The organism is Mycobacterium talmoniae (assembly GCF_001854525.1).
In the GTDB taxonomy this organism is placed as follows: domain Bacteria; phylum Actinomycetota; class Actinomycetes; order Mycobacteriales; family Mycobacteriaceae; genus Mycobacterium; species Mycobacterium talmoniae.
In genome coordinates this window covers 1-42,104 of record NZ_MLQM01000028.1, presented here as the reverse complement: position 1 = coordinate 42,104, position 42,104 = coordinate 1, and the positions used below count along the sequence as shown (strand labels likewise).

The 42,104-nt window shown below is 69.1% G+C and carries 37 protein-coding genes and 1 pseudogene; 27 read left to right on the top strand and 11 right to left on the bottom strand.

Annotated features, from left to right (window positions below):
• Nucleotides 1-216, bottom strand: a pseudogene (locus BKN37_RS08030) (hypothetical protein); the annotation flags it as partial.
• On the bottom strand, nucleotides 213-1,013 hold the full coding sequence (locus BKN37_RS08025) for a (Fe-S)-binding protein (RefSeq protein ID WP_071024186.1): 801 nt from the start codon (nucleotides 1,011-1,013) through the stop codon (nucleotides 213-215). The pseudogene BKN37_RS08030 and the gene BKN37_RS08025, both read right to left, overlap by 4 nt.
• A gap of 1,195 nt (nucleotides 1,014-2,208) precedes the next feature.
• Between BKN37_RS08025 and rpoB the strand changes: the two genes are divergently transcribed.
• From rpoB to BKN37_RS08005, 4 genes are all read left to right on the top strand, one after another.
• The gene (gene rpoB, locus BKN37_RS08020; protein WP_071024196.1) at nucleotides 2,209-5,694 is read left to right on the top strand and encodes a DNA-directed RNA polymerase subunit beta; all 3,486 of its coding nucleotides are present in this window, start codon (nucleotides 2,209-2,211) and stop codon (nucleotides 5,692-5,694) included.
• Between the two features lie 36 nt (nucleotides 5,695-5,730).
• A complete protein-coding gene (locus tag BKN37_RS08015; protein ID WP_071024184.1) occupies nucleotides 5,731-9,681 on the top strand; it encodes a DNA-directed RNA polymerase subunit beta' in 3,951 nt (1,316 codons plus the stop codon).
• Between the two features lie 133 nt (nucleotides 9,682-9,814).
• A complete protein-coding gene (locus BKN37_RS08010; RefSeq protein ID WP_071024182.1) occupies nucleotides 9,815-10,675 on the top strand; it encodes a type IV toxin-antitoxin system AbiEi family antitoxin domain-containing protein in 861 nt (286 codons plus the stop codon).
• An 84-nt stretch (nucleotides 10,676-10,759) separates the two neighbouring features.
• A complete protein-coding gene (locus tag BKN37_RS08005) occupies nucleotides 10,760-11,515 on the top strand; it encodes a deoxyribonuclease IV (protein WP_071024180.1) in 756 nt (251 codons plus the stop codon).
• Here BKN37_RS08005 and BKN37_RS08000 read toward each other — a convergent pair.
• The gene (locus tag BKN37_RS08000) at nucleotides 11,512-12,396 is read right to left on the bottom strand and encodes a LysR family transcriptional regulator (protein WP_071024178.1); all 885 of its coding nucleotides are present in this window, start codon (nucleotides 12,394-12,396) and stop codon (nucleotides 11,512-11,514) included. The genes BKN37_RS08005 and BKN37_RS08000 overlap by 4 nt on opposite strands.
• Nucleotides 12,397-12,492: 96 nt before the next feature.
• On the opposite strand from BKN37_RS08000, the gene mqo reads away from it, so the two are divergent.
• The 5 genes from mqo to BKN37_RS07975 are packed head-to-tail and all read left to right on the top strand — an operon-like array spanning nucleotide 12,493 to nucleotide 18,080.
• Nucleotides 12,493-14,004, top strand: coding sequence for a malate dehydrogenase (quinone) (gene mqo / locus BKN37_RS07995; RefSeq protein ID WP_071024176.1), 1,512 nt, complete (start codon nucleotides 12,493-12,495; stop codon nucleotides 14,002-14,004).
• A 9-nt stretch (nucleotides 14,005-14,013) separates the two neighbouring features.
• On the top strand, nucleotides 14,014-15,642 hold the full coding sequence (locus BKN37_RS07990) for an acyl-CoA dehydrogenase family protein (RefSeq protein ID WP_071024174.1): 1,629 nt from the start codon (nucleotides 14,014-14,016) through the stop codon (nucleotides 15,640-15,642).
• A 7-nt stretch (nucleotides 15,643-15,649) separates the two neighbouring features.
• The gene (locus BKN37_RS07985; protein ID WP_071024172.1) at nucleotides 15,650-16,588 is read left to right on the top strand and encodes a crotonase/enoyl-CoA hydratase family protein; all 939 of its coding nucleotides are present in this window, start codon (nucleotides 15,650-15,652) and stop codon (nucleotides 16,586-16,588) included.
• A 14-nt stretch (nucleotides 16,589-16,602) separates the two neighbouring features.
• Nucleotides 16,603-17,319 (top strand): PaaX family transcriptional regulator C-terminal domain-containing protein, encoded by a 717-nt coding sequence (locus BKN37_RS07980; RefSeq protein WP_095407023.1) that lies wholly within the window; start codon nucleotides 16,603-16,605, stop codon nucleotides 17,317-17,319.
• The gene (locus BKN37_RS07975; protein ID WP_071024170.1) at nucleotides 17,316-18,080 is read left to right on the top strand and encodes a crotonase/enoyl-CoA hydratase family protein; all 765 of its coding nucleotides are present in this window, start codon (nucleotides 17,316-17,318) and stop codon (nucleotides 18,078-18,080) included. The genes BKN37_RS07980 and BKN37_RS07975 overlap by 4 nt, the downstream gene beginning before the upstream one ends.
• Before the next feature lie 109 nt (nucleotides 18,081-18,189).
• Here the strand turns inward: BKN37_RS07975 and BKN37_RS07970 are convergent, their stop codons facing one another.
• Together BKN37_RS07970 and BKN37_RS07965 are read right to left on the bottom strand one after the other, a co-directional pair.
• Nucleotides 18,190-18,600 carry a DUF3060 domain-containing protein gene (locus BKN37_RS07970; RefSeq protein ID WP_071024167.1) on the bottom strand — a complete coding sequence of 137 codons (411 nt, stop codon included), beginning with the start codon at nucleotides 18,598-18,600 and terminating at the stop codon, nucleotides 18,190-18,192.
• Between the two features lie 24 nt (nucleotides 18,601-18,624).
• Nucleotides 18,625-18,999, bottom strand: coding sequence for a DUF3060 domain-containing protein (locus BKN37_RS07965; RefSeq protein ID WP_071024164.1), 375 nt, complete (start codon nucleotides 18,997-18,999; stop codon nucleotides 18,625-18,627).
• A gap of 186 nt (nucleotides 19,000-19,185) precedes the next feature.
• Here BKN37_RS07965 and BKN37_RS07960 point away from each other — a divergent pair, with 186 nt between their 5' ends.
• The 7 genes from BKN37_RS07960 to BKN37_RS07930 all read left to right on the top strand — a co-directional run bounded on the left by BKN37_RS07960 (nucleotide 19,186) and on the right by BKN37_RS07930 (nucleotide 26,613).
• On the top strand, nucleotides 19,186-19,815 hold the full coding sequence (locus BKN37_RS07960; RefSeq protein ID WP_071024162.1) for a TetR/AcrR family transcriptional regulator: 630 nt from the start codon (nucleotides 19,186-19,188) through the stop codon (nucleotides 19,813-19,815).
• Between the two features lie 77 nt (nucleotides 19,816-19,892).
• Nucleotides 19,893-20,999 (top strand): mechanosensitive ion channel family protein, encoded by a 1,107-nt coding sequence (locus tag BKN37_RS07955; protein WP_071024160.1) that lies wholly within the window; start codon nucleotides 19,893-19,895, stop codon nucleotides 20,997-20,999.
• Nucleotides 21,000-21,253: 254 nt separating this feature from the next.
• Nucleotides 21,254-21,628 carry a 30S ribosomal protein S12 gene (gene rpsL / locus BKN37_RS07950; RefSeq protein WP_007167812.1) on the top strand — a complete coding sequence of 125 codons (375 nt, stop codon included), beginning with the start codon at nucleotides 21,254-21,256 and terminating at the stop codon, nucleotides 21,626-21,628.
• The gene (gene rpsG / locus BKN37_RS07945) at nucleotides 21,628-22,098 is read left to right on the top strand and encodes a 30S ribosomal protein S7 (RefSeq protein WP_071024158.1); all 471 of its coding nucleotides are present in this window, start codon (nucleotides 21,628-21,630) and stop codon (nucleotides 22,096-22,098) included. Before rpsL ends, rpsG begins: the two co-directional genes overlap by 1 nt.
• 90 nt (nucleotides 22,099-22,188) lie before the next feature.
• Nucleotides 22,189-24,294, top strand: coding sequence for an elongation factor G (gene fusA, locus BKN37_RS07940; RefSeq protein WP_083341658.1), 2,106 nt, complete (start codon nucleotides 22,189-22,191; stop codon nucleotides 24,292-24,294).
• 82 nt (nucleotides 24,295-24,376) lie between these two features.
• Complete coding sequence (gene tuf, locus BKN37_RS07935; protein ID WP_071024155.1) at nucleotides 24,377-25,567, top strand: elongation factor Tu; 1,191 nt, start codon at nucleotides 24,377-24,379, stop codon at nucleotides 25,565-25,567.
• Nucleotides 25,568-25,788: 221 nt separating this feature from the next.
• Nucleotides 25,789-26,613, top strand: a complete 825-nt coding sequence (locus BKN37_RS07930; protein ID WP_071024153.1) for a mycofactocin-coupled SDR family oxidoreductase — start codon at nucleotides 25,789-25,791, stop codon at nucleotides 26,611-26,613.
• A 12-nt stretch (nucleotides 26,614-26,625) separates the two neighbouring features.
• On the opposite strand, the gene ddaH is transcribed toward BKN37_RS07930, so the two are convergent.
• On the bottom strand, nucleotides 26,626-27,483 hold the full coding sequence (gene ddaH, locus BKN37_RS07925; RefSeq protein WP_194074185.1) for a dimethylargininase: 858 nt from the start codon (nucleotides 27,481-27,483) through the stop codon (nucleotides 26,626-26,628).
• Nucleotides 27,484-27,588: 105 nt separating this feature from the next.
• On the opposite strand from ddaH, the gene BKN37_RS07920 reads away from it, so the two are divergent.
• The 4 genes from BKN37_RS07920 to BKN37_RS07905 all read left to right on the top strand — a co-directional run bounded on the left by BKN37_RS07920 (nucleotide 27,589) and on the right by BKN37_RS07905 (nucleotide 31,133).
• Nucleotides 27,589-28,785 carry an NAD(P)/FAD-dependent oxidoreductase gene (locus tag BKN37_RS07920; protein ID WP_071024151.1) on the top strand — a complete coding sequence of 399 codons (1,197 nt, stop codon included), beginning with the start codon at nucleotides 27,589-27,591 and terminating at the stop codon, nucleotides 28,783-28,785.
• A 93-nt stretch (nucleotides 28,786-28,878) separates the two neighbouring features.
• Entirely contained in the window at nucleotides 28,879-29,496 is a 618-nt protein-coding gene (locus BKN37_RS07915; protein WP_242657145.1) for a hypothetical protein, read from the top strand.
• 3 nt (nucleotides 29,497-29,499) lie between these two features.
• Complete coding sequence (locus BKN37_RS07910; protein ID WP_071024148.1) at nucleotides 29,500-30,663, top strand: glutathionylspermidine synthase family protein; 1,164 nt, start codon at nucleotides 29,500-29,502, stop codon at nucleotides 30,661-30,663.
• A gap of 14 nt (nucleotides 30,664-30,677) precedes the next feature.
• Complete coding sequence (locus BKN37_RS07905) at nucleotides 30,678-31,133, top strand: DUF350 domain-containing protein (RefSeq protein WP_071024146.1); 456 nt, start codon at nucleotides 30,678-30,680, stop codon at nucleotides 31,131-31,133.
• 4 nt (nucleotides 31,134-31,137) lie between these two features.
• On the opposite strand, the gene speD is transcribed toward BKN37_RS07905, so the two are convergent.
• The 5 genes from speD to mftR form a co-directional block, all read right to left on the bottom strand.
• Nucleotides 31,138-32,331, bottom strand: coding sequence for an adenosylmethionine decarboxylase (speD, locus tag BKN37_RS07900; protein ID WP_071024145.1), 1,194 nt, complete (start codon nucleotides 32,329-32,331; stop codon nucleotides 31,138-31,140).
• Nucleotides 32,312-33,409, bottom strand: a complete 1,098-nt coding sequence (locus BKN37_RS07895; RefSeq protein WP_071024143.1) for a type III PLP-dependent enzyme — start codon at nucleotides 33,407-33,409, stop codon at nucleotides 32,312-32,314. The genes speD and BKN37_RS07895 overlap by 20 nt, the downstream gene beginning before the upstream one ends.
• 98 nt (nucleotides 33,410-33,507) lie before the next feature.
• A complete protein-coding gene (locus BKN37_RS07890) occupies nucleotides 33,508-34,629 on the bottom strand; it encodes a VOC family protein (RefSeq protein ID WP_071024141.1) in 1,122 nt (373 codons plus the stop codon).
• Between the two features lie 180 nt (nucleotides 34,630-34,809).
• The gene (locus BKN37_RS07885) at nucleotides 34,810-35,856 is read right to left on the bottom strand and encodes a DUF2332 domain-containing protein (RefSeq protein WP_071024138.1); all 1,047 of its coding nucleotides are present in this window, start codon (nucleotides 35,854-35,856) and stop codon (nucleotides 34,810-34,812) included.
• Nucleotides 35,853-36,458 carry a mycofactocin system transcriptional regulator gene (gene mftR, locus BKN37_RS07880; RefSeq protein WP_194074184.1) on the bottom strand — a complete coding sequence of 202 codons (606 nt, stop codon included), beginning with the start codon at nucleotides 36,456-36,458 and terminating at the stop codon, nucleotides 35,853-35,855. The genes BKN37_RS07885 and mftR overlap by 4 nt, the downstream gene beginning before the upstream one ends.
• Before the next feature lie 104 nt (nucleotides 36,459-36,562).
• Here mftR and mftA point away from each other — a divergent pair, with 104 nt between their 5' ends.
• The 7 genes from mftA to BKN37_RS07845 form a co-directional block, all read left to right on the top strand.
• Nucleotides 36,563-36,658 carry a mycofactocin precursor MftA gene (gene mftA / locus BKN37_RS07875; RefSeq protein WP_071024134.1) on the top strand — a complete coding sequence of 32 codons (96 nt, stop codon included), beginning with the start codon at nucleotides 36,563-36,565 and terminating at the stop codon, nucleotides 36,656-36,658.
• Nucleotides 36,643-36,972, top strand: a complete 330-nt coding sequence (gene mftB, locus BKN37_RS07870) for a mycofactocin biosynthesis chaperone MftB (RefSeq protein WP_071024131.1) — start codon at nucleotides 36,643-36,645, stop codon at nucleotides 36,970-36,972. The genes mftA and mftB overlap by 16 nt, the downstream gene beginning before the upstream one ends.
• Nucleotides 36,969-38,150: a mycofactocin radical SAM maturase gene (gene mftC / locus BKN37_RS07865; RefSeq protein WP_071024129.1), complete on the top strand. Its 1,182-nt coding sequence runs from the start codon at nucleotides 36,969-36,971 to the stop codon at nucleotides 38,148-38,150. Before mftB ends, mftC begins: the two co-directional genes overlap by 4 nt.
• Nucleotides 38,151-38,153: 3 nt before the next feature.
• Entirely contained in the window at nucleotides 38,154-39,362 is a 1,209-nt protein-coding gene (mftD, locus tag BKN37_RS07860) for a pre-mycofactocin synthase MftD (protein WP_071024127.1), read from the top strand.
• Between the two features lie 164 nt (nucleotides 39,363-39,526).
• A complete protein-coding gene (gene mftE / locus BKN37_RS07855; RefSeq protein WP_071024125.1) occupies nucleotides 39,527-40,285 on the top strand; it encodes a mycofactocin biosynthesis peptidyl-dipeptidase MftE in 759 nt (252 codons plus the stop codon).
• A complete protein-coding gene (gene mftF / locus BKN37_RS07850) occupies nucleotides 40,282-41,694 on the top strand; it encodes a mycofactocin biosynthesis glycosyltransferase MftF (RefSeq protein ID WP_071024123.1) in 1,413 nt (470 codons plus the stop codon). The genes mftE and mftF overlap by 4 nt, the downstream gene beginning before the upstream one ends.
• An 8-nt stretch (nucleotides 41,695-41,702) precedes the next feature.
• Nucleotides 41,703-42,104 (top strand): GMC family oxidoreductase N-terminal domain-containing protein (locus BKN37_RS07845; RefSeq protein ID WP_165618303.1); only part of this gene is annotated, 402 nt, incomplete at its 3' end.

Genomic DNA, 42,104 nt, shown 5'->3' with positions numbered 1-42,104 from the left:
GCGCAGCTGCGCCCAGTCGTCCTTGTCGGCGACCAGCCGGTCGCGTTTGGCCCGGATGGTGCGGGTCGCCCGGGTCAGGTTGGTGCGCTGCTGGCTGTTGCGTAGCTGGTGCGGGGCCGCCGCCGGGAACGGCGGCATGCCGAGGAACTCTTCTTGCGGCGGGACGGTCGCGGCGGCGGCGGCGATCCGCTGTGCATCGTCGCCGGCGCCACTCATCGGCCACCGCCATGCTGGCGCACCGGGCGCTGCACGTCGGGCACCGGCTCGCCGGTATCGAACGGGTCGGCGCGGGTGGCGGCCAGGATCTCGGCGTAGTGCAGCGGGCGCATGCCCGAGCGGCCCCGCGACAAGAACCCGCCGATGTGCATCAGGCAGGAGTTGTCGGCGGCGGTGAGCACCTCGGCGCCGGTGCCCAGGGCGGCGACCGCCTTGTCGGTGCCCATCGCGATCGAGGTGTCGGCGTTGCGCAGCGCGAAGGTGCCGCCGAACCCGCAGCACTCCTCGGCCTCGGGCAGCTCGACCAGATCGATGCCCTCCACCGCGCGCAGCAGCGTGGTCGGCCGGTCCCCGATCCGCAGCATGCGCAGGGTGTGACAGGTCGGGTGGTAGGTGACCCGGTGCGGGAAGTAGGAGCCGGTGTCGGTCACCTTCAGCACGTCGACCAGCAGCTCGGACAGCTCGTACAGCCGTGGGACGATGCTGGCCACCTTCCGGGCCAGGCCGGGGGAGCGGGCCCGGTCGGCCAGCACCGGGTAGTAGTCCTTGACCATCGCCGCGCAGGACCCGGAGGCGGCCAGCACCGCGTCGTAGCCGTCGAAGGTGGTGCAGAATCGCTGCGCCAACGGCACACAGTCGTCCTGGTAGCCGGTGTTGAAGTGCATCTGGCCGCAGCAGGTCTGCTGCGCGGGGAAGTCGACCTGGTGACCCAGCCGCCGCAGCAACCGCACCATCGCCTTACCGGTCTGCGGGTACATGACGTCGTTGAAACAGGCGATGAACAGGGCGATCCGCACGGCGGAGTTCCTTTCGGCGCGACTCACGTCAGTATGGCTGCTCTGGGGCGGGCCGGGCGTGTCGACTCCCGGCACTGGCGCCCCGTTCGCCCCAGGAGTCGCGGCGGGGAGTGGGGTGTGTCGTGCGTCCGCCTCTGCGCGACAAACCGGCGTTGCGTGCTCTTGGGCCCCAACAGCCCCACCAGATCGTTGACCACCGACACATATGCCTCACCTGTCGCAGCCGTAACGGATTGTCGCTGGTGAGCAGGGGCCCGGCTCTCAGCGACAACCAGACGTCGGCGAGGTGCAACGCCGTCGAGCTTCGCCGCGACGGCCGGCGGCCACAACACCACATGCCCCGCGAAGCTGGCCCTATGAAGGGCGCGTGGTGGTCGTCCGCCGAGCTGAATGTGCGTGCCCGTCTTGGCTGGTCAACACGACTGATGGTGCGTCCAAGCGCGCAGGCCCGCTCACCCGGATCTTTCGACGTCAGACGCGGAGCGAACGCCGTCGCACCCACACGGTGGTGATCGAGCCGTGGCCTTGGCGGACTTCGCTTTTGTCGCTGCTAGCCGGGCACCTCCCCGTCAGCGACAATCCGTTACCGCTGCGACAGTCGAGGCATACGTGTCGGTGGTCAACAATCTGGTGGGGCTGTTGGGGCCCAAGAGCACGAAACGCCCGGTTTGTCGCTCAGAGGCGGACGCACGCACACACCCACTCCCCGCCGGGGCTGGTGTGGCCGCTGGGGCAGCAGTGCCGACGGGAACGGACCGGCGCGCGGAAGTCGGTGCGGGATGGTGCGGGATGGTGCGGGCCTGACGCTGGTTCGCGCGCGGCACCCGGCCCGGACGTCGCCTTACTCACAAACGCGGCGCGTCACCTCTTGACGGACGGGCCCAAACGGGCCAGTCTGTTGGGCAGCATGAGTGCACGGGTAGGACAGGACGCCAGCCAGCGCCGAGATATCCCTGTGCACGGCGGTTGAGGAATGCGCGGTCCTGCGCTATTGTTGGACGTTGCGCTGGCTACCTCCTGCCCACCTCACCTGCACCCGACACCGTGGTCCTAGCCTGAGCCTTATTTGCGCGCTCAGCGATTGTGTGCGTGCGTGAGATCCGGACAGTTCGTCCGCCAGCCGAACCGACGCAGATATCGCGGCGACCCGAGTCCGCTGGCTCGCTAGTCGCATGAGGTGCTGGAAGGATGCATCTTGGCAGTCTCCCGCCAGAGCAAGTCCGCTGAAACTACTAGCTCCAATTCCTCCGTACCCGGAGCCCCTAACCGCATTTCCTTCGCCAAGCTCCGTGAACCGCTCGAGGTTCCCGGCCTGCTCGACGTGCAGACCGACTCGTTCCAGTGGCTGATCGGCGCCCCGCAGTGGCGGGAAAAGGCGACCGCCCGCGGCGACAGCCAACCGGTCGGCGGCCTGGAAGAGGTGCTCGCCGAGCTGTCCCCGATCGAGGACTTCTCCGGCTCGATGTCGCTGTCGTTCTCCGACCCCCGCTTCGACGAGGTCAAGGCCCCGGTCGACGAGTGCCGCGACAAGGACATGACCTACGCGGCCCCGCTGTTCGTCACCGCGGAGTTCATCAACAACAACACCGGCGAGATCAAGAGCCAGACGGTGTTCATGGGTGACTTCCCGATGATGACCGAGAAGGGCACCTTCATCATCAACGGCACCGAGCGTGTCGTCGTCTCCCAGCTGGTGCGCTCGCCCGGCGTCTACTTCGACGAGAGCATCGACAAGTCCACCGAGAAGACGCTGCACTCGGTCAAGGTGATCCCGGGCCGCGGCGCCTGGCTGGAGTTCGACGTCGACAAGCGCGACACCGTCGGCGTCCGCATCGACCGCAAGCGCCGCCAGCCGGTCACCGTGCTGCTCAAGGCGCTGGGCTGGACCAGCGAGCAGATCTCCGAGCGGTTCGGTTTCTCCGAGATCATGATGTCGACGCTGGAGAAGGACAATACTGCCAACACCGACGAGGCGCTGCTTGACATCTACCGCAAGCTGCGCCCGGGCGAACCGCCGACCAAGGAGTCCGCGCAGACCCTGCTGGAGAACCTGTTCTTCAAGGACAAGCGCTACGACCTGGCCCGGGTGGGTCGCTACAAGGTCAACAAGAAGCTGGGTCTGCCGCCGGCCGAGACCAACTCGACCACGCTGACCGAAGAGGACATCGTCGCCACCATCGAGTACCTGGTCCGCCTCCACGAGGGCCAGACCACGATGACGGTGCCCGGCGGCACCGAGGTGCCCGTCGAGGTCGACGACATCGACCACTTCGGCAACCGGCGGCTGCGCACGGTGGGTGAGCTGATCCAGAACCAGATCCGGGTCGGGCTGTCCCGGATGGAGCGGGTGGTCCGCGAGCGGATGACCACCCAGGACGTCGAGGCCATCACGCCGCAGACGCTGATCAACATCCGCCCGGTGGTCGCGGCCATCAAGGAGTTCTTCGGCACCAGCCAGCTGTCCCAGTTCATGGACCAGAACAACCCGCTGTCGGGGCTGACCCACAAGCGTCGGCTGTCGGCGCTGGGTCCCGGTGGTCTGTCCCGGGAGCGCGCCGGCCTGGAGGTCCGTGACGTGCACCCGAGCCACTACGGCCGGATGTGTCCGATCGAGACCCCGGAAGGCCCCAACATCGGTCTGATCGGGTCGCTGTCGGTGTACGCCCGGGTCAACCCGTTCGGGTTCATCGAGACCCCGTACCGCAAGGTCGTCGACGGGGTGGTCACCGACGAGATCGTCTACCTGACCGCCGACGAGGAGGACCGCCACGTGGTGGCGCAGGCCAACTCGCCGATCGACGACGACGGCCGGTTCACCGAGGCCCGGGTGCTGGTGCGCCGGAAGGCCGGCGAGGTCGAATACGTGTCCTCGTCCGAGGTGGACTACATGGACGTGTCGCCGCGCCAGATGGTGTCGGTGGCCACCGCGATGATCCCGTTCCTCGAGCACGACGACGCCAACCGTGCCCTGATGGGCGCCAACATGCAGCGCCAGGCGGTTCCGCTGGTGCGCAGCGAGGCGCCGCTGGTGGGCACCGGGATGGAGCTGCGCGCCGCGATCGACGCCGGCGACGTCGTCGTCGCCGACAAGGCCGGCGTCATCGAGGAGGTGTCCGCCGACTACGTCACGGTGATGGCCGACGACGGCACCCGGCAGACCTACCGGATGCGCAAGTTCGCCCGCTCCAACCACGGCACCTGCGCCAACCAGCGTCCGATCGTGGACACCGGGCAGCGCGTCGAGGCCGGCCAGGTCATCGCCGACGGGCCGTGCACCGAGAACGGTGAGATGGCGCTCGGCAAGAACCTGCTGGTGGCGGTCATGCCGTGGGAGGGCCACAACTACGAGGACGCCATCATCCTGTCCAACCGCCTGGTGGAGGAGGACGTGCTGACCTCGATCCACATCGAGGAGCACGAGATCGACGCCCGCGACACCAAGCTGGGCGCCGAGGAGATCACCCGGGACATCCCGAACGTCTCCGATGAGGTGCTGGCCGACCTCGACGAGCGCGGCATCGTGCGCATCGGCGCCGAGGTCCGCGACGGCGACATCCTGGTCGGCAAGGTCACCCCGAAGGGGGAGACCGAGCTGACCCCCGAGGAGCGGCTGCTGCGGGCGATCTTCGGTGAGAAGGCCCGCGAGGTCCGCGACACCTCGCTGAAGGTGCCGCACGGCGAGTCCGGCAAGGTGATCGGCATCCGGGTGTTCTCCCGCGAGGACGACGACGAGCTGCCGGCCGGGGTCAACGAGCTGGTCCGGGTGTACGTGGCTCAGAAGCGCAAGATCTCCGACGGTGACAAGCTGGCCGGCCGGCACGGCAACAAGGGTGTGATCGGCAAGATCCTGCCGGTCGAGGACATGCCGTTCCTGCCGGACGGCACCCCGGTCGACATCATCCTGAACACCCACGGGGTGCCGCGACGGATGAACATCGGCCAGATCCTGGAAACCCACCTGGGCTGGATCGCCAAGACCGGCTGGAAGATCGATGGCCAGCCCGACTGGGCGGAGCGGTTGCCGAAGGAGCTGCTGGAGTCGACGCCGGAGTCGCTGGTGTCCACGCCGGTGTTCGACGGCGCCCGCGAGGAGGAACTGCAGGGGCTGCTGTCCTCCACGCTGCCCAGCCGCGACGGCGAGGTGCTGGTCGACGGCGACGGCAAGGCGCGGCTGTTCGACGGCCGCTCCGGCGAGCCGTTCCCGTACCCGGTGACCGTCGGCTACATGTACATCATGAAGCTGCACCACCTGGTCGACGACAAGATCCACGCCCGGTCCACCGGCCCGTACTCGATGATCACCCAGCAGCCGCTGGGCGGTAAGGCGCAGTTCGGTGGCCAGCGGTTCGGGGAGATGGAGTGCTGGGCCATGCAGGCCTACGGCGCGGCGTACACGCTGCAGGAGCTGCTGACCATCAAGTCCGACGACACCGTCGGGCGGGTCAAGGTCTACGAGGCGATCGTCAAGGGCGAGAACATCCCCGAGCCGGGCATCCCCGAGTCGTTCAAGGTGCTGCTCAAGGAGCTGCAGTCGCTGTGCCTCAACGTTGAGGTGCTGTCCAGTGACGGCGCGGCGATCGAGCTGCGTGAGGGCGAGGACGAGGACCTGGAGCGCGCCGCGGCGAACCTGGGTATCAACTTGTCCCGCAACGAATCCGCCTCTGTCGAGGATTTGGCCTAATTTGTTTTCTAGTCCCGCAAGGGGAAAGGGAGTTACGTGTTAGACGTCAACTTCTTCGATGAACTCCGCATCGGCCTGGCCACCGCCGAGGACATTCGGCAGTGGTCCTACGGCGAGGTCAAGAAGCCGGAGACCATCAACTACCGCACGCTCAAGCCGGAGAAGGACGGCCTGTTCTGCGAGAAGATCTTCGGGCCGACCCGCGACTGGGAGTGCTACTGCGGTAAGTACAAGCGGGTCCGGTTCAAGGGCATCATCTGTGAGCGCTGCGGCGTCGAGGTGACCCGGGCCAAGGTGCGTCGTGAGCGGATGGGCCACATCGAGCTGGCCGCGCCGGTCACCCACATCTGGTACTTCAAGGGCGTGCCGAGCCGGCTGGGCTACCTGCTGGACCTGGCGCCCAAGGATCTCGAGAAGATCATCTACTTCGCCGCCTACGTGATCACCGCGGTCGACGACGAGATGCGGCACAACGAGCTGTCCACGCTCGAGGCCGAGATGGTCGTCGAGAAGAAGGCGGTGGAGGACCAGCGCGACGCCGACCTGGAGGCCCGGGCCCAAAAGCTGGAGGCCGACATGGCCGAGCTGGAGGCCGAGGGCGCCAAAGCCGATGTGCGGCGCAAGGTTCGCGACGGCGGTGAGCGGGAGATGCGCCAGATCCGCGACCGCGCCCAGCGCGAGCTGGACCGGCTGGAGGACATCTGGAACACCTTCACCAAGCTGGCCCCCAAGCAGCTGATCGTCGACGAGAACCTGTACCGGGAGCTGGTCGACCGCTACGGCGAGTACTTCACCGGGGCGATGGGCGCGGAGTCGATCCAGAAGCTGATCGAGAACTTCGACATCGATGCCGAAGCCGACTCGCTGCGCGAGGTCATCCGCAACGGCAAGGGCCAGAAGAAGCTTCGCGCGTTGAAGCGGCTGAAGGTGGTGGCGGCGTTCCAGCAGTCGGGCAACTCGCCGATGGGCATGGTGCTCGACGCGGTGCCGGTGATCCCGCCGGAGCTGCGTCCGATGGTGCAGCTCGACGGTGGCCGGTTCGCCACCTCCGACCTCAACGACCTGTACCGCCGGGTGATCAACCGCAACAACCGGCTGAAGCGACTGATCGACCTGGGTGCGCCCGAGATCATCGTCAACAACGAGAAGCGGATGCTGCAGGAGTCCGTGGACGCGCTGTTCGACAACGGCCGTCGCGGCCGCCCGGTCACCGGGCCGGGTAACCGTCCGCTGAAGTCGCTTAGCGATCTCTTGAAGGGTAAGCAGGGCCGGTTCCGGCAGAACCTGCTCGGTAAGCGTGTCGACTACTCGGGCCGTTCGGTCATCGTGGTCGGTCCGCAGCTCAAGCTGCACCAGTGCGGTCTGCCCAAGCTGATGGCGCTCGAGCTGTTCAAGCCGTTCGTGATGAAGCGGCTGGTCGACCTCAACCACGCGCAGAACATCAAGAGCGCCAAGCGGATGGTGGAGCGGCAGCGCCCGCAGGTGTGGGACGTCCTCGAAGAGGTCATCGCCGAGCACCCGGTGCTGCTGAACCGGGCGCCGACCCTGCACCGGCTGGGTATCCAGGCCTTCGAGCCGCAGCTGGTGGAGGGCAAGGCCATTCAGCTGCACCCGCTGGTGTGTGAGGCGTTCAACGCCGACTTCGACGGTGACCAGATGGCGGTGCACCTGCCGCTTTCGGCGGAGGCGCAGGCCGAGGCCCGCATCCTGATGCTGTCTTCCAACAACATCCTGTCGCCGGCCTCGGGTCGCCCGCTGGCCATGCCGCGGCTGGACATGGTGACCGGGTTGTACTACCTGACCACCGAGGTGCCCGGCGACACCGGCGAGTACGTGGCCGCCGCCAAGGACCGCCCGGAGTCCGGGGTGTACGCCTCGCCGGCTGAGGCGATCATGGCGATGGACCGCGGCGCGCTTTCCGTGCGGGCCAAGATCAAGGTGCGGTTGAGCCAGCTGCGCCCGCCCGCCGAGCTGGAGACCGAGCTGTTCGGTGTCAACGGCTGGCGGCCGGGGGACTCCTGGGTGGCCGAAACCACCTTGGGCCGGGTGATGTTCAACGAGTTGCTGCCGATGGGCTACCCGTTCGTGAACAAGCAGATGCACAAGAAGGTGCAGGCCACCATCATCAACGATCTGGCCGAGCGCTACCCGATGATCGTGGTCGCCCAGACCGTCGACAAGCTCAAGGACGCCGGCTTCTACTGGGCCACCCGGTCCGGGGTGACGGTGTCGATGGCCGATGTGCTGGTGCCGCCGCGCAAGAAGGAGATCCTCGACGCCTACGAGGAGCGCGCCGACAAGGTCGAAAAGCAGTTCCAGCGTGGTGCGCTCAACCACGACGAGCGCAACGAGGCGCTGGTGGAGATCTGGAAGGAAGCCACCGAAGAGGTCGGTCAGGCGCTGCGGGACCACTACCCGGCCGACAACCCGATCATCACGATCGTGGAGTCCGGCGCCACCGGTAACTTCACCCAAACCCGGACGCTGGCCGGGATGAAGGGTCTGGTGACCAACCCCAAGGGTGAGTTCATCCCGCGGCCGATCAAGTCCTCGTTCCGTGAGGGCCTGACGGTGTTGGAGTACTTCATCAACACCCACGGCGCCCGGAAGGGTCTGGCGGACACCGCGTTGCGTACCGCCGACTCGGGGTACCTGACCCGTCGTCTGGTCGACGTGTCCCAGGACGTGATCGTGCGCGAGCACGACTGCGGCACCGAGCGCGGCATCATCGTCGAGTTGGCCGAACGTCAGCCCGACGGCACCCTGATCCGCGACCCGTTCATCGAAACCTCGGCGTACGCGCGGACATTGGCCACCGATGCGGCCGATGAGAAGGGCAACGTGATCGTCGAGCGCGGCCACGACCTGGGCGACCCGGCGATCGAGGCGCTGCTGGTGGCCGGCATCACGTCGGTCAAGGTGCGGTCGGTGCTGACCTGCACCACCGGCACCGGGGTGTGCGCGACCTGCTACGGCCGGTCGATGGCCACCGGCAAGCTGGTCGACATCGGTGAGGCCGTCGGTATCGTCGCCGCGCAGTCCATCGGTGAGCCCGGCACCCAGCTGACCATGCGTACCTTCCACCAGGGTGGTGTCGGTGAGGACATCACCGGTGGTCTGCCCCGGGTGCAGGAGCTGTTTGAGGCTCGGGTGCCGCGCGGCAAGGCGCCGATCGCCGACGTGTCCGGCCGGGTCCGGCTGGAGGAGGGCGAGAAGTTCTACAAGATCACCATCGTCCCGGACGACGGCGGCGAGGAAGTGGTCTACGACAAGCTCTCCAAGCGTCAGCGGCTGCGGGTGTTCAAGCACGACGACGGGACCGAGCGGCTGCTGACCGACGGCGACCACGTCGAGGTGGGCCAGCAGCTGATGGAAGGCTCCGCCGACCCGCACGAGGTGCTGCGCGTGCAGGGCCCCCGCGAGGTGCAGATCCACCTCGTCAAGGAGGTCCAGCAGGTCTACCGGGCGCAGGGTGTGTCGATCCACGACAAGCACATCGAGGTGATCGTCCGGCAGATGCTGCGCCGGGTGACCATCATCGATTCGGGCTCCACCGAGTTCCTGCCCGGCTCGCTGACCGAGCGCGCCGAGTTCGAGGCCGAGAACCGTCGGGTGGTGGCCGAGGGCGGCGAGCCCGCCGCCGGTCGCCCGGTGCTGATGGGGATCACCAAGGCGTCGCTGGCCACCGACTCGTGGCTGAGTGCGGCGTCGTTCCAGGAGACCACCCGCGTGCTGACCGATGCGGCGATCAACTGCCGCAGCGACCGGCTGCAGGGTCTGAAGGAGAACGTGATCATCGGTAAGTTGATCCCGGCCGGGACCGGGATCAACCGGTACCGCAACATCCAGGTGCAGCCGACCGAGGAGGCCCGGGCCGCCGCGTACACGATCCCGTCCTACGAGGATCAGTACTACAGCCCGGACTTCGGCCAGGCCACCGGTGCCGCGGTGCCGTTGGACGACTACGGCTACTCCGACTACCGGTAGGGGTCCCTTCCCTTCCGCGAGCAGACGCAAAAGCCCCCATTTCCTGCGGAAATGAGGGGCTTTTGCGTCTGCTCACCACACCATCCCCAGCACTGACTTTCGGTCTGGCCGCCACTGAGCCAGCATTCCGTGCATGTTCGTCGACGGGGTGGCCACACGGCAGCAACTGCTCACCGTGATGAGCCGCAACCGGCTGGCCCGACTGGTGAAGTCGGGTCGGCTCATCCGCGTCTGCCACGGCGTTTACGCATTACGCGAGCCCGACGTGCTGAGCACGCTGGCCGCGCTGGAGCTGATGGCCGGGCAGCGGCTGGTGGCCTGCATGGGCACCGCGGCGGCGTTGTACGGCTTCGACACCGAGAACACGGCGCGGGTACACGTGCTTGATCCGGGCGTGCGGATGCGCCCGTCACCGGGCCTGTTGGTGCACCAGCGGATCGGCGCGCCGCTGCGCCGTGTCGAGGGGCGACTGGCGACGGCGCCGGCGTGGACAGCGATCGAGCTCGCCCGGACGCTGCGTCGACCGCGCGCGCTGGCGACGCTGGATGCTGCACTGCACGTCGGGGCGTGTACGACGACCGAACTGCATGCCGCGATCCGCGAACAGAAGGGCCGGCGCGGCATCGTCAAGGTACGGGAATTGATCGAGTACGCCGACGGCCGTGCCGAGTCGCCGATGGAGAGTGAGGCACGGCTGGTGTTCATCGACGGCCGGTTGCCCATGCCGGAGCTGCAGTACACCATCGTGGACCGTTACGGCAGGGTCTGGCGGGTGGATTTCGCCTGGCCGGACGCGAAGGTCGTCGCCGAATACGACAGCCTGGCATGGCATATGAGCCGTGACGGGCTGTTGCATGACCGGCTGAAAACCGCTCGACTGCAGGAATGCGGGTGGACCAGCGTGCCGATGACCATCGACGATATCCGCCGCGATCCGGTCGGTTTACTGGCACGCCTCAACACCCACCTGGACCGGCCGCGCCTGGTAGGGTAAGCCCGCCGAGCAGACGCAGAAGCCCCGGTTTCGGGCCCGAAACCGGGGCTTTTGCGTCTGCTCGCGAGGGATAAGGTGGGGGCTATGCTCATCGGTTCGCATGTCAGTCCGGCCGATCCGCTGGCCGCCGCCGCGGCCGACGGCGCCGACGCGGTGCAGATCTTCCTGGGCAATCCGCAAAGCTGGAAGGCCCCCAAACCGCGCGACGACGCCGCCGTGCTGCGCGCGTCGGACCTGCCGATCTACGTGCACGCGCCGTATTTGATCAACGTTGCCTCGGCCAATAACCGGGTGCGCATCCCGTCGCGCAAGATCCTGCAGCAGACCTGCGACGCCGCCGCCGACATCGGGGCCGCCGCGGTGATCGTGCACGGCGGCCACGTCACCGCCGACGACGACGTGGCGGCCGGCTTCGGGCGCTGGCGCAAGGCCCTCGACCAGCTGGAGTCCGACGTCCCGGTGTACCTGGAGAACACCGCCGGCGGTGACCACGCGATGGCGCGCCGCTTCGACACCATCGCCGGGTTGTGGGACCAGATCGGGGACACCGGCATCGGTTTTTGCCTGGACACCTGCCACACCTGGGCCGCCGGTGAGGCGCTGCTGGACGCGGTGGACCGGATCAAGGCCATCACCGGCCGCATCGATTTGGTGCACTGCAACGACTCCAAGGACGCCGCCGGCTCCGGCCGGGACCGGCACGCCAATTTCGGTACCGGGCAGATCGATCCGCAACTGCTGGTCGCGGTCGTCACCGCCGCCGACGCCCCGGTGATCTGCGAAACCGCCGAGGAGGGCCGCAAGGACGACATCGCGTTCCTGCGCGAACACGTCCGCTAGCGAAAGCCGCGCCGCAAGAAATCCAGCAGGCGGCGACACGCGGGGGTGACCGCGGTGGGCCCCCAGGCCAGGGCGATCTCGCGCCGATAGGTATCCGGGGTGAGCGGGATTTCGGTGGTATGCGGGGTGCGCCGCTCGTGGTGCGGCAACAGTGCGATACCCAGGCCGCGGCCGATCAGCTCCCGGATGGTGGCGAACTCGGTGATCTCCACGGCGATCTGCGGGCGGAAACCCGCGGCGTTGCACCAGGTTTCGGTCGCCTGCCGCAGGTCGTAGCTGGTCGGGTTGGCGATGAACGCCTCGGTGCGCAGTTCGTCGAGCCGCAGCCGCCGCCGCGACGCGAGCCGGTGATCGGCGGGCAGCACGACCCGGATCGGCTGGGTCCCGATGACGGTGTGCCGCACCGTGTCCGGCGGCGGGATCACCACCGCCACATCGAGGGTGCCGGCGGCGAGGTCGGCGGTCAGCTCCGAGCCGTGGGCCTGTTTGACCGCCAGCCGGATCCCCGGCGCGCGGCGGTGAAACTCCGCGATCAGGGTCGGTATCTGCCCGGTCCCCATCGTGAGCGGGAAACCGAACCGCACGGCGCCGTGGTCGGGGTCGGCCTCCCCGGCGACGGTGTCGAGGGTGGCCTCGAGTTCGCGCAGCGGGTCGCGGATCCGCTCGGCGAGCTGCACCGCGGCCGGGGTCAACCGCACCGTGCGGCCGTCGTGGAGGATCAGCCGCACCCCGAGGGCCTTTTGCAGGGCGTGGATCCGGCGGCTCATCGACGACTGCGGGATCCCGAGCGTCTCGGCGGCGCGGGTCATATGCCCGTCGTGGGTCGCCAGCTCCTCCAGGGCCCGCAGCTGCGGCGCGAACCGCCCGATCCATCGATCCATATTCGAATGGTAATGACCAAAACATTCATTGGACGGATCAAATCGCACCGGGCGATGCTGGGTTCATCGAGGTCCGCCACAGAAAGGTGCCCGCCCATGACCACCATCCCGCCCCAACCCGACCTCGTCGACGCCGTCCTGGTGGGCGGCGGCATCATGTCGGCCACCCTGGGCGCGATGCTGACCCTGCTCGAACCGGGCTGGCGGGTCGTGGTGCTCGAGCGGGCCGCCGACGTCGCCACCGAGAGCAGCGGCCCGTGGAACAACGCCGGTACCGGTCACGCCGGCTACTGCGAGCTCAACTACATGCCCGACCCCGACGATGCCACCGCCGCGGCCCGGGCGTCGCGCCAGTTCCAGCTGTCCCGGCAGTGGTGGGCGCATCTCGTCGGGCGGGGGCTGCTCGATCCGGACACGTTCATCCACGCCACCCCGCACCTGGATCTGGTTTTCGGGGCCCGCGACGTGGCCTACCTGCGCCGCCGCTTCCAGACCCTGAGCGCCGATCCGCTGTTCACGGGCCTGGAATTCAGCGACGACCCGGCCACGATCGCGCGGTGGGCGCCGCTGGTGATGGCCGGCCGCGATCCCGGCGAGTCGGTGGCCGCAACGCGGCACCCGGCCGACACCGACGTCGACTTCGGTGCGCTGACCCGCGGGCTCACCCGGATCGTGACCGGGCATGGGGGACGGGTGCTGCTCGGCCACGAGGTGCGCACGCTGCGCCAACATGCCGACGGCAGCTGGCTGGTCGGCGGCCGAAATACCAAGACCCGCACCCGGTTTCAGCTGCGGGCAAAATTCGTGTTCATCGGGGCCGGCGACTACGCGCTGCGGCTGCTGCAGCGCGCGCGGCTGCCCGAGGTGCACGGGTACGGGGTGCTGCCGGTCGGTGCGGCGTTCCTGCGGTGTGCCGACCCGCGAGTGGTCGCCCGGCACCGGGTCAAGGTGTACGGGCAGGCCCCCGCCGGGGCGCCACCGATGTCGGTGCCGCATCTGGATCACCGCACCGTCAACGGTCACCAGCAGCTGTTGTTCGGGCCGTACCCGACGTTCAGCACCAAACTGCTCAAACACGGCAAGCGCACCGACGTGTTCACCACGCTGCGGTGGCGCAATCTGCCGGTGCTGGCGGCCGCTCTCGCGCAGAACCTCGGCTTGGTGCGTTACCTGATCACCGAACTGCTCCGGCCCAAGCGCGGCAAGGTCGCGCAGCTGCGCCGGTTTTATCCGACCGCCGATCCCCGGCAGTGGGAGCTGGTGCCCGCCGGCCAACGCGCCCAACTGGTCACCCCCGACCCCGCGCGCCTCGGTGTCCTTCGGTCGGGCACCGAGCTGGTCACGGCCGCCGACGGCAGCATCGCCGGACTGCTGGGCGCCTCGCCCGGGGCGTCGACGGCCGTTGCGATCATCCTCGCCCTGCTGCAGCGCTGCTTTCCCGACCGGTGGGCGCAATCGTGGCGCGCCCGCATCGACGCCGCGATCCCGGGTCATGCACGCGACGAGCCGTGGAGCGCCGACGCCGTCGCCGACGGCCTGGCTGCCACCGCGGCGGCGCTACGCCTCACGCCTCATTACAACTCTTGTGCAGGTGTCGAAAAAATGTAACATTGCTCTATGCCCGACACACACACCGTCACCAACCAGGTCCCGCCGCTGGAGGGCCACAACCCGGCCGCCTCGCCGGTGCTGATCGAGGCCCTGATCCGCGAGGGCGGGCAGTGGGGCGTCGACGAGGTCACCGAACTCGGTGCCATCAACGGCTCCCGGCAGGCGCAACGCTGGGGCGAGCTGGCCGACCGCAACCGGCCGATCCTGCACACCCACGACGCCACCGGGCACCGCATCGACGAGGTGGAATACGACCCGGCGTATCACGAGCTGATGCGCACGGCGATCGCCCACGGCCTGCACGCCGCCCCGTGGGCCGACGACCGGCCCGGCGCGCACGTGGTGCGCGCCGCCAAGACCAGCGTGTGGACCGCCGAACCCGGGCACATGTGCCCGATCTCCATGACGTATGCCGTCGTCCCGGCGCTGCGCTACAACCCGGAGCTGGCCGCGGTCTACGAGCCGCTGCTCACCAGCCGGGCCTACGACCCCGAGCTGAAGGTGCCCACCACCAAAGCCGGGATCACCGCGGGCATGTCGATGACCGAAAAGCAGGGCGGCTCCGATGTGCGGGCCGGCACCACCGCGGCGGTGCCCAACGCGGACGGCAGCTACTCGCTGACCGGGCACAAGTGGTTCACCTCCGCGCCGATGTGCGACATCTTCCTGGTGCTGGCGCAGGCGCCCGGCGGGCTGAGCTGCTTTTTGCTGCCGCGGGTGCTGCCCGACGGCACCCGCAACCGAATGTTCTTGCAGCGGCTCAAAGACAAGCTCGGCAACCACGCCAACGCCTCCTCGGAGGTCGAGTACGACGGTGCCCTCGCCTGGCTGGTCGGTGAGGAGGGCCGCGGGGTGGCCACCATCATCGAGATGGTGAACCTGACCCGGCTGGACTGCACGCTGGGCAGCGCCACCAGCATGCGTTCCGGGCTGACCCGCGCCATCTACCACACCCAGCACCGAAAAGCCTTCGGCGAGTATCTGATCGACCAACCGCTGATGCGTAACGTGCTGGCCGACCTGGCGGTGGAGGCCGAGGCCGCCACCATGGTGGCGATGCGGATGGCCGGGGCCACCGACGCCGCGACCCGCGGTGACGAACGCGAGGGGCTGCTGCGCCGCATCGGGCTGGCGGCCGCCAAGTACTGGGTGTGCAAACGGTCCACCCCGCACGCCGCCGAGGCGCTGGAATGCCTGGGCGGCAACGGCTACATCGAGGACTCGCTGATGCCCCGGCTGTACCGGGAGGCGCCGCTGATGGGCATCTGGGAAGGCTCCGGCAACGTCAGCGCACTGGATACCTTGCGCGCCATGGCGACCCGACCCGAATCCGTCGAGACGCTGTTCGACGAGCTGGGTCAGACCGCCGGTCAGGACCGCCGGCTGGACGCCCATGTCGCCAAGCTGCGGCCGCAGCTGGACGACCTGGACACCATCCAGTACCGGGCCCGCCAGATCGCCGAGAACATCTGCCTGGCGCTGCAGGGCTCGCTGCTGGTGCGGCACGGCCACCCCGCGGTTGCCGAGGCGTTTTTGGCCACCCGGCTGGACGGCAACTGGGGCGGGGCGTTCGGCACGCTGCCCACCGGGCTGGACGTGGCGTCGATCCTGGAACGGGCGCTGGTCAAGGGATGACGCGCCAATGACCCACGCGATCAGGCCGGTCGACTTCGACAACCTCAAAACGATGACCTATGAGGTCACCGACCGAGTCGCCCGGATCACCTTCAACCGGCCCGAGAAGGGCAACGCGATCATCGCCGACACCCCGCTGGAGCTGTCCGCGCTCGTCGAACGCGCCGACCTGGACCCCAATGTGCACGTGATCCTGGTGTCGGGCCGCGGCGAAGGCTTTTGCGCCGGTTTCGATCTGTCCGCCTACGCCGAAGGGTCGTCGTCGGCCGGGGGTGGCAGCACCTACAAGGGCACCGTGCTGGACGGCAAAACCCAGGCGGTCAACCACCTGCCCAACCAGCCGTGGGACCCGATGATCGACTACCAGATGATGAGCCGGTTCGTGCGCGGCTTCTCGTCGCTGATGCACGCCGACAAGCCGACCGTCGTCAAGATCCACGGCTACTGCGTGGCCGGCGGCACCGACATCGCGCTGCACGCCGACCAGGTGATCGCCGCCGCCGACGCCAAGATCGGCTACCCACCCACCCGGGTGTGGGGGGTGCCCGCCGCCGGCCTGTGGGCGCACCGGCTCGGCGACCAACGCGCCAAACGGCTGCTTTTGACCGGGGATTGCATCACCGGCGCGCAGGCCGCCGAATGGGGGCTGGCCGTGGAGGCCCCGGACCCGGCCGATCTGGACGAGCGCACCGAACGGCTGGTCGAGCGGATCGCGGCGATGCCGGTCAACCAGCTGATCATGGTCAAGCTGGCGCTCAATTCGGCGTTGCTGGCCCAGGGGGTGGCCACCAGCCAGATGGTGTCCACCGTGTTCGACGGCGTCGCCCGGCACACCCCCGAGGGGCACGCGTTCGTCGCCGACGCGGTGCAGCACGGCTTCCGGGACGCGGTGCGCCACCGCGACGAGCCGTTCGGCGACTACGGCCGCCAAGCCTCCCAGGTGTAGCTGTGTCGCAGCCGCTGGCCCGCATGACCGCCCGCTCGGTGGTGCTGTCGGTGCTGCTCGGCGCCCACCCGGCCTGGGCCAGCGCGGCCGAACTGGTCCGGCTGACCGCCGACTTCGGCATCAAGGAGTCGACGCTGCGGGTGGCGCTGACCCGGATGGTCGGCGCCGGTGACCTAATCCGATCCGCCGACGGCTACCGGCTCTCGGAGCGACTGCTCGCCCGGCAACGCCGCCAGGACGACGCCATGCGCCCGTGCACCCGGGACTGGAGCGGGCACTGGACCACGCTGGTGATCACCAGCGTCGGCACCGACGCCCGCACCCGCTCAGCGCTGCGCACCGCCCTGCAGCACAAGCGCTTTGCCGAACTGCGCGAAGGCGTGTGGATGCGCCCGGACAACCTCGACATCGCGCTGGAACCCGATGTCCGGGCCCGGTTGCGGGTATTGACCGCCCGCGACGATGCGCCGGCCGAGCTGGCCGGGCAGCTCTGGGACCTGCCGGGCTGGGCGCGCGCCGGCGAGGAGCTGCTCGCCGCCATGGCCGTCGCCGACGACGTCCCGGCGCGCTTTGTGGTCGCGGCGGCCATCGTGCGTCATCTGCTCACCGACCCGGTGCTGCCCGACGCGCTGCTTCCGCCCGGCTGGCCGGGCGCGCGGCTGCGGGCCGCCTACACCGATTTCGCCGCGGAACTCAGCCAGCGGCGCGACCACGCGATGGAGGCAACATGACTGATCCGGTGCGGGTGGAACGCAACGGCCCGGTGACCACGGTGATCCTCAACCGACCCGAAGCCCGCAACGCCGTCAACGGGCCCACCGCCGCGGCGCTGCACGCCGCGTTCGACGAATTCGACCGCGACGACACCGCCGCGGTCGCGGTGCTGTGGGGCGACGGCGGAACCTTTTGCGCCGGCGCGGATCTCAAGGCGATCGGCACCCCCGACGGCAACCCTGCGCACCGCACCGGGCCCGGACCGATGGGCCCGACCCGGATGGTGCTGTCCAAACCGGTGATCGCGGCGGTCAGCGGCTACGCGGTCGCCGGCGGCCTGGAGTTGGCGTTGTGGTGCGATTTGCGGGTCGCCGAGGAGGACGCGGTGTTCGGGGTGTTCTGCCGACGGTGGGGGGTGCCGCTGATCGACGGTGGCACCGTCCGGCTGCCGCGGCTGATCGGGCACAGCCGCGCGATGGACATGATCCTGACCGGCCGCGCGGTCGACGCCGCCGAAGCCCACGCCTTCGGCCTGGCCAACCGCGTCGTCCCGAAAGGTCAGGCCCGCGCCGCCGCCGAGGAGCTGGCCGCTCAACTGGCCGCGCTGCCGCAGCAGTGCCTGCGGTCGGACCGGATGTCGCAGCTGCACCAGTGGGGGATGCCCGAATCCGAGGCGATGGACTACGAATTCGCGAGCCTGTCCCGGGTCGCGACCGAATCCCTGGCCGGGGCACAGCGGTTCGCCGCCGGCGCCGGCCGGCACGGCACCCCGGCCTGACACCGCGGCTGCCCCGGCACACCCGGCTCGACGCCGAACGTGCGGCTATGGCGGAGATTCCGCGGTTTTTCCGCCCTCAGCGCACGTTCGGCGCAAGGAAGCCCACAGATCAGCCCTTGTTGACGGTGTTACCCGACCCGTGGTCGTCGACCTTCGGGTCGCCGTCCTTGTAGGTGACGGTGTTGTTCATCCCGACGACGGTCAGCGACTCGTCGACCTTGTCGATGGTGATCTTGTTGTCGGCGCCGGCGACCCGCACCGTCTTACAGCTGCCCTTGACGGTCAGGGTGTTGTTGGAACCCCCCACGTCCAGGGTCTTGCCGTCGGCGCAATCCAACTCGGCGGTGGTGCCGAACGAGCCGTAGTTGAGCGTGTCGCCGATCTCGAATTGGGCCGTCGTCTTCTTCGACGAGCTGCCGCCCGAGGTCTCCGGGTTGGTGGTCTTGGAACCGCCGCAACCGGCCAGGCCGATGACGGCCGCGACAACACCGACGGCGATCACCGGGACATGGGTGCGCATCCGTTTGTCCTCCTTGCTCGATGGTTAGGTCGGAACCCGCATGATCCGGTTGGTCATGGCCAGCTGGCGGCCGATGTCGGCGATGTACGGGTCACCATTGTGGTAATACACCGTCTGGTCGTAGCCGTACACGGTGATGTCGTTGACGACGGTGTCGGCGATGACGACGTTGGACGAGCCTTGGGTGGTCACCGCCCAGCAGGTCCCCAGCGCGGTGATGACGTTCTGCGAGCCGTTGATGAGCAGCGTGGAGTCGTTGCAGTCCAGCGTCTGCACAATGCCCTGCCCGACGATGTGGGTATCACCATTTTTGGCATGCGCGGTGGGGGTGCCGACGGGCAGCGACGGGATGGCCACCGCACCGACGGTCAGCGCCGCGCCCAGCGTCTTCCATTTCACGCCTGTGCCCCTCTCGTGATCCGTTCGGTGGGAGCCTACGTCCATCGGTGCGGGCGCGGACGACTTCACCCGAGGAATCCTGCGCCCCGCGCCGGGGTCCGCGTCGGTTGCCGCACGGGACCGCCGCGTCAACTAGAGTTCTTCGTCGATCGACCGTCCGGTCATCGCAACCGAAGGGCGACCGCCATGACAGCACGGCCAGAACCGCAGCCAGCGGGCGGCCGCTCGCGCGTGGGCGGGAAGGGGCCGGGCCGCTCGGTCAAGTTGAGCCGCGACGCCATCGTCAACGCCGCGCTGACCTTCCTGGACCGGGAAAGCTGGGACGCGCTGACCATCAACGCCCTGGCGACGCAGCTGGGCACCAAGGGCCCGTCGCTGTACAACCACGTGCACAGCCTCGACGACCTGCGGCGCGCGGTGCGGATGCGAGTCATCGACGACATCATCGGGATGCTGAACCGGGTCGGGGAGGGCCGCTCCCGCGACGACGCGGTGTTGGTGATGGCCGGCGCCTACCGCAGCTACGCCCACCACCACCCCGGGCGGTACTCGGCGTTCACCCGGATGCCGCTGGGCGGCGACGACCCCGAATACACCGCCGCGACCCGCGCGGCGGCCGCGCCGGTGATCGCCGTGCTGTCGTCCTACGGGTTGGAAGGCGACGAGGCGTTTTATGCGGCGCTGGAGTTCTGGTCGGCCATGCACGGTTTCGTGCTGCTGGAGATGACCGGCGTGATGGACGGGCTGGACACCGACGCGGTGTTCTCCGACATGGTGCTGCGGCTGGCGACCGGCCTGCAGCACCGCAGCGAGTAACCGCCGCCCCTGACGAATCCGGGGATTTCTGTAAACTCGGTGGGGCATCTGAACCCGGCCCGCGGAGCTGATCACCCATGCCCGAGGAGTTCGAGCTCGAATCCGTCACCCACCTTGCCGTGATCCTGGCCTGGCTGGTCGGCGCCGTCGTCGCCGCGTACCTGCTGGGCTGGGCGGTGTCGTGGGTCCTGCGCCGCCTCGGCCGGCGCAGCGGCCTGATCCACGACCTCGCCGAGCTCACCCGCCGACCGTTTCGCGCGACCCTGATGGTGATCGCGGCGAATCTCGCGGTGGACGCGACGGTCGACCCGGCCCGGTCCTGGCGTCCGTGGATCGATCACCTGCTGCACATCGTGATCATCGGTGTCATCACCTGGCTGGTGGCCAGCCTGCTGCTGGTGGCGGAGCGGCGGGTCATCGCCCGGTTCGGTCAGATGGCCGACGCCGACCGGCGGCGCAGACGGATCCGCACCCAGGTCATGACGCTGCGGCGCCTGGTGATCGCCATCGTCGTGCTGCTCGGCGTCGCCGCGGCCGTGATGACCTTCCCGTCGTTCAGGCAGATCGGCGCCACGATGTTCGCGTCCGCCGGCGTGCTCTCGGTGGTCGCCGGTCTGGCCGCCCAGACCTCGCTGGGCGCGGTGTTCGCCGGGATGCAGATCTCGTTTTCCGACGCGATCCGGGTGGGGGACGTGGTGCTGATCGAAGGCGAGTTCGGCCGCATCGAGGAGATCACGTTGACCTACGTGGTGGTCCAGATCTGGGATCAGCGCCGCCTGGTGCTGCCCACCACGTACTTCACCACGACCCCGTTCGAGAACTGGACCCGCAACGCGACCGACCTGTTCGGCACCGTCGAGTTCGACGTGGACTTCACCGTCCCGATCGATGCGATGCGCGCCGAGTTGGAGCGCCTGTTGGCGCACAGCGATCACTGGGATGGGCAGATCGGCTCGCTGCAGGTGTTCGCTGCCGTCGGCGGATTTCTGCGGGTGCGGGCGCTGATCAGCGCGGCGGATTCCGACGCGCTGTCCGGGTTGCGCTACGTGGTCCGGGAAGGCCTGGTCAAGTGGATGCAGCGGGCCGCACCGGAGGCGCTGCCGCGGTGGCGCGTCGAGCAACCGGATACCCGCGCCGCCGCCGAACTCGCCGCCGCCGGGTACGGTCGGGGAGCCGCCGAATAGCGCCGCGGCCGCTGCTTTGACCTGCCGGAGTGGCGGCGGGTATTGTGGTAGCTCGTGCCTGGCCGCTTGCGGCGCGTTTGGTGACATAAGACGCGCACGCCGGGCCAATTCGCATGTCCAGTGTGCAACGGAGCGAGTCCGTCACCGGCGCATGCGACACACCCGGACGCGGGGTAACGCGGCCGGACATAACTGCAGTACACAGACTTGAAGCCGGATAGAGACGTCCAACGCACAACACAGGAAGCTGGTAGATGCCAACCATTCAGCAGCTGGTCCGCAAGGGTCGCCGCGACAAGATCGCCAAGGTCAAGACCGCGGCCCTCAAGGGCAGCCCGCAGCGTCGGGGCGTGTGCACGCGCGTGTACACCACCACCCCTAAGAAGCCGAACTCGGCGCTTCGGAAGGTTGCGCGTGTCAAGCTGACCAGCCAGGTCGAGGTCACCGCCTACATCCCGGGCGAGGGGCACAACCTGCAGGAGCACTCGATGGTGCTGGTGCGTGGCGGCCGGGTGAAGGACCTGCCCGGTGTGCGGTACAAGATCATCCGCGGCTCGCTGGACACCCAGGGTGTCAAGAACCGCAAGCAGGCTCGCAGCCGTTACGGCGCCAAGAAGGAGAAGAGCTAATGCCGCGCAAGGGGCCCGCGCCGAAGCGTCCGCTGGTCAATGACCCGGTCTACGGATCGCAACTGGTCACCCAGCTGGTCAACAAGGTGCTGCTGCAGGGGAAGAAATCGCTGGCCGAGCGCATTGTGTACGGCGCGCTCGAACAAGCCCGGGACAAGACCGGCACCGACCCGGTGGTGACCCTCAAGCGCGCCATGGACAACGTCAAGCCCTCCCTGGAGGTGCGCAGCCGCCGCGTCGGTGGTGCCACCTACCAGGTGCCGGTCGAGGTGCGGCCCGAGCGCTCCACCACGCTGGCGCTGCGCTGGCTGGTCAGCTTCTCGCGGCAGCGCCGGGAAAAGACGATGGTCGAGCGGCTGGCGAACGAGATCCTCGACGCCAGCAACGGCCTGGGGGCCTCCGTCAAGCGGCGTGAGGACACCCACAAGATGGCCGAGGCGAACCGGGCCTTCGCGCACTACCGCTGGTGATGTCCGTCGCTGGCGGTGCCGGCGACAACCGACCGTGGCCGCCGCCGGCGATAACAGCAACCTAGTAACCGAAAGAGTGGGAAGACTTCTGTGGCACAGAAGGACGTGCTGACCGACCTGAGCAAGGTCCGCAACATCGGCATCATGGCGCACATCGATGCCGGTAAGACGACGACTACCGAGCGGATCCTGTACTACACCGGCGTCAACTACAAGATCGGTGAGACGCACGACGGCGCCTCCACCACCGACTGGATGGAACAGGAGCAGGAGCGCGGGATCACCATCACCTCCGCGGCGGTGACCTGCTTCTGGAACGACAACCAGATCAACATCATCGACACCCCGGGCCACGTCGACTTCACCGTCGAGGTGGAGCGGTCGCTCCGTGTTCTCGACGGCGCGGTCGCGGTGTTCGACGGCAAAGAGGGTGTGGAGCCGCAGTCCGAGCAGGTGTGGCGCCAGGCCGACAAGTACGACGTGCCGCGGATCTGCTTCGTCAACAAGATGGACAAGATCGGCGCCGACTTCTACTTCACCGTGCGCACCATCGAGGAGCGCCTGGGCGCCAAGCCGCTGGTGATCCAGTTGCCGATCGGCGCCGAGAGCGACTTCGAGGGCATCGTCGACCTGGTCGAGATGAACGCCAAGGTGTGGCGCGGCGAGACCAAACTCGGGGAGAAGTACGAGGTCACCGAGATCCCCGCCGAGCTGGCCGAGCAGGCCGAGGACTACCGCAACCAGCTGCTGGAGGCCGTCGCCGAGACCGACGAGGCGCTGCTGGAGAAGTACCTGGGCGGTGAGGAACTGACCGTCGCCGAGATCAAGGGCGCGATCCGCAAGCTGACGGTGGCCTCCGAGCTGTACCCGGTGCTGTGCGGCAGCGCGTTCAAGAACAAGGGCGTGCAGCCGATGCTCGACGCGGTCATCGACTACCTGCCCTCGCCGCTGGACGTCGAGTCCGTGCAGGGTCACGTGCCGGGCAAAGAAGACGAGATCATCACCCGCAAGCCCAGCACCGACGAGCCGTTCTCCGCGCTGGCGTTCAAGATCGCCGTGCACCCGTTCTTCGGCAAGCTGACCTACGTGCGGGTGTACTCCGGCAAGGTCGACTCCGGGGCGCAGGTCATCAACGCGACCAAGGGCAAAAAGGAACGGCTGGGCAAGCTGTTCCAGATGCACGCCAACAAGGAGAACCCCGTCGACACCGCGTCGGCCGGGCACATCTACGCGATGATCGGGCTGAAGGACACCACCACCGGCGACACGCTGTGCGACCCCAACGACCAGATCGTGCTGGAGTCGATGACGTTCCCGGACCCGGTCATCGAGGTGGCGATCGAGCCCAAGACCAAGAGCGACCAGGAGAAGCTGTCGCTGTCGATCCAGAAGCTCGCCGAAGAGGACCCGACCTTCAAGGTGCACCTGGACCAGGAGACCGGCCAGACCGTGATCGGCGGGATGGGTGAGCTGCACCTGGACATCCTGGTGGACCGGATGCGTCGCGAGTTCAAGGTCGAGGCCAACGTCGGTAAGCCGCAGGTGGCCTACAAGGAGACCATCAAGCGCTCGGTGCAAAACGTCGAGTTCACCCACAAGAAGCAGACCGGTGGGTCGGGCCAGTTCGCGAAGGTCATCATCAACCTCGACCCGTTCGTCGGCGAGGAGGGTGCGACCTACGAGTTCGAGAACAAGGTCACCGGTGGCCGGATCCCGCGCGAGTACATCCCGTCGGTGGACGCCGGGGCGCAGGACGCCATGCAGTACGGCGTGCTGGCCGGGTACCCGCTGGTGAACCTGAAGGTCACCCTGCTCGACGGTCAGTACCACGACGTCGACTCGTCCGAGATGGCCTTCAAGATCGCCGGTTCGCAGGCGCTGAAAAAGGCTGCCGCAGCGGCGCAGCCGGTGATCCTGGAACCGATCATGGCCGTCGAGGTCACCACGCCCGAGGACTACATGGGCGACGTGATCGGCGACCTGAACTCCCGCCGTGGCCAGATCCAGGCCATGGAAGAGCGCAGCGGTGCGCGTGTCGTCAAGGCGCACGTGCCGTTGTCGGAGATGTTCGGCTACGTCGGCGACCTTCGGTCGAAGACCCAGGGCCGGGCGAATTACTCGATGGTGTTCGATTCCTACGCCGAGGTTCCGGCGCAGGTCTCGAAGGAGATCATCGCGAAGGCGACGGGCGAGTAGTTCGTCCTGGCCGCTACGGTGGCATAACTGAAAAGATCAACCCTGCTGTAACTCAGCACCTACAGTCCAGGAGGACACACAAGTGGCGAAGGCGAAGTTCGAGCGGACGAAGCCGCACGTCAACATCGGGACCATTGGTCACGTTGACCACGGCAAGACCACACTGACCGCGGCTATCACCAAGGTTTTGCACGACAAGTACCCCGATTTGAACGAGTCGCGCGCATTCGACCAGATCGACAATGCGCCCGAGGAGCGTCAGCGCGGTATCACCATCAACATCTCCCACGTGGAGTACCAGACCGACAAGCGGCACTACGCCCACGTCGACGCCCCGGGGCACGCCGACTACATCAAGAACATGATCACCGGTGCCGCCCAGATGGACGGCGCGATCCTGGTGGTCGCCGCCACCGACGGCCCGATGCCGCAGACCCGCGAGCACGTGCTGCTGGCCCGTCAGGTCGGGGTGCCCTACATCCTGGTCGCGCTGAACAAGTCCGACGCCGTCGACGACGAGGAGCTGCTGGAGCTCGTCGAGATGGAGGTCCGCGAGCTGCTGGGCGCCCAGGAGTTCGACGAGGAGGCCCCGGTCATCCGGGTGTCGGCGCTCAAGGCGCTCGAGGGCGACGAGAAGTGGGTCAAGTCCGTCGAGGAGCTGATGGCCGCGGTCGACGAGTCGATCCCGGACCCGGTCCGCGACACCGACAAGCCGTTCCTGATGCCGGTCGAGGACGTGTTCACCATCACCGGTCGTGGCACCGTGGTCACCGGTCGTGTCGAGCGTGGCGTGATCAACGTCAACGAGGAAGTCGAGATCGTCGGCATCCGCAACGAGACCACCAAGACCACCGTCACCGGTGTGGAGATGTTCCGCAAGCTGCTTGACCAGGGTCAGGCCGGTGACAACGTCGGTCTGCTGCTGCGTGGTATCAAGCGTGAGGACGTCGAGCGCGGCCAGGTCGTGGTCAAGCCCGGCACCACCACCCCGCACACCGAGTTCGAGGGCCAGGCCTACATCCTGTCCAAGGACGAGGGCGGTCGGCACACGCCGTTCTTCACCAACTACCGTCCGCAGTTCTACTTCCGCACCACCGACGTGACCGGTGTGGTGACGCTGCCGGAGGGCACCGAGATGGTGATGCCCGGTGACAACACCGAGATGAGCGTGAAGCTGATCCAGCCCGTCGCCATGGACGAGGGGCTGCGGTTCGCGATCCGTGAGGGCGGCCGCACCGTCGGCGCCGGCCGGGTCACCAAGATCATCAAGTAGTTCGATCGCAACGCAGACGGCGCTCACCCGCACGGGTGGGCGCCGTCTGGCGTTTCGGGCGGATGCGGCTGCTGAGATCGACGCGTATACGGCGCAAACCCCCCGATTTTCGGGGCTGAGTGTCAATCCAGACGTCGATTTCAGCGGCACCACCCGACGGCCCGCGACGAGTCAGGGCAGTTGCTAGAACACGTTCCAATTCCGGCTGCTAGCCTGACCGGGTGACCACCAACGGTGCTTTGCAGGGTCGGGTCGCCTTCATTACCGGCGCCGCCCGCGGTCAGGGACGCGCGCACGCGGTGCGGTTGGCGCGCGAGGGCGCCGACATCATCGCCTCCGATATCTGCGCCGCGGTGTCCGACACCATCACCTACCCGGCGGCCACCGCCGACGACCTCGCCGAGACGGTGCGGGCGGTGGAAGCCGAGGGCCGCAAGGTGCTGGCCCGCGAGGTCGACATTCGCGACGACGCGGCGCTGCGGCAACTGGTCTCCGACGGCGTCGAGCAGTTCGGCCGGCTCGACATCCTGGTCGCCAACGCCGGCGTGCTGAGCTGGGGCCGGCTGTGGGAGCTGACCGATGACCAGTGGAACAGCGTCGTCGACGTCAACCTGAGCGGCACCTGGCGCACCGTGCGCGCGGTGCTGCCCGCGATGATCGACGCCGGCAACGGCGGCTCGGTGATCGTGGTCAGTTCGTCGGCCGGGTTGAAGGCCACCCCCGGCAACGGTCACTACGCGGCCACCAAATACGGGTTGGTGGCGCTGACCAACACGCTGGCGCTGGAAGCCGCCGAATTCGGGATCCGGGTCAACTCGATTCACCCGTACTCGGTGGACACCCCGATGATCGAGCCGGACGCCATGATGAAGGTGTTCGCCGAGCACCCGAGCTATGTGCACAGCTTCGCCCCGATGCCGCTGCAGCCGCAGGGCTTCATGACCCCCGACGAGGTGTCCGACGTGGTGGCCTGGCTGGCCGGGGACGGCTCCGGAACCCTGTCCGGAGCCCAGATCCCGGTCGACAAGGGCGTCCTGAAGTACTGACGCCACGCCCGCTTACGAATACAGCTCCAGCGTGCAACACTTCGCCGCGCCCCCACCCTTGAGCAGCTCGGACACGTCCACCCCGATCGGCTCGAAGCCGGCCGCGCGCAGCTGAGCGGCGAAGCCGACCGCGGCGGCCGGGTGGATGACGTGGTAGCCGTCCGAGACCGCGTTGAGCCCAAACACGTTGGCGTCGGCGTCGGCGACCACGATCGCGTCGGGAAACAACTCGGCCAACCGCGCGCGGGCGTCGGCGCCGAACGCCGGCGGATAGTAGGCGATGGTGCTGTCGTCCAGCACCGTCAGCGCGGTGTCCAGGTGGTAGAAGTGCGGGTTGACCAATTCGAGGCTGACCACCGGGATCCCCACGATCTCGGCGACTTCGCCGTGGGCGCGCACATCGGTGCGGAAACCGGTGCCGCCCAACAGCTTTCCGTCCGCCAGCAACAGGTCGCCCTGTCCTTCGTTGACATGCCGGGTGGACACCGGTCGATACCCGTTGGCCACCATCCATTGCCGGTAGGCGTCCGCCTCGCCGGCGCGTTGCGGGTATTTGAACCGGGTGACGATCGCGGTCCGGTCGATGACCAGCCCGCCGTTGGCGGCGTAGACCATATCCGGCAGACCGTCGACGGGCTCCACCACCTCCACGGTGTGGCCCAGCTCCCGGTAGATGTCGTACAGCTGCTTCCACTGGGCCATCGCGACCGCGGCGTCGACGGGCACCGCGGTGTCCATCCACGGGTTGATCTCGTAGCTGACCGCGAAGAACGTGGGCGGGGTCATCACGTAGTGCCGGGCCCGGGGATGCCGTTGCACCCGGTCGCCGCCGGACGCCGCCGCGGCCACCGGGTCGGCGAAGTACGGCATAGGCCCACGATATGGGCGCCGCCAGGCGCAATCAAACACCGACAAACCCCGGCCGGGCGGACGGGTGGTCACCCACGGCCCGCGGCGATCGTGTAGAAACGCCAGGTGACCAGTAGCGCGTTGGGGGACCGACCCACACATGGCATCGTGATCGTCGGCGGGGGGCTGGCAGCCGCCCGCACCGCCGAGCAACTGCGTCGGGCCGACTACCGCGGTCCGCTCACCATCGTCAGCGACGAGGTGCACCTGCCCTACGACCGGCCCCCGCTGTCCAAGGAAGTGCTGCACAGCGGGGTCGACGACACCACGCTCAAACCGCGCGAGTTCTACGACGAGAACGACATCACGCTGCGGCTGGGGTCGGCCGCCACCGGTATTGACACCGCCGCGCAAACCCTGACGCTGGCCGACGGGGCGGTGCTCGGCTACGACGAGCTCGTCATCGCGACCGGGCTGGTGCCGCGGCGCATCCCGGCCTTCCCCGACCTGGACGGCATCCGGGTGCTGCGGTCCTTCGACGAGGGCCTGGCGCTGCGCCGGCACGCGTCGGCCGCGCGGCAGGCGGTGGTGATCGGCGCCGGGTTCATCGGCTGCGAGGTGGCCGCCAGCCTGCGGGCGCTGGGGGTGGCGGTGGTGCTGGTCGAGCCGCAGCCGGCGCCGCTGGCCTCGGTGCTCGGCGAGCAGATCGGCGGGCTGGGGACCCGGCTGCACCGTGCCGAAGGGGTCGACGTGCGCACCGGGGTCGGGGTGTCCGAGGTCCGCGGCCACGACCACGTCGACACCGTGGTGCTGACCGACGGCGCCGAACTGCCCGCCGATCTGGTGGTGGTCGGCATCGGGTCGCGCCCGGCCACCGAATGGCTGGACGGCAGCGGTATCGAGGTCGACAACGGGGTGATCTGCGACGCCGCCGGACGCACCAGCGCCCCCAACGTGTGGGCGCTCGGCGACGTGGCGTCGTGGCGGGACTCGGCCGGACACCAAGTGCGCGTGGAGCATTGGAGCAACGTCGCCGAACAGGCCCGGGTGGTGGTGCCCGCGCTGCTGGGCCAGGACACCGAACCCAAGGTGGTGGTCCCGTACTTCTGGAGCGACCAGTACGACGTCAAGATCCAGTGTCTGGGCGAGCCGCACGCCACCGACACCGTGCACCTGGTGGAGGACGACGGCCGCAAGTTTTTGGCCTACTACGAGCGCGACGGCGTCGTGGTCGGGGTGGTCGGCGGCGGGATGCCGGCCAAGGTGATGAAGACCCGCGCCAAAATCGCCGCCGGCGCCCCGATCTCGGACGTGCTGGGCTAGCCTGCGCCGCGACCGGCTGTCCGGGTGATCGCGGCCGATCCGGGTGTGGGAGACTGCCCGCGACGGGGACAGGACCGGATTCGAGGAGCGGGAGTGGGGTCCAACCAAGATCCACCGGCGGGGGACGACCGGCCTGACGAGGCGACGACACCGGCGGGCGCCGAGCCGCCGGCGTACGCGGAGCAGCCACCGCAGTACCCCTCCGGCGGCAGCATGCGCTTTCAGGACGCCGACAGCACCCAACCCCGCCCGCCGACCGTCGCCGAGGCCCGGGCCCGCGACAAGGCGCTGCGCAAACAGCGGGAGCTGGAGGAGGCGCGGCAGGCGGCCGAAGCCAAACGGCGGGAGCGCAACAGCCGACTGATGGGCGGGGCGGCCGTGGTCGGCGTGGTCGGGGTGGTCGCCGCGCTCGGGTACTGGGCGCTGTCGCCGAGCCGGGTCACCGCGCAATGCGTCCGCGACGACCCGTCCGGGCAGCCGGTGATCGTCGAGGACAGCTACTGCACCGGCCACGGCGGCGGCCTCAACGGCTTCTTCTACTACGGCGGGCATCAGTACCGCTACTACTACGGCAGTTCCGGTGGCATCGGGTCGCGCCCGGTGGGCGGCACCACGACCGCGCCGAAGGGGGCGACGATCAAAACCAAGTCCGGCACCACCATTCACCGCGGCGGCTTCGGCAGCAAAATCGGCGGCAGCACCGGCTCGTGACCGATGAAACGCGTTAGGATCCAGCCCCGGCGCAACTGGCCGGCGATCGTGGAATCCCAGGGCCTGGTCTATGGCACCCCGGCGCGCGACGCGGCGGGTGCGGACCGGCCGTACTGGGACGAGTCGGTGTACTACGAATTCGACATGGACGAGGTGTTGGCCTTAGAGGCCGACGTCGAACTGCTGCACTCGATGTGCCTAAACGCCGTCGAGCAGGTGGTGCTCACCGAGCGCTACGCGGACTTCGGTCTGCCGGAATGGAGTTGGCAGCCGATCGCCGAATCGTGGTACCGCTCGGATCCGCACGTGTACGGGCGCTTCGACCTGCGCTACGACGCGCGGGGCCCGGCCAAGCTGCTGGAGTACAACGCCGACACCCCCACCACGTTGTTGGAGGCGGCAATCCTGCAGTGGCACTGGCTCACCGACCGATTCCCCGACGACGACCAGTGGAATTCGCTGCACGACCAGCTGGTTGAGCGCTGGAAAGCCGTGCGGGAACTGTTGCCCACCAACGAATTGCATTTCTCGTGGACGGGTGCGGAATGGACCGGCGAGGACCAGATCACCACCACCTATATGCAGGAGACCGCGGCGGAGGCCGGTTTCGAGACGGTCGGGTTGACGATCGAGGACGTCGGCTGGGACAGCGCGCTGGACCGGTTCGTCGACCTCGAGGAGGGGCCGATCCACGCCATGTTCAAGCTGTATCCCTGGGAGTGGGTGCTCGACGACGAGTTCGGCAAACACGCGGTGGAGACACTGCCGACCACGATGTGGATCGAGCCGCTGTGGAAGACGCTGCTGTCCAACAAGGCGATCCTGGCGGTGCTGTGGCAGATGTATCCCGGGCACCCCAACCTGCTGCCCGCCTACCTGGACGACCCGCACGAACTCACCGAATACGTCCGCAAACCCAAGCTGGGGCGGGAAGGCGCCAACATCACCGTCGTCGGCGCCGGGATGGAGACCGCCACCGGCGGCGTCTACGGCGAGGAAGGCTTCGTCTACCAACTCCTGGACCCGCTGCCGCAGTTCGACGACATGCGGCCGGCGCTGGGCGCCTGGATCGTCGGCGATTCGTCGGCGGGGCTGGGCATTCGGGAAACGTCCGGGCTGATCACCGACAACGGCGCCGCTTTCATCCCGCACCGCATCCCCAAATGAATGGAGTCGAATCGATGACCGCATCCATCGTGGCACTGCAGCCCGACTATTGGAGCTCCCTGGGTCGCGGGGTCAGCGCCATCGTGCTGTACGCCATCGTCGGGCTGGTGCTGATGATGGTCGGGTTCCAAGCCATCGACCTGGCCACGCCGGGGCCGCTGCGCAAGATGGTCGCCGCGGGGAAACCGAACGCCATCATCGTCGCCGCCGCCGGGATGGTGTCCATGGCGCTGATCGTGGTGGTGGCGATCTACTCGTCGTACGGGAAGCTGGCCGAGGGGCTGATCGCCACCGCGGTGTACGGGCTGGTCGGGATTGCCGCGCAGGTCGGGATGATGCGGATCGCGGCCTTGGTGATCGGGGTGGGCATGGACGCCTTGTTCGAGTCCGACCAGTACCGCAACGAGGTGCTCACCGTGGCCGCGGCGCAGTTCGCGCTCGGCATGGTGGTCGGGGTCGCGATCCTGTGAGCGGCTATTCCGCGCGCAGCGAGTGCGGCGCGATGATCGCGGCCTCCAGCGCTTTGGCGTCGATGGTGCGGGGCCGGTAGGGCAGCGTCGCCAGCCGAGCCCGCATGGCCGCGGCCGGATCGTCGTGCGGGTGTGCGAGACCCGACAAGAACGCCCACTCGTGCTCATCGCTGCCGAAGTAGACGACGGTGCCGAACGTGTCGTGGAAGCGTCGCCACGACCGGAGCAGGGTTTCGTTGCGCCACAGCGTCGGACAGCCCGCCTGGCCGACGACGACGCCACCCAGGTCGCGGCATCGGTGCAGGAAGTCGACGCCGTAGAGCCGGTTGTGCTGGGCGGGTTCGGCGCGCTCGTCGGGCAGGTCGACCACCACCACGTCGTAGGGCTCGGTGGCGTCCGCGACGAACCCCCAACCGTCGCGGTAGTGCACGGTGACCGGCCCGAGTCCGCTTTCGGCGCGGCGCAATTCGTCGGGCGAGTAGCCGTAGGGCAGGTGCTCGGCGCATAACCGGACCGCGTCGCGGTCGATGTCGACGTGATCGACGTGCGTCGCGCCGGCCAGCACCGCGAGCTGGCTGACCACCCCTTCGCCGGAGCCGATGATCAGCACCCGATCCAGCCTGGGGGCCAACAGCAACGCCGGCACCAGCAGCGCCTCGTGGTAGACGAGCTGGCTGAACGCCGTGCTCTGGCGTTCCCCGTCGCTGAACAGGGCCACCCCCTGGGCGGTTCGGCCGATCACCAGGTGCTGGTATTCGGTGTGCACATCGCAGAACACGTCGGACAGCTGCCAGCTGCGGGTCAGGCCCGGGGCGATCGGCTCGACAATCTCGGTGCCCGCCCCGCGATACACCGTCCGAATGTCGCTGTGCGCCGCGGCCAGTTGCTTGCTCAACAGCTGCACCGCCAGCTCCGCGTCGGCGGTGTCGCCGCAGGTGAACACGTCGACGAACATCGCGCCGCGCTCCGGGTAGCTGTGAATGGAGGCGTGGGATTCGGTCAGCATCGCGACGACGGTCACCCCGTGCGGTTCGAAGCGTTTGTCGATCATGTCGCACACCGTGGCCCCGGCGCTGACCAGCGCCTCGCCCAGGATGCGTCGCAGCTGCGCGACGTCGTCGGCCAGCGCCGGGTCCAGCCCGCGGAACTCGGCCAGCACGTGGCGCCCGGCGAAGCGGCTACCCGGTCCGGACTGCATCGGGTGCCTCCCGGAAATGTGTTGGCAGCGGGGGAAACCCGTTGAACGATGTGCTCGCGTAGCTTGCGGTGTAGGCGCCGGCGGCGTCGATGGCGACGGTGTCACCGGCGGCCAAGCTGATCGGCAGCGGGTAACGCTGGTAGAGCACGTCGTCGCCGTCGCAGGTCGGTCCGGCGACGACGGCGTCGCCGAGCGGGTCGCCGTCCCGGTCGGTGCGCAGCCGGTAGCGGATGTACTCGTTCTCGGTTTCGGCGAGCCCGCCGTAGCGGCCGACGTCCAGATACACCCAGCGGCGACCGTCGGTTCCGGTGCGCACCGCCACCACCTCGCACCGGAGGGTGCCGGCCGACGCCACCAGCAGACGGCCGGGTTCGACCACCAGACGCGGTGCGGCCGCGCCGAAGTGGCGGGTCAGTGCCGCGGTGATCACGCCGGCGATGGCCGGCAGGTCCGGGGCGTCGGTGGTGTAGCCGATCGGGAAGCCGCCGCCGGCGTTGAGCGTGCTGAGGCCGCCCACCACCGCGAAAATGTCGGCGGCGTGCGCGATGCCGAGTTCCCAGGCGCTCGGGTCGAGCTGCTGGGAGCCGACGTGGAACGCCACCCCGTCCGGGTGCAGGCCGAGCTGCCGGGCCCGGGTCAACAGCCGGGCCGCCGCGTCGGGTGTGCAGCCGAACTTGTCGCCGAACGGCGTCACCGAGGCGGGAAACGGCAGCGCGACACGGCATTCTACGTGTGCGCCGGGGGCGTGCGCGGCGAGGGCGGCCAGCCCGTCGTCGGTGTCGACCGCGAACCGCCGTACCCCGACCGACCAGGCGTAGGCCACATCGGACGCCTTTTTGACGGTGTTGCCGAAAGTCTGTAGGGCGCCGGCGATTCCGGCGTCGATGCAGGCGTCGATCTCGCCGATGGAGGCGACGTCGAACCCGGCGCCCTGCGCGGCCAGCAGCCGCAGGATCGGCTCGGCCGGATTCGCCTTGACCGCGTACCGGATCTCCGCGCCGGGCAGCGCGGCGCGCAGCGCGCGGAAGCTCTCGCGCACCCGGCCGAGATCGATCGTCAGATACGGCGAGTCGGGCACACGGCGCAGACTACCGTGCCGGGCCGCGGCCCGGATCGCGAGCAGACGCAGAATCGCATCGCAGGTGCCGCTCGCGTGCGATTCTGCGTCTGCTCGCGTTACCGTTCGCCCAGGTAGAACCGGCCGCCCTGGTCGTCGAGGCACTCGGCGGTCAGCCCGTAGGGCTGGCGGACCGGTCCCTGCAGCACGGTGCCGCCGGCCGCCCGGACCACCGCGACGGCGGCGCCGATGTCGGCGACCGTCCACATCGGCACCGTGAGCGGCTGCGGGCTGCCGCCCGCGACGCCGGCCATCGGATGCACCGGGGCGATCTGCCAGCCGTCGTCGACGTTGCCGGGCGCAAAGGTCCAGCCCAACACCCGACCGTAGAAATCCCGGAAGCCGGCCGAATCCGGCACGTGGTAGGTGACATACGACAGTTCACCGGGCCGGGATCCGTTGCGCGTCGGGCGTTTCTGCTCGCCGGAGGACTGATAGACGGCGAACGGGCCACCCTGCGGATCGGTGGCGTTGAGCACGGCGCCGTGGTCGAAGTCGTAGGTTTGGCCGGGCTTGCCGCCCGCCTCGGCGATGGCGTGCCGGGCGGCGTCCAGGTCGGCGACCGCATAGCAGCAGAACAGGGTGGCGAGTTCGCCGGCGGCGAAGATACCCGTCGGCAGATCGGTATTCGTCACCTGATGCGAGTCGGGGTCATACGTCCAGCCCAGCACCTGGCCGTAGAACGCCGCCGCCCGGTCGGCGTCGGGCGTCCACACCGACACGTAGCCGATGTCGCCGTGCTGGATCGTGGCAGCCGCTTCCGGTATCGGGCCGACCAGCATCCACCGGTGCCCGAACGGGTCGGCGATGGTGGCGTTGCGGTTGCCGTAGTTGTCGTAGGCCTCGCGCAGCACCTGCGCGCCGCGGTCCTGCGCCCGCTGCAGGACGGTGTCGGTGTCGGGCACCGGCAGCATCAGGCTGACCGAGATCGCGTCCGCGGACGGTGCCCGCAGACCGAACTCGGGGTATTCGTCGGCGAGATAGAGCACGCCGTCGCCGATCGCCAGCTCCGCGTGCCCGACCCGGCCGTCGTCCATCACAATGGGCTCCCCAACGACGGTGCCGCCGAAAGTGTCGGTGTACCAGTCCAGCGCGCGCCGCGCGTCGGTGACGGCCAGGTAGGGCAGGGCGGCGGCGCGGGGCGCCGTGGGCGCGTTGCCTTGCGCGGTCGGCTCGCTCATGACGACTCCTTCGGTTCCGGTCGGCGGGTCCGACGCCGGATCGTGCTCACCCCTCTATCGTCGCGGCGGCGGGCGGATCTGACGCGGATTTTCCCGATTTGCCGGGCGCGAGCGTGCGCAGACCCGGGAATCTGTGCGGCGTGTCGACCGGGGACACGCACACTCGCGGGAAGCGCAACCCTAGTCCCAGCGCACCGGGGGGCCGTGCGGCGCGCTGACGCCCAGGATTTCGTCGCCGCCGTCCGGCCAGCACCGGGCCGACACCAAAAATTCGTGCGCCGCCTCGGGGGTGCGGCGCCGCGGCTCCAGGCTCAGCCACGCCAGCGGGGCGTCGGCGTCGGCGCGGGCGCCCAGCGCGGTGACCGCGGCGGTGACCTGGGCCTGTTCGCGTGCGGTGAGGTACTGCCAGGTCACCGAATGCCACAGCACGGTCAGGCTGCCGCGGGCCAGCCGCAGCCCGCGGACGGCCTCGGCCGCCGACACCCGCTGCAGCCGGGCCGGGACCCGGCGGGCGATCTCGATCGCCCCGCGCAGCCGCTGCCCCCGCCCCGGCATGTCCGGCCACCCGTAGCTGAGCAGGGTGAGCCGGTCGTCGGCCCGGGCGACGTCCATCGGGGCGATGTCGAAACCGTGCCGCGCGACGATCCGCAGCGGCGCCTCGGGCGGCCGCCGCCCGCGCCACGCGTCGTCGATCACCACCGCCGAGTCGGCCGGACCCCACACCCCGCCGGGGTACCGGTACCGATAGTGGTCGGCGCGCAGGTTGAGTCCGGCGCTGGCCCCGATCTCGAAAAGGCGCACCGGCAACGGGAATCGGTGCGCCACAAACAGCAGCCCCCCGATCAGCGCCGCGGAGCGGCCGACCTCGTTGGTCTGCGGCGGCCGGTCCAGCGCGGCGCGCAACGCGGTGATCGCAGCGCGCGCGGCGGCCACCACGTCGGGCCAGGCGGCCGCGGTGTCCCAGGCGCCGCCGACGCTGGGATACCAGCGGCGCAGGGCCGGCGCGCTGCCGTCGAGCACCAGCCGGTGCAGGCCGCCGAGCAACCGCAGCGCCAGCGCCGACGGGCCCGGATCGGTTTCGTGGCCCGCCAGCACCTCGGCGAACACGCCGCCCGCCCCGACGTCCTCGACGATCCGGGTCAGCAGCTGCCCGTACATCGGCGACCCCAACGCCGTGCAGGCGCGGGCCTGCGCGGCGAAGGTGTCCGCCAGGTGGGTGGGGCTCACCGCGACTCCAGCGCATCCAGGCCGGCGGCCACCACGTCGAACGCGTTGCCCAGCGCCTGCGGCAACGATTCGGCTTCGTCGGCCAGCCAGTGCTCGTAGGCGCTGAGCGCCACCCCCAGCATTGTCCAGGCCACCGTCTGCGGCAGCAGGTCGCTGGGCGCCGCCCCGGAGCGCTTCGCGACGAACGCCGCGATCACCTCCCGCCAGCCGGCGTACATCGTCATCGAGTAGGCCTGCAGCTCGGCGGTCTGCAGGATCACCCGCATGCGTTGCCGGTGCCGGGCGGTCTCGGATTCGTCGAAGGTGTTGAACGCCAACAGCGCTGCCCGCAGCGCGGCACCGAGCGGAACGTCGGGGTCGACGGCCTCCAGCAGCTCCCGCAGGTGCTGCAGGTGTGCGTCGAAGTCGCCCCACGGGATCGCATTCTTGGAGGCGTAATACCGGAACAGGCTGCGCCGGGCGATCCCGGCGGCCTGCGCCACGTCGTCGACGCTGACCTCGTCGAAGCCGTGCCGGGCGAACAGGTCGATGGCCACGTCGGTGATGTGGTGCGGCGTGGTGGACCGTCGCCGGCCCACCCGCGCCCCTGGTGCGGTCCCCATCCCGACCCCCTCTTCCGTTTCGGCACTCGATGCCATATTCTTACCCAGATTGTGATCAAGCCAACACCGGTTTGGCGAACTCAGTGTGACGAAAGGCCAGCGCAATGGACCAGAACCAGCAGAACGACACCGCCGCCGAGCTCGTGACCGAGACCCTGGTCGAAGAGGTGTCCATCGACGGGATGTGCGGGGTCTACTGACCGTGACCGCTGCTGCCGCGCCGGCGGGGCCGGGCCCGGGCGGGTTCGACCCCGCCCGCGGCTGGCGGCTGCATCCCCAGGTGGCGCTGCGGCCCGAGCCGTTCGGCGCCCTGCTGTACCACTTCGGCACCCGCAAGCTGTCGTTTCTGAAAAACCGCACCATCGTGGCCGTCGTGCAGTCGCTGGCCGATCACCCCGATATCGGATCCGCCTGTCGCGCAGCGGGAGTCGACGAGTCCGACCAGGGGCCGTACCTGCATGCCCTCGGCGTGCTGGCCGGCTCCCAGATGCTGGTTCCCAGGGAGAACACATGACCTCCGTTGCCCCGGTTCCCCGGCTGATCGAGCAGTTCGAACACGGGCTGGACGCCCCGATCTGCTTGACCTGGGAATTGACCTACGCCTGCAACCTGGCGTGCGTGCACTGCCTGTCGTCGTCGGGCAAACGCGATCCGCGTGAGCTGTCCACCCGACAGTGCAAGGACATCATCGACGAGCTGGAACGCATGCAGGTGTTCTATGTCAACATCGGCGGCGGGGAACCCACTGTGCGCCCGGACTTTTGGGAGTTGGTGGACTACGCCACCGCCCACCACGTCGGGGTGAAGTTCTCCACCAACGGGGTGCGGATCACCCCCGAGGTGGCGGCCCGGCTGGCCGCCAGCGACTACGTCGATGTGCAGATCTCGCTGGACGGCGCGACCGCGGAGGTCAACGACGCGGTCCGCGGCGCCGGTTCGTTCGCGATGGCCACCCGCGCGTTGGAGAACCTGGCCGCCGCCGGGTTCGCCGACGCCAAGATCTCGGTGGTGGTCACCCGGCACAACGTCGACCAGCTCGACGAGTTCGCCGCGCTGGCCCGCCGCTACGGCGCCACCCTGCGGATCACCCGGCTGCGGCCGTCGGGGCGGGGCGCCGACGTGTGGGACGACCTGCACCCCACCGCCGACCAGCAGGTGCAGCTGTATGACTGGCTGGTCGCCAAGGGCGACCGGGTGCTGACCGGGGACTCGTTCTTCCACCTGTCCGGGCTGGGCGAGCCGGGTGCCCTCGCCGGTTTGAACATGTGCGGCGCCGGCCGGGTGGTGTGTTTGATCGACCCGGTGGGCGACGTCTACGCCTGCCCGTTCGCCATCCACGACCGCTTCCTGGCCGGAAACGTGTTGACCGACGGCGGCTTTGACAACGTCTGGAAAAACGCCCCGCTGTTCCGCGAGCTGCGGGAGCCGCAGTCGGCGGGTGCCTGCGGCAGCTGCGGCCACTACGACAGGTGCCGCGGCGGCTGCATGGCGGCCAAGTTCTTCACCGGTCTGCCGCTCGATGGCCCCGACCCGGAATGCGTCCAGGGCTACGGCGCCCCGGCGTTGGCCCGCCACCGGGACAAGCCGCGCCCGTCCGGCGACCACTCGCACGGCCGGCGCGCGACCGGACCGGTGCCGCTGACCCTGTCCACCCGCCCCCCGGCCCGCCTCTGCAACGAAAGCCCGATCTGATCCATGGCTCGTGACATCTGGTTCGAAACCGTCGCCATCGCCCAACAGCGGGCGAAAAAGCGACTGCCGAAGTCGGCGTACTCCTCGCTGATCTCCGCCAGCGAAAAAGGGGTGACCGTCTCCGACAACGTGGAGGCGTTCAGCGAACTCGGTTTCGCCCCGCACGTGGTCGGGGCGCCGGCCAAACGCGACCTGGCGACAACGGTGATGGGGCAAGAGGTTTCGCTGCCGGTGATCATCTCGCCGACCGGTGTGCAGGCCATCGACCCGGACGGGGAAGTCGCGGTGGCGCGCGCCGCGGCCGCCCGCGGCACCGCCATGGGGTTGTCCTCGTTCGCCAGTAAGCCGATCGAGGACGTCGTCGACGCCAACCCCAAGGTGTTCTTCCAGATCTACTGGCTGGGCGGTCGCGACGCGATCGCCGAGCGGGTGGAGCGGGCCCGCGCGGCCGGGGCGGTCGGGCTGATCGCCACCACCGACTGGACCTTCTCGCACGGGCGCGACTGGGGCAGCCCCAAGATCCCCGAGCAAATGAACCTGCGCACCATGCTGCGGATGGCCCCGGAAGTGCTCACCAAACCGCGCTACCTGTGGAGCTGGGGCAAACATCTGCGCCCACCGGAGCTGCGGGTGCCCAACCAGGGCCGCCGCGGCGAAGCCGGGCCGCCGTTCTTTGACGCCTACGGCGAATGGATGGGGACCCCGCCGCCGACCTGGGAGGACATCGCCTGGCTGCGTGAGCTGTGGGGCGGACCGTTCATGCTGAAAGGCGTGATGCGCGTCGACGACGCCAAACGTGCTGTGGACGCTGGTGTTTCGGCGATCTCGGTGTCGAATCACGGCGGCAACAACCTGGACGGCACACCGGCGGCGATCCGCGCGCTGCCCGCGGTGGCGGCCGCGGTCGGCGATCAGGTCGAGGTGCTGCTGGACGGCGGCATCCGGCGCGGCAGCGACGTGGTCAAGGCGCTGGCCCTGGGAGCCCGGGCGGTGATGATCGGCCGGGCCTACCTGTGGGGCCTGGCGGCGGCCGGCCAGCCCGGGGTGGAGAACGTGCTCGACATTTTGCGCGGCGGTATCGACTCGGCACTGATGGGGCTGGGCTGCGGGTCGGTGCACGACCTGTCCGCCGACCACATTTTGGTGCCCGACGGGTTTGCCCGGGCGCTCGGCGTGCCCGCCGGTCCGGCCGGCGGGACGGCCTCGACCTAGCCCGCCGACCGCCCACCGGCGGTGCGGTTCGGGCGGCCCCGCGACGCCCGGCACGGCGGCTGGTACGGACGGGGCAGGGGTGGCTGACGGGGCCGCAGGCTGCTCGATAGTCTAAGAACGTCGAAAAATATTCACCCAGACGGCTAACAAGTGGTGCACGGCAGGTGAATTCGTCTTACCATCGGCGAGTGGCTGTCCACGGCGATCTCGGCACCTCGACGTCGAGCCAGCTGCTAGGGCTGTCGCCGGCGCTCCTGGTCCCGGTCGGGTCGACCGAACAACATGGTCCTCACCTGCCGCTGGACACCGATACCCGGATCGCCGCCGCGGTTGCCCAGTCGGTGGCGGCGCGCCTGACCGGCGACCCCTCCGCGGCCGCCCCGCGCCAGCAGTGGCTGGTGGCCCCGCCCGTCGCCTACGGGGCCAGCGGTGAACATCAGAGCTTCCCCGGCACGGTGTCGATCGGCACCGAGGCCCTGACCACGCTGCTGGTGGAGTACGGCAGGTCGGCCAGCTGCTGGTCGCCGCGGCTGGTGTTCGTCAACGGTCACGGCGGCAATGTGGCGGCGCTGCGCTCGGCGGTGAGCCTGCTTCGGGCCGAGGGCCGCGACGCCGGCTGGTGCCCGTGCACGGTGGCTGGCGCCGACGCGCACGCCGGCCACACCGAAACATCGATATTGCTGCATATTTCACCGGGTGAGGTGCGGACCGACCGCTGGCGTCCGGGAAACAGCGCCCCCTTGCCCGAGCTGATACCGTCGATGCGTCGCGGCGGAGTCGCGGCGGTGAGCGAGGTAGGAGTGTTGGGGGACCCGACCACGGCGACCGTCGAAGAGGGGGAGCGTCTGTTCGCGGAGATGGTGGTTGGCTGCGCCCGGGCCATCAGCGGCTGGGCACCCGGGGCCGACGGGATGCTGACATGACCCCGACCCGGCTGCCCGACGGGTTTGCTGTGCAGGTGGACCGACGGGTCCGCGTGCTGGGTCGCGGCTCGGCGCTGCTGGGCGGATCCCCGACCCGGCTGCTGCGGCTGGCCCCCGACGCGCAGGTGATGCTCTCCGACGGTCGCCTCGAGGTGCACGACGCGGTGAGCGCGCAGCTGGCCCGCACGCTGCTCGACGCCACCGTGGCCCACCCGCGGCCGTCCGGGGGACCCTCGCACCGCGACGTCACCGTGGTGATCCCGGTGCGCGACAACAGTTCTGGCCTACAACGCCTGGTGTCCTCGCTGCGCGGGCTGCGGGTCATCGTGGTCGACGACGGATCGGCCACCCCGGTGAGCCAGGATGACTTCGCCGGCGCCCACTGCGACATCGAGGTGTTGCACCACCGGCAGCCGCGCGGCCCGGCCGCCGCCCGCAACACCGGGCTGGCGGCGTGTCAGACCGATTACGTCGCGTTCCTGGACTCCGATGTGGTGCCGCGCCGCGGCTGGCTGGAGGCGCTGCTCGGGCACTTCTGCGATCCCACCGTCGCGCTGGTGGCGCCGCGCATCGTGAGCCTGACCCACAGCGACCACCTGGTGGCCCGCTACGAAGCCGTGCACTCCTCACTGGACCTGGGCCACCGGGAGGCGCCGGTGGTGCCCTACGGCACGGTGTCCTACGTGCCCAGCGCGGCGATCATCTGCCGCCGGTCCGCGCTGGGCGAGATCGGCGGATTCGACGACACCCTGCAGTCCGGTGAAGACGTCGACCTGTGTTGGCGGCTGGTGGAAGCCGGTGCGCGGCTGCGCTACGAACCGATCGCGCTGGTGGCGCACGACCACCGCACCGTACTGCGGGATTGGTTTGCGCGCAAGGCTTTCTACGGTGGTTCCGCGGCCCCGCTGTCGGCCCGGCACCCCGACAAGACGGCCCCGCTGGTGATCTCCGGGTGGACGCTGGTGCTGTGGGTGCTGATGGCGATCGGCTCGCGGATGGGCTACCTGTTCTCCGCGGCGGTCGCCGCCATGACCGGAAACCGGATCGCCAGCGCCATGCGCGGCCCGGACACCGGCGCCCGGGACGTCGCGGTGGTGACCGCCCGCGGGCTCGGCTCGGCGGGGCTGCAGCTGGCGTCGGCGCTCTGTCGGCATTACTGGCCGGTCGCGCTGCTGGCGGCCCTGCTGTCGCGGCGGTGCCGGCAGGCGGTGCTGATCGCCGCCGTCCTGGACGGCGTGGTGGACTGGCTGCGGCACACCCGGGCCACCGACAGCGAGGTCAAACCGATCGGGCTGGTGTCCTACCTGTTGCTCAAACGCCTCGACGACTTGGCGTACGGCATCGGCCTGTGGAGTGGGGTAGTGCGCGAACGCAATATCGCCCCGCTCAAACCGCAGATCAGAACCTGACCGCCCCGTTGGCCGCCACGCACCACAGCGATGTCCTGATCATCGGCGCGGGCAGTGCTGGATCGGTTGTCGCCGAGCGGCTTTCCACCGACGCCAATTGCCGGGTGACGATTGTGGAGGGCGGTGTCGGGCTGACCGATCCCGGGTTGTTGGCCCAAACCACCAACGGGTTGCAGCTGCCGATCGGGGTGGCCAGCCAACTGGTTCGCCGCTACCAGACCGAGCTCACCGAAGCCGAGGCCAGCCAGGTGACGATCGTGCGGGGCGCCACGGTGGGCGGGTCGGGTGCGGTCAACGGCGGCTATTTCTGCCGGGCGCTGCCCCGCGACTTCGACACCGGCCTACCCGGCTGGGCGTGGGCGGATGCGCTCACCCACTTCCGCGCCATCGAAACCGACCTGGATTTCGAC

Excerpts from the sequence above, each read along its gene's own strand:
- BKN37_RS08010 (WP_071024182.1), top strand. The coding sequence starts at position 9,815 with ATGTTCGTCGACGGGGTGGCCACACGGCAGCAACTGCTCACCGTGATG.
- BKN37_RS08005 (WP_071024180.1), top strand. The coding sequence starts at position 10,760 with ATGCTCATCGGTTCGCATGTCAGTCCGGCCGATCCGCTGGCCGCCGCC.
- BKN37_RS08000 (WP_071024178.1), bottom strand. The coding sequence starts at position 12,396 with ATGGATCGATGGATCGGGCGGTTCGCGCCGCAGCTGCGGGCCCTGGAG.
- mqo (WP_071024176.1), top strand. The coding sequence starts at position 12,493 with ATGACCACCATCCCGCCCCAACCCGACCTCGTCGACGCCGTCCTGGTG.
- BKN37_RS07990 (WP_071024174.1), top strand. The coding sequence starts at position 14,014 with ATGCCCGACACACACACCGTCACCAACCAGGTCCCGCCGCTGGAGGGC.
- BKN37_RS07985 (WP_071024172.1), top strand. The coding sequence starts at position 15,650 with ATGACCCACGCGATCAGGCCGGTCGACTTCGACAACCTCAAAACGATG.
- BKN37_RS07975 (WP_071024170.1), top strand. The coding sequence starts at position 17,316 with ATGACTGATCCGGTGCGGGTGGAACGCAACGGCCCGGTGACCACGGTG.
- BKN37_RS07970 (WP_071024167.1), bottom strand. The coding sequence starts at position 18,600 with ATGCGCACCCATGTCCCGGTGATCGCCGTCGGTGTTGTCGCGGCCGTC.
- BKN37_RS07960 (WP_071024162.1), top strand. The coding sequence starts at position 19,186 with ATGACAGCACGGCCAGAACCGCAGCCAGCGGGCGGCCGCTCGCGCGTG.
- BKN37_RS07955 (WP_071024160.1), top strand. The coding sequence starts at position 19,893 with ATGCCCGAGGAGTTCGAGCTCGAATCCGTCACCCACCTTGCCGTGATC.
- rpsL (WP_007167812.1), top strand. The coding sequence starts at position 21,254 with ATGCCAACCATTCAGCAGCTGGTCCGCAAGGGTCGCCGCGACAAGATC.
- rpsG (WP_071024158.1), top strand. The coding sequence starts at position 21,628 with ATGCCGCGCAAGGGGCCCGCGCCGAAGCGTCCGCTGGTCAATGACCCG.
- ddaH (WP_194074185.1), bottom strand. The coding sequence starts at position 27,483 with ATGCCGTACTTCGCCGACCCGGTGGCCGCGGCGGCGTCCGGCGGCGAC.
- BKN37_RS07910 (WP_071024148.1), top strand. The coding sequence starts at position 29,500 with ATGAAACGCGTTAGGATCCAGCCCCGGCGCAACTGGCCGGCGATCGTG.
- BKN37_RS07905 (WP_071024146.1), top strand. The coding sequence starts at position 30,678 with ATGACCGCATCCATCGTGGCACTGCAGCCCGACTATTGGAGCTCCCTG.
- speD (WP_071024145.1), bottom strand. The coding sequence starts at position 32,331 with ATGCAGTCCGGACCGGGTAGCCGCTTCGCCGGGCGCCACGTGCTGGCC.
- BKN37_RS07890 (WP_071024141.1), bottom strand. The coding sequence starts at position 34,629 with ATGAGCGAGCCGACCGCGCAAGGCAACGCGCCCACGGCGCCCCGCGCC.
- mftR (WP_194074184.1), bottom strand. The coding sequence starts at position 36,458 with ATGGGGACCGCACCAGGGGCGCGGGTGGGCCGGCGACGGTCCACCACG.
- mftA (WP_071024134.1), top strand. The coding sequence starts at position 36,563 with ATGGACCAGAACCAGCAGAACGACACCGCCGCCGAGCTCGTGACCGAG.
- mftC (WP_071024129.1), top strand. The coding sequence starts at position 36,969 with ATGACCTCCGTTGCCCCGGTTCCCCGGCTGATCGAGCAGTTCGAACAC.
- mftD (WP_071024127.1), top strand. The coding sequence starts at position 38,154 with ATGGCTCGTGACATCTGGTTCGAAACCGTCGCCATCGCCCAACAGCGG.
- mftF (WP_071024123.1), top strand. The coding sequence starts at position 40,282 with ATGACCCCGACCCGGCTGCCCGACGGGTTTGCTGTGCAGGTGGACCGA.